The organism is Hymenobacter algoricola, assembly GCF_039539525.1.
GTDB classification, from domain to species: domain Bacteria; phylum Bacteroidota; class Bacteroidia; order Cytophagales; family Hymenobacteraceae; genus Hymenobacter; species Hymenobacter algoricola.
This window is the reverse complement of sequence record NZ_BAABDH010000036.1, coordinates 57,672-115,342: the sequence shown is the minus strand read 5'-3', so window position 1 is coordinate 115,342 and position 57,671 is coordinate 57,672. Positions and strand designations below refer to the sequence as shown.

Below are 57,671 nucleotides of genomic sequence, written 5' to 3'. Positions count from 1 at the left end.
GTTGCCCTCGAACCAGACCACTTCCGAGTCGCCTTCGAAGGCCAGGATGTGCGTGGCCAGCCGGTCGAGGAACCACCGGTCGTGGCTGATGATGACGGCGCAGCCGGCAAAGTTTTCCAGCGCGTCTTCCAGGGCCCGGATAGCGTTGATGTCCAGGTCGTTGGTGGGCTCATCGAGCAGCAGCAGGTTGGCGCCCTGCTTGAGCGTGGTAGCCAGGTGGACGCGGTTTCGCTCCCCGCCCGAGAGGCTGCCGACTTTCTTTTCCTGGTCGCCGCCGCGGAAGTTGAAGTTGCCCACGTAGGAGCGCGCATTCACCGGCCGGCCGGCCAGCAGCATGGTTTCGGTGCCGCCCGAAATGGTTTCGAATACCGACTTGTTCGGGTCCAGCGTGTCGTGCTGCTGGTCTACGTAGGCGTACTGCACCGTAGGGCCGACTTCGAAGCTGCCCGCGTCGGGCTGGAGCTGCTCGGTGATGAGGCGGAACAGCGTGGACTTGCCCGCGCCGTTGGGCCCGATGATGCCCACGATACCGCCCTGGGGCAGCGCGAAGCTCAGATTCTGAAACAGCAGCTTGTCGCCGAAGGCCTTGGTGATGCCGTGGGCTTCAATCACCTGCCCGCCCAGGCGCGGCCCGTCGGGGATGAACAGCTCCAGGCGCTGCTCCTTCTCCTTGGCTTCCTCGCTCACCAGCTTGTCGTAGCCGGCCACGCGGGCCTTGCTCTTGGCCTGCCGCGCCTTGGGCGACATGCGCACCCACTCCAGCTCCCGGGCCAGGGTTTTCTGGCGCTTGCTCTCGGTTTTCTCTTCCTGGGCCAGGCGGTTCGACTTCTGCTCCAGCCACGAGGAGTAGTTGCCCTTCCACGGAATACCCTCGCCGCGGTCCAGCTCCAGAATCCAGCCCGCCACGTTGTCGAGGAAGTACCGGTCGTGGGTCACGGCTATCACGGTGCCCTTGTACTGCTGCAGATGCTGCTCGAGCCAGAGCACCGATTCGGCGTCGAGGTGGTTGGTGGGCTCGTCGAGCAGCAGCACGTCGGGCTCCTGCAGCAGCAGGCGGCACAAGGCCACGCGGCGCTTCTCGCCGCCCGAGAGGTTGCCGATGATGGCGTCGCCTTCGGGAGTGCGCAGCGCGTCCATGGCCCGCTCCAGCTTGGAGTCGAGGTTCCAGGCATCGAGCTGATCGAGGCGTTCCTGCACCGTGCCCTGCCGGTCGAGCAGCTTGTCGAAGTCGGCGTCTTCGGCCCCGAAGGCCTCGTTGATTTCGTCGAACTCCCTGAGCAGGGCCACCGTTTCGGCCACGCCCTCCTGCACTACTTCGAGCACCGTCTTGGCCGGGTCGAGCTGGGGCTCCTGCTCCAGGTAGCCCACCGAGTAGCCCGGGGAGAAAACCACGTCGCCCTGAATCTGCTTGTCGACGCCGGCAATAACCTTGAGCAGCGACGACTTACCCGAGCCGTTCAGACCCAGCACCCCGATTTTGGCGCCGTAGAAAAACGAGAGGTAGATATTTTTAAGCACTGTTTTCTGCGGCGGGTAGACTTTCGTCACGCCGGCCATCGAAAAGATAATCGTCTGGTCGCTCATGGGCGGGGGCTTGGGCTGGGGATTCGGAAGAAAAGTAAAAAAAGGCCGATTTAAAGCTGATTCTGTTGCTGTTAGGCCGTCTCGGGTAGGTTCCTGACGGGCTGACCAACGGCCGGGCGGCTCCAAATTTCAGGTAATTAACCGAAAAAGCCCCCGTATTCCGGCTCCTTCTCCGTTATTCTTCTGCCCGCTGCCTGCCGGACGTCGCCGGCCCGCGCTTACGCAGAGCCCCCGGTTTCCTGCTGAGCACAAACTGCTTACCGCCGCCGCGGCAACCCAACCCGGCCGCTTTTTCTTACGTTGGCAGCACTCGGCTCCGCGTCGCTGCCCTTGCCCGCAAGCTCAGCCCTGACCACCCCAAACCGCGCGGGCAGCTTATTTGCCGGCCATGCCGTAAACTTGTAAAGCATTCCGCTCTGATTTTCCTTTCCGACCACCTGGTTCTTTCGGCGTCACCCGCGCCTTCGCTATATGGAACAACATGACCACCTACTGGCCGAGGCCCGCCGTTATGGCTATATCGAGGCCGACCAAGTGTGGCTACAGCCCTTTATGGACCTGCCGGCCCGGCAGGTCGGGCTGGTAAAAGAGACTGATGACGCCGCGCTGCAGTATTTCGCCCAGCGCTTCGAGGCGTTTCGCGGCAAGGTCGACGAGCTGCTGCAGAAGATGGACGAGTCCGAGAACAAGGGCTCTTTCCTGATGAAGGCCCTGCACCTGAAAGACCAGATTGCCACCTACGACGGGCTGGGCGACTTCGCGGCCATCCACCGCCGCCTGACCGATGCGGAAGAAGCCATCAAGGTCACCATTGCCCGCAACCGCGAGAAAAACCTGGCCACCAAAATCAGCCTCATCACCGAGGTCGAAGCCCTGCGCGACACCATCGACTGGCAGGAATCCGGGGAGAAGCTCAAGGACCTGCGCCAGGGCTGGATCAAAACCGGCCCCGTCGACAAGCAGCTGACCGACGAGCTGGAAACGCGCTTCCACGCCGCGGTAGAGGATTTTTTCCTGCGCAAAAAGGAGTTTATGGCCGAGAAGAAGGCCATGACCAACCGCGTGTACGACAAGTACAAGGAGCTGATTCATAAGTCGGAAGGCCTGCAGAACTCGCCCGATTTCGACGAAACTACCAAGAAGCTCAAGCAGCTGCAGCTCGACTGGCGCGAGGTGGGCGGCTCGCTGCCCCGCAAGCAGGCCAACGAGCTGTGGACGCGCTTCCGGGCCGCCCACAACCACTTCTTCGAGCGCCTCAAGGAGCACATCAGCACCAAGCCCCGCACCGACTCCGACGTGGGCGCGGGCAGCAGCGGCAACGATAACCTGGCCAAAAAGCGCGCCCTCGTCGCCGATGCCGAAGCCCTGCTCAACCGCCCCATGAACGAGGCCGTGACCAAGGCCAAAGAGCTGCAGGCCGCCTGGAAAAAAGTGGGGCCCGTGCGCGGCGAGGAGTCGGACCGGGTGTGGGAGCAGTTTATCCTGGCCTGCGACAAGGTCTTTGAGATGAGCGCCCTGGAGCACTTCGTGCGCAAGCGCCACGCCACGGCGGGCACCAGCGCCGGCACGCCCGAAGAGCAGGTAAACACCCGGATTCAGGCCCTGCGCGAGTTCATCAAGTACGACCAGCAGGAGCAAAGCGTGCTGGAAGAGAACCTGGGCAAGCTCAGCGACTCGCCCGGTAACGAAACTTTCCGGACCATGCTGCAGGGTAAAATCCGGGCTTTTGAGCGGAAAACGCGCACCAAAAATGAGCTGATTGACCTGTTAAATCAGCGTCTGAGCGTTTAAGCCAACATTCACCCGGTATTTACGTTGTCCTGCTGACGCAACCCTGGCTCGTCTATTGGGTTCTATCCGGAAACCATTGCGGGATAATTGGCTTGAAACCACTACTTTTGCCCACCTTTTTTTTGTAGCACCCACGACTATGTATTGGACTCTGGAACTCGCTTCGTATTTGGAAGATGCTCCCTGGCCTGCCACCAAGGATGAATTGATTGACTACTCTATCCGCTCGGGTGCCCCGATGGAAGTGGTAGAGAACCTGCAGGCGCTGGAAGACGACGGCCAGCCTTACGAGAACATCGAAGAAGTTTGGCCCGATTACCCGACCAAAGAAGACTTCATGTTCAACGAGGACGAGTACTAGAGTAGCGCTCAGAACCCAGACTTTAGAACGTAGACCGTTTATTCCGGTCGGCAGTGTTTTTAGCCACTTCTCAGTTCTGATGTCTCAGTTCTCAGTTCTTAAGATTGAAAATCTGGTTGCGGGGTACGAACAGCGCGTTCTGCTCCGCAACCTTTTTTTGTACGTGCCCGCCCCCGCTTTCCTCGCCATCATCGGGCACAATGGCTGCGGCAAAACCACGCTCTTCCGCGCCCTCACCGGCCAGATTCCCTACCAGGGCACCATTGAGCTGGGGGGCCAGAACCTGCGAACCCTGCGGCGGCCGGCCGCCAGCGGCCAGCTGGCCCATCTGCCCCAGCGCGGCGTCGTGGGCTTTCCCATCGAAGTGCGCGAGCTGGTGGTCATGGGCCGCTTCCGCCACCACAGCTTTTTGAGCGCCTACCGCCCTGCCGACTACGTGCTGGCCGAGGCGGCCCTGACCCGCGTGGGCGCGGCCCACCTGGCCCACCGCGACTTTACCGAGCTGTCGGGCGGCGAGCAGCAGCTGGTGTGGCTGGCCCAGCTGGCCCTGCAGGATGCCGGCCTCTACCTGCTCGACGAGCCCACCCAGCAGCTCGACGTATATTACCGCCGCCGCGTGTTCAGCCTGCTGCAAAGCTGGGTCACCGACCACCACAAAACCGTGCTCTGCATCACCCACGACCTCGACAACCTGGCTACGCTGCCCGGCTACGTGCTGAACCTGTCGCGCCCCCAGCCCCGGCTGCAAGCCTTGTCGGCCGCCGTGGTGCAGGCCGAGCGGGAGTTTCTGGAAAGCGAGGAAAGCTTAGCCTGAGCCGGTCAGTGCGGGCCTTACCTTTGCCCCGGCCGGCCGCGCAACACGTGCCCGATGGAGCGCAGGAAAGGCCACGGCGTCACCGAATGCATCACGCGCAGGTTTTCCAGGCCGTTGGTGCGCTCATCCAGAAAATCGAGGATGCGCTCCAGGGGGTTGCGCTGGAAAAGCTCGGCAAAGATGTCCCGGGTCCGCTCGCCTTCGCGCTGCATAATGTCGAGCAGCAGGGTGTCGAAGAGCCGGAACTGGCGCTGGTCGCCGGTGAGGTGAGTGGGCGGCTTTCCCGTGGCGGCCAGGGAAGCTACGAGCCGGGCGCTGTGCTCCTGAATCCGCTTGAAGGCGTAGCCCGTACTGGGCTTGGCGCGGCCGGCCCGGGTTCCCAGGTTGATAATGTGGGCCCCCACGCCGGCGGGCAGCGGGTGGTCCGTCATCGGAATAGCTCCGATTTCCTCGGCCGTCACGCGGTAGGATTTCAAGCCCAGGGTAGTGGTCAAATAGTCCCGCATGGCCGCTTCGTAGGCTGCCTTGGGCAGCACCGCCGCCGAAAACAGCGTGTACTCGACCAGCGCCCGGCGAGGCGTGAAGGGCAGCACGTACATAAAGCGGGCTTCGTGCTGCTGGGCGCCCCGGAAGTCCATAAACTCCACGGTGGCCGGGTCAAACGCATCTTCTGCCGTTTCTACCTCCCAGCCCACGAAGTGCTGCAGCTGGTAGCGGTAGCGCCGGGGCTGCCGGTCCAGCGCCGGCGGCCGGCTGTCGAAAGCGTAGCGGGCCGTAAAATCGCCGGCCGAAGTGCGCGCCACCACCCCGGCCGCCGTATTCTCCAGCGCCTCGACCGTGCCCTGCACGCGGGTAAACTGCGGATTGTCGGCCAGCGCGGCCCCGACGAAGCGGTAGAAGTCCAGCCCACGAATCATCTTATAGCGGTGGCGCGTCAGCTCGAACACCCGCTCGAACTGCGGGCTGCGGAAAGCCAGCTGCGTCCACTCGTGGGCCACAATCGGGTCGAACAGCGTCGGCGCGTCGGCCCAGAATGACCAGGTCCGGTCGTTCTGATCTTTGGCCGCGGGCTCCACGAGCAGCACGCGCTTGTCGCGCAGCCGGGGCTCCCGGGCCAGGTGGTAGGCCAGGCTCAGGCCGGCCGCGCCGCCGCCCGCTATTAGGTAGTCGAAATCGTGCTTCACGGACGCAATAAAAGCACCCGCCGGGGAATTACGCTCTCTATCAGTACTTTTTATCGCTTCTTTCATCCTAGCGGGCCACTGCCGACTCCGCCGGCGCTTCGGCCAACTCCCGGATGGCGTCCAGAATATCGGAGTCGAGCTGGGCGCCGAAGTGCTGGCGGTTATGCAGAATGCTCACGTTGGAATCGAGCCGCTCCACCCACAGCTGCTTGTTTTCCTGGTAGCCCGAGGTGTAGGGGTCGTCGTCGGAAAGCAGCACGGTGAGCTTGCGGGCCGGAATCAGCCGGCGGGCCGCGTCGTAGTCGATGGGCGCATGAATCCAGTTCAGGATGTCGTGCCAGGGGCTGTCGACTGAAAACCAGCCGGCCACGCACAGCACGCCGCCGACCTGGGGCATCTGGGTCGAGTGCTTTTCAGCTACCTGGGCCAGATAGTGCAGAATAGCCAGACAGCCCACGCTGTGGCCGACCAGGTAGCTGGTCTGGTTGAGATGCTCGGGCGGCAGCACTGAGGCCAGGTAGTTGGTGGCCTGCTCGATGGTGGGCAGGTCCCAGGCGGGCATCGACAGCAGGTGCACCTGGTAGGTGAAAGCCGGATCGGAAGGCGTTTCGAGCTGCTTTTGCAGCCACGGATACCAGTCATCGGTGGCAAAACCGCCCCAGCGGGGAACTACATAGATGTGCTTAATCTCACTCATACAGAAAAAAAATGGGCAGGTGGGGCGGGTGGCAGGATGTAAGAAACAATGGTTGGGCAGATTGTTTTGTTCAGTCACAACAAGAAATAGTGCCACCGTTTAAATTCCCGGCAAGCTCAGCCACAAAAAAAGCCCGACGGAAGAGTCGGGCTTCTGAAGCAGTAGGCAGTGCCGGTTAGAAGTTCGGCGACAGCAGATACTTGGTATAAAACTCGTCGATGATTTTTACGGCCGAAGCCGCATCATCCACCAGCTGCACTAAGTCCATGTCTTCGGGCGAGATGTTGTGCTCGTCTTCCAGCATGGCCTGCTGAATCCAGTCGAACATACCCTGCCAGTACTTGGTACCGACCAGCACAATCGGGAAACGGCCGATTTTCTTGGTCTGAATCAGGGTAATGGCTTCGAAGAGTTCATCCAGCGTGCCGAAGCCGCCGGGCATGCCGATGAAGCCCTGGGCGTACTTGACAAACATCACTTTGCGCACGAAGAAGTAATCGAAGTTGATGACTTTATCCGGGTCGATGTAGATGTTGTGGAACTGCTCGAAGGGCAGCTCGATGTTCAGGCCCACCGAGCGGCCGCCCTCGGAGCGGGCGCCCTTGTTACCGGCTTCCATGATGCCGGGGCCGCCGCCCGTGATAACGCCGTAGCCGTGGCGCACCAGCTTGGCCGCAATTTCCTCGGCCATCTGGTAGTACGGATTGTCGGGCTTGGTGCGGGCCGAGCCGAAAATAGACACGCAGGGGCCGATTTTGGACATCTTCTCGAAGCCCTCCACGAACTCGGCCATCACCTTGAAGATCTGCCAGGAATCGGCAATCTTGATTTCGTTCCAGTCTTTGTCCACGAAGGCCTTGCGGATGCGCTGCTCGTCGTCGACCTGCACGGTTCGCTCGCCGTGGGTCTGCTCGCGGATGTCGCTGATGGTCGTGACCTTATTGGCGTTGACGTCAGGCTGGCGGATGGTTTGGCCGCTACCCGCGTTCAGCACCTCGTCGGAGAGCTTGGTGCGGCTCGTTTTTTTAAGTTTGGTCATGAGCTACGGATGGGATTGGAAGGCCGGCCCGGGCAATCGAAATGCCCGTAGCGGTACTGCCGACCCGCTGGTGAAAGAATGGTTGTAATACGTGACAAAAAGAAAGCCGCCCACGCACGGCGGGGCGACCAAAATTAGGGGCGTGCAAGTTAACAATTTGTTAACATTCAACCTACCCTATTTCCTTACGGTTAAGTAACGGCTCTTACTTCGAGCGAATGGCAATAACCGGGTCCAGGTTCGAGGCCAGCACCGCCGGAATGATGCCCGCCAGCACCCCAATCACCACCGACACGGTGAGGCCGAGCGTGATGTTGCCGGCCGACAGCGCCAGCGGCATGGCATCCTGCGGAATCAGGGTAATGACGAACACCAGCAGAATGCCGACGGCCCCGCCAATCAGGCACAGAAAGATGGCCTCAAACAGGAACTGGAACAGGATGAAGTAGTTTTTGGCCCCCAGCGACTTCTGAATGCCGATAACGTTGGTACGCTCCTTCACCGACACAAACATGATGTTGGCAATGCCGAAGCCGCCCACCAGCATGGCAAAGCTGCCAATGACGGCGCCCGCCACCCCGATAATAGAAAACAGCTTGGTAATGGCGTCGGCCATCATTTCGGGACGGTTGAGGGCAAAGTTGTCTTCTTCCCGGGGCTTGAGGCCGCGAATATTGCGCATCACGCCCTTCAGCTCGTACTCCAGATCCAGCAGGCCCGGGTCTTCGTCGCGGCCTTTTATGGCAATGGTGGGCGTCACGCCGGTCATGCCGCCGGTGTTCAGGGCAAACATCTTGGTGAACATGCCGAAGGGAATCAGGCAGTTGGTGTCGTTGCTGGGCGTGTCGAGGATCTTCTTGCCTTCCTTCTGCATCACCCCAATGACCACGAACTTGCGGCCGCGGGCCTTGAACTCCTGCCCCAGCGCGGAGCCGTACGGAAACAGGCTTTCGGCCACGGTAGCCCCGATGATGGCCACGTTGCGGGACGCCTCGATTTCCTGGGCCGTAAAGTAGCGTCCCTCGGTGATGGGCACGTCGGACACCTGGCGAAAGTCGAAGCTCACGCCCTGCAGGGCGCAGTCAGCGACGCTGTTGCTGCCGTTTTTGAGCGTGCTGCCGCCAACCGCGGCGAAGATGGCGACGCCCTTGTTGTTGGGCCCCAGGTTGCGCTGCAACGCCCGGAACTCGCGCACCGACGGCACCGGCCGGTTGAAGTACTTCCACCACGGGTAGTCGCCGCCGAAGGCCCAGGGCCACTTGCCCACGTAAATCACCTTGTCGCCCACGAAGCTCATGCTCTGGCGCACGTTGGCCTCCAGCGAGTCGACGACGGCAAACACGGCAATGATGGCGAAGATGCCCACCGTGACGCCCAGCAGCGACAGAATCGTGCGCAGCAGGTTCGATTTGAGGGCTTCCCACGCGAAGCGGAAGCTTTCCAGGGTAAGGCGCAGGGCCAGCATGGGGCAGTGGGTTAGGGAGGGAGCGGAATGCGCCTAAACAACGGATTCCGGGCGAAAATTAACGATTTATCCGGCCAATGTATGTACTTTTGTCAACCCAAAATTTTGTTAGCTTCCCCTCGTATTGCCCATAAGTTGCCCATGAAACTGTCTGAGTTCAAATTTGATCTGCCTGAGAACCTGCTGGCGCAGCACCCGGCCAAAACTCGTGATGAGTCGCGCCTGATGGTTCTGCACCGCGACACGGGCAAGATCGAGCACCGCGTCTTCAAGGACATCATTGAATACTTCAGCGAGGGCGACGCGTTCGTGCTCAACGATACGAAGGTATTTCCGGCCCGCCTGTACGGCAATAAGGAAAAGACCGGGGCCAAGATCGAGGTGTTCCTGCTCCGCGAGCTGAACAAGGAAATCCACCTCTGGGACGTGCTAGTGGACCCGGCCCGTAAAATCCGGGTGGGCAATAAGCTGTACTTCGGCGAAAGCGACATGGTAGCCGAGGTTATCGACAACACCACGTCCCGCGGCCGGACCATCAAGTTTCTGTTCGACGGCTCCGACGAGGAGTTCTACAAAGCCCTGCACGACCTGGGCGAGACGCCGCTGCCGCGCGAAGCCATTACCCGCGAAGCGGAGCCGGCCGACAAGGAGCGCTACCAGACCATCTACGCCAAGCACACGGGGGCCGTGGCCGCGCCGTCGGCCGGCCTGCACTTCACCCGCGAGGTAATGAAGCGCCTCGAAATCAAGGGCGTGGAAGTAACCGCCGTGACGCTGCACGTGGGCCTGGGCACATTCCGCCCGGTAGACGTGGAAGATCTGACCAAGCACAAGATGGACTCCGAGAACTTCATCGTGCCGGCCGAGGCCGCCGTGGTGGTGAACAAGGCGCTGGATGCCAAAAAGCGCGTGTGCGCCGTCGGCACCACGTCGATGCGGGCATTGGAGTCGTCGGTATCGGCCAGCAACCGCCTGAAGGAAAACCAGGGCTGGACCGACCGGTTTATCTTCCCCCCGTACGAGTTCAAGATTGCCAACGCGCTGCTCACCAACTTCCACATGCCCGAAAGCACGCTGATGATGATGACCTCCGCCTTTGCCGGTCACGAGCTGCTCACGGAAGCCTACAAGCTGGCCATCAAAGAGAAATATAAGTTCTTCAGCTACGGCGACGCCATGCTCATTCTATAGTGGGGTCTTAGGGGCTTGGGGTCTTGGGGACTTGGTTTTCGTTCTTAGGTGCTCTTCCTCTGGTCTGAACTTCTAAAACGCCGAATGCCCGCCGGGTATTCGGCGTTTTGCGTCCGCAGCCTTGCGTACTTTGCGTTCCGCTACTGCTCGTCCCGCTCATGAACGAATCCAAGTCCCCAAGCCCCCAACACCCCAAGGCCCCACGCTACGCCATTCTGGTGGCCGGTGGCAGCGGCACCCGCATGGGCGCCGGGCGGCCCAAGCAGTTTCTGGAGCTGCTGGGCGAGCCGGTGCTGCTGCACACGCTGCGGCGCTTTGCCGAGGCCGCTCTGCGGGTGCAGGAAGTGATAGTGGTACTGCCCGCCGACCAGTTTGCCACCTGGGAGCAGCTGCGCACCGACTTTCGGGTTACCATTCCGCACCGGATAGTAGCGGGTGGCGATTCGCGCTGGGCCTCGGTGCGCAACGGGCTGGCGGCCCTGGGTACGCCGGAGGGGATAGTAGCCGTGCATGATGGGGTGCGGCCCCTGGCTTCGCAAGAAATCATTGAGCGGGCTTACGCCGCCGCCGAAACCTACAAGGCCGTGGTGGTGGCCGTGACCCCGAAAGACTCGGTGCGTAACCTGGCCCAGCGCGGCTCCTACGCCCTGAACCGCTCCCGCCTGCGGCTGGTGCAGACGCCCCAGTGCTTCGACCTGGATTTGCTGCGCCGCGCCTACCAGCTGCCCGAGCTGCCCACGTTCACCGACGACGCCAGCGTGGTGGAAGACCTCTGCCCCATCCACATCGTGGAAGGCGACTACCGCAACCTGAAAATCACCACGCCGGAGGACCTGATTGTGGCTGAGGCCCTGCTGCGGAGTATGCAGTAACCCCGGGCCATGGCCAGCCACGCATTCTGCGTAGCAAGCGCGGCGAGCCGTAACGAGACAATAAAGCCCCGGCGCCAGCACCCGCCGGGGCTTTGGGCTGAAAAGGAGTTGGTACATTTGAGAGGACGGACCGCTTCGGCTTGCGTCTCGCAATGGCAGTTTCAGAATCAGGCTTGCCATCTGGCCTTTTCCCAACCTCACCACTTCCCCCATGTATACCAGCCTGCTTTATACCGTGCACGACGGCGTGGCCACTATCACGCTCAACCGCCCCGACGTCTTCAATGCGTTTAATAATGCCCTCAGCTACGAGCTGCAGGAAGCCCTGCAGCAGGTGGCGGCCGACGAGGCCGTGCGGGCCGTGGTGCTGACCGGCGCCGGCCGGGCATTTTGCTCGGGGCAGGATCTGAAAGCAGCCCAGGGCGACGAGAAAAGCACCTTTTATGATTCGCTGCACCAGCGCTACAACCCCATTATCCGGGCCATGCGCCAGCTGCCCAAGCCCATCATCGGCCGCCTCAACGGCGTGGCGGCCGGCGCCGGCTGCTCCCTGGCGCTGGCCTGCGACGCGCTGATTGCCTCCACGGAAGCCTCGCTGATTGAGGTTTTCATCAACATCGGGCTGGTGCCGGACTCGGGCTCGTCGTACTTTCTGCCGCGGCTGGTCGGCTCGCTCAAGGCGTTTGAGCTGTGCACGCTGGGTTCGAAGGTAACCGCGGCCGAGGCCCTGCGGCTGGGGATGGTCAACCAGGTAGTGCCGCCCGAAGAGCTGGACGCCGCCGTGGCCGCCCTGGCCGCCCGCTACGCCGCGGCGCCCACCAAATCCATTGGCCTGATCAAGCAGATGCTCAACAAAGCCGGCGCCGCTTCCCTCGACGAAATGCTGGACTACGAAGCCGACTGCCAGCAGATTGCCGGCGAGTCGCACGACTACCAGGAAGGCGTAACTGCCTTTTCGGAGAAGCGCAAGCCGGTTTTCCGGGGCGAGTAAATCAGCTTCCCGGCCGTTTCGGGGCATAAAAAAAGCGGCCGGCTCCGGATGGGAGTCGGCCGCTTTTGTACGGGGCTTACGGAAGCAGCCCCGGAGCGCTTCAGTCCGACAAGCCCGGGGCTTTAGCGCAGCGTGATGGTGCGGGTGCGGCCATTCACGGTGATGGTGGCAATATTGTCGCAGGCGGCCGAGCCGGTGGGGTCGTAGTTCAGCAGCAGAGTCTTGTCCTTGGAGTTGGTGATGAGCACCGTGCCGGTGGTGAAGTGGCGGGCGCAGCCCACGGCGAACTTTTTCACCAGCGGCTGCTGGACGGCGGCGGTGTAGCTCACCCCGCGGCGGTTGGTGCCGGTAGCCTGGCCGCTGATCTGGTAGGCGTCATCGAGGATGGTAGCCGTGCCGAAGCCGGCGGTACGGGTGTACTGACGCTGCGAAGTCCAGCTATGGGTGCCGTTGGGCGTAACGACGCTGGCATTCTGCACGTCGAGGGTGAAAGAGCCGCTGCCGGTGTTGGTAAAGATGCGGGTGCCGGTGTGCTGATTGTCGTTGACGAAGTAGTTGACCAGCGTAACCGTAGTGACGGCGCCGGCCTGGCGGTAAACGCCGGGGCTGAACACGACCACGATTTTGCCGCGGCGGGTTTTGCCGTTCGGGCACAGGCAGTTGACGGTGCCGAAGTCGATGGTAAGGGTGCGGGTAGCCGCGTCGTAGGAGCGCTGGGCGCAGGGGTTCAGCACTTTGCTGAAGTCGTTAGGATCGGGCGCGGGGCCGTTGGCAACGGCGGCATCAACGGGAGCCGTGGCGCTGACGATGTCGCCGATGGCCGCATTCTCTTCATCGGCCGTACCGTTGTCCTCAGCCGATTCGAGGTTGTCGACGGGCGACGCGTTGTCTTTGTTGCAGCTGGTGGTGAAGAGCAGGACCGAGCTGGCCAGTGCCGCAAAACCCAGGGAACGGAAGGTGGAGGTTTTCATGGGAGAACTAAAAGGAGGTGGGTTGTTGGTCAAATTCGGCTCTTGGAGTGCCCGGCGCAACCAGAGTTTAAGCCCCGGCCAAAAAATATTTCAAAACCGGAACTATTCGGTTTCCAACCCCTCCGCCCGGGCCGCGTATAGGCTTGCACCGGCCGGCATTGGCCGGGGCACCAGCTTCTCCCGCCATGAATCCTGCCCGTTTTCTTCTGCCGCTCAGCTTACTGGCCGCCGTAGCCTGCTCGTCCGATGCCAGCAAGAAAGACCCGGTGGCCGAAGCCCGCTTCGAGAACGAAAAGCGCATCGGCGACGAGAATATCACCGAGAAGCAGGAGCGCGACGCCACATTTGTGGTAGACGTGGCCAGCGACGGGCAGCTGGAAGTCGAGCTGGGCCGCCTGGCCCAGCAGCAGTCGACCACACCCGCGGTCAAGGACTTCGGCCAGCGCATGGCGACCCAGCACGCCGAAATCAGCCAGGCCCTGGGGGTGCTGGCCGAGCAAAAAGGCATCGTGCTGCCGGCCGGCCTCGGCGCCGAGCAGCAGAAAACCCGGCAGGAGCTGGCAGCCTTGACGGGCGCGGCCTTCGATAAAAAGTACCTGGAGCTGATGGTCGACGACCACGCCAACGACGTGGATGCCTTCGACGACATGAGCGAAGATGCCTACGACGGCGACATCCGCGGCTTTGCGGCTAAATACCTGCCCAGGCTGAAAGAACACCTCGAGCTGGCCAAGCAGGTGCAGGACCAGGTTGAAGCCGCCAAATAAAATACCTACCCTCTTTTTAGCCCAACCAACCTACCCTATGAAAAAGACGTTGTTTTCCGCCCTCCTGTTTGCCGCCACCCTCTCCCTGACCGGCTGTGGTGATGCGGACAAACGCACCGACGGCACCGCCGGAGAAGCCGTCAGTGACATGGACCAGGCCGCCGACGAAGGCGGCGTACAGGCCGATGCCACCGTTATCGACAACGAAGCGGGCCCGACGGTAACGGCCAACGCCGACTCGGCCGCCATGACTACCGATGCGGCGGCCAGCCCTACGGCCCCGCATTCTACCGACCCGGAGTTTATGCAGTCGGCCGCGGCCAGCGACCAGAACGAGATTCAGCTCAGCAAGCTGGCCCTCGAAAAAGGCGTGACCGGCATGGTGAAGGACCACGCCAACATGATGATCAAGGACCACACCAAGTCGACCACGGACCTGAAGGCTATTGCCAAGAAAAAGAACGTGGTATTGCCACCCGACATGGACGGTGAGCACAAGACTATTGCCGCTGAGATGCGCAAGCTTTCGGGCAAAGAGTTTGAGCAGAAGTACCTGGCTCAAATGGTGACAGACCACCAGAAGACGCTGAACACCCTGAAGGCTCACCAGCAGATGACTCAGGATGCCGAGCTGCAGGGCTTCATTGGCAAAGTAATTCCGGTGGTACAGGGCCACCTGGACATGTCGAAACAAGGGGCTGACATGAAGATGTAGCCCGCCCATAACACCCGAAAACGGCCGCTGGAAGTATTTCCAGCGGCCGTTTTTCGTTCCGTCATTCTGCGCTTTCGCCGATGCCTTTACGCCGGTTTGCCATCGGCGTACTTGCTGATTTTAAGCTCCTCGGCCAGGAAGCGGGCAGTGTGCCCCTTCTTCACCTTGGCTACCTGCTCGGGCGTGCCCTGGGCCACGATGGTGCCCCCGCCCCCGCCGCCCTCGGGGCCGAGGTCGATAACGTAGTCGGCCACCTTGATCAGGTCCAGATTATGCTCGATGATGAGGACCGTATTGCCCTTGTCGACGAGCTTCTGCAGTACGTCGGAGAGGTGGTTGATATCTTCGAAGTGCAGGCCGGTGGTGGGCTCGTCGAGGATGTAGAAGGTTTTGCCGGTATCCTTTTTGCCCAGCTCGGTGGCCAGCTTCACCCGCTGGGCTTCGCCGCCCGACAGCGTAGTAGCCTGTTGCCCCAGGGTGAGGTAGCCCAGGCCGACTTCGTTGAGCACCTGAATCTTGCGGATGATGCGGGGCTGATTCTCGAAGTACTCCACAGCCTTTTCCACCGTCATGTCCAGAATGTCGGTGATGCTCTTGCCTTTGAAGCGCACTTCCAGCGTTTCGCGGTTGTAGCGGCGGCCCTTGCAGGTTTCGCAGGGCACGTGCACGTCGGGCAGGAAGTTCATTTCGATGGTGCGCATGCCGGCGCCCTCGCAGGTTTCGCAGCGCCCGCCCTTCACGTTGAAGGAGAAGCGCCCCGGCCCGTAGCCCCGAATTTTGGCTTCCGGTAATGACGCGAACAGGCTGCGGATTTCGGTGAACACGCCCGTGTAGGTAGCCGGGTTGGAGCGCGGCGTGCGCCCAATCGGCGACTGGTCCACCTCAATCACCTTGTCGATCAGCTCCAGGCCTTCGATGCTCTGGTAGGGCAGCGGGTCGCGCTTGGCGTTGAAGAAGAACTGGTTGAGAATCGGATACAGCGTGTCGTGGATCAGACTCGACTTGCCCGAGCCCGACACGCCCGTGACGGCCACCAGCTTACCCAGCGGAAACTTCACCGACACGTTCTTCAGGTTGTGGCCCGTCGCGCCCTTCAGCACCAGCTGGCCGCCGTCGCCCTTGCGCTTCTGCCGGCGCAGCTCGATGTGCTTCTCGCCGCTCAGGTACTGCGAGGTGAGGCTGCCCGACTGGAAAATATCCTTTGGCGAGCCCTGGGCCACGATGTGGCCGCCGTGAATGCCCGCGCCCGGCCCGATGTCGAGCACGTAGTCGGCATTCATGATCATGTCCTTGTCGTGCTCCACCACAATCACCGAGTTGCCGATGTCGCGCAGGTGCTGCAGGGCCTTGATGAGCCGCTCGTTGTCGCGCTGGTGCAGGCCGATGCTGGGCTCGTCCATGATGTAGAGCACACCCACGAGCTGGGTACCAATCTGGGTGGCGAGGCGAATCCGCTGGCTTTCGCCGCCGCTCAGCGTCCGGACCGAGCGGTGCAGGTCCAAGTATTCGAGGCCCACTTCGAGCAGAAAGCCGATGCGCTTGCGGATTTCCTTGAGCAGCTCGCGCCCGATGACGTTCTGACGCTCGGTGAGCCGGCTTTCCAGATCCTCAAACCAGGTGCTTAGCTCCTTGATGTCCATCAATGACAGCTCGCCGATGTTCCTGTCGGCAATCTTGAAGTGCAGCGACTCCTTTTTCAGGCGCAAGCCCTGGCACTCGGGGCACTTGCGGGCCTGGGTATACTCCTGAATCCAGGCCCGGATGTTCTCCGAGTCGGACTCGAGCTGCCGGCGCAGGAAGGGGATGATGCCTTCGAACGGCTCGGTGTAGTTGCTCTTTTTCGGGTCGGCATCCTCGTCTTCGGGCACCCCGTAGAGCAGCCGCTCAATCAGGTCGGCGGGCAGCTTGTCCAGGGCCGTACTCAGACTGAACTTCTGCTTTTTGAGGATGATGCCCAGCTGCTGGAAAATCCAGATGTCGCGGTACTCGCCCAGGGGCGCGATGCCGCCGCGGCTGATGCTGAGCTTCTTGTCGGGCAGCACCGAGTCCTCGGTGATTTCCTGCACCTCACCCAAGCCGTTGCAGACCGGGCAGGCGCCGTAGGGCGAGTTGAAGCTGAACGTGTTGGGCGCCGGGTCGTCGTAGGCAATGCCGGTGGTCGGATCCATCAGGAAGCGGGAGAAGAACTGGGTCTTCTTCGAGTCGGAGTCCAGCACCAGCATGGTGCCCTTGCCGTGGGTCAGCGCATTCTGCACCGAGCCGGAGAGGCGGAACCGGTCTTCCTTGGTGGCCTTGAGCCGGTCAATCACGATGTCGATGTCGTGGATCTTGTAGCGGTCTACCTGCATCTTGGCCGTGATGTCGAGCAGCTCGCCATCGACGCGCACCTTGGTAAAGCCCAGCTTGGCAATCTGCTGGAACAGCTCCCGGTAGTGTCCCTTGCGGCCTTTTACCACCGGGGCCAGCACCACCACCTTGTGGTCGGCGAAGTGCTTGAGGATGTAGTTGATGATCTGCTCGTCGCTCTGCCGGATCATCTTGGCGCCGGTGGCGTAGCTGAAGGCCTCGGCGGTGCGGGCGTAGAGCAGGCGCAGGAAGTCGTAAATCTCGGTGATGGTGCCCACCGTGGAGCGTGGGTTGCGCGAGGTCGTCTTCTGCTCGATGCTGATAACCGGCGACAGGCCCTCAATCTTGTCCACGTCGGGCCGCTCCAGGCCGCCCATAAAGGAGCGGGCGTAGGCCGAAAACGTCTCCATGTAGCGGCGCTGGCCCTCGGCATAGATCGTGTCGAAGGCCAGTGACGACTTGCCCGAGCCCGAAATGCCGGTAAACACCACGAGCTTGCCCCGCGGAATCCTGACCGTCACGTTTTTCAGGTTGTGCTCTCGGGCCCCGTACACCTCAATAAACGGCGCTTCCACGTCGGCGCCGGTAGAAGGCTGGGCAGCGGCGTGGGCTTCCAGAATGGCTTCCGTTACCAGCTCAGCGCGGGGTACCGCCTGCACGGCGGCGGTGGTATGGCCATTGCCGTGGGCGGCAACAGCGGCAGTAGTTTCAGGCGTAGCGGCGGCGGGGGCCGCCTTGGTTTTCTTAGCCATTCAGAGCAAGTCGAATAAGTCCGCAAAGGTACGCATACGGCGCCCTTTTCGCCACCCGAATTCATTATTTACCAATCCATTTAGCAGATCGGGCACGGAAAAGCCGGCCGGGCGAATGAGGGCAGCGCAGATGGTGAGTAACACGGGAGCAGGCAGTTTTGTGCCCGGGGCGGCGGGTGCTGCGGCCGGCCCAGCTCGGTTTGGCGCCGTTCTTGCCAACCCCACCGTATACGTTCATTCACAAGCCACTCCCCTGCTCATGAAACTACTCACCACAATTCCCCTCGCCGCAGCGTTCCTACTGCTGTTCGGCCTGGCTTCTCCGGCTCAGGCGCAGGTAAATGTTAACATCAACCCGCCGTCGTGGGGTCCGGCCCTGGCGCCCAACACCCAGTACTATTACATTCCCGAAGTCGATGGCTACTACGACGTGCGCGACCGGGTGTACGTGGTGGAGCGCAAAGGCCGCTGGACCCGCCTGGCCAATGCCGGCTACAACCCGAACACCTTCCACCCCGTGGTGGTCGACTACGTAGGCGCCCAGCCCTGGGTCCGCATTGAGGAATACCGGACCAAATACAAAGGCCACCCGCACGGCATGCCTCCCGGCCAGGCCAAAAAATACTACGGCAACCAGTCGAATGGCAAGGGCTACGGCAATGGCAAAGACAAGGGCAATGGTAACGGCAAAGACAAGGACAATGGTAACGGCAAAGACAAAGGCAAGCACTAGGCTGCCCGCCGGCTCTTCCCTACAGAGGCCGCTTCTTCGGAAGCGGCCTTTTTTGTGCCTGAATGTGCGCCGGCTCCCGTAACATTGTCCACCGGCCGCCGCCTGGCCGCACTGCGCCCTTATGAACCTGACTCCGTCCCGCCAGTCGTCCCTGCTCGTGTTTCTGCTGGCCCTGGCGCTGCTCTGGGGCAACGCCTACCTGCTGCTGGCCAATCATCCCGGCTCCTACACCGTGGACGAGCAAAGCTACCTGCGCATGGCCGGCGCCGACTTTCAGGTGCCCGTCACCCACCGCTACCGGGTGCTGGTGCCCCTGGCGGCCGGAATGCTGGCCCGGGGGCTGCAGGGCATTTCCTTTTCCGCCCGGCCGCCCCTGGGCAGCAGCTTCTTTCTCGTCAATGGCCTGCTGCTGGCGCTGGCGGGCTTGTACCTGTTCCGCCTGGCCCGGGCCCACGGCGCCGCCGCCGGCCCGGCCCTGCTCGGCATGGCCGCCGTGCTGACCAGCGGCGCAGCCACCTACGTCACGGGCCTGGTGCTCGTCGATAGCGCCGTAGTGCTGGCCGTGGTGCTACTGTACTACGCGCTGCACCTCCGGTCGGGGCCACTGCTGCTGGCCCTGACGCTGCTGGGACCGGTGCTGAAGGAGTCGTTCGTGCTGTTTTGGCCGCTGGTGCTGCTCTACGGCGGCTTCGTGCCGTGGTGGCAGCGGCTGCTGGCGCTGCTGGGCGCGGCGGGACTAGTGCTGGGCCTGCACGCAGTGATTGATGCGCTGGTGCCCCCGCCCGGCGTCGGCAGCCTTGATAACGCCCTGGAGCACGGCCGCAACGTTGTCAGCAACCTGCGCTGGCTGCTTACGCCGCGGGGGCTGTTTATCTGCAGCGGGGTGTACGGGCTGTTCAATCTGGTGCTGCTGGCCGGCTTCTGGGGCGGCCGCCGGGGCTGGGGGCAGTGGCTGCCGCAGCTGCCGCTTGGGCCGGCCGGGCTGACGCTGGCCGTGGTGCTGGCCCATATGCTGCTCTCGGGCGAAATGAGCCGGATGCTGCTGCTGGCCGCGCCGGTAGTGGCGACGGCCGTAGCGCTGATTATAGACCGGCACCCACTGTTTGCCCCGCTGCGCCGGCTGCTGACGGCCGACGAAAAGCAGGCCTGAAACCTGATCGGGCGGGCCGGACGCTACGTAGTAGGGTAGAGTTTTACCATTACCGCCCCGCGTCATGACTACGCCCAAGCCTGAGTACCATCCCATCAGCTGCACGTTTTACGACGAGCTGGAAGCCCGCGCCACCACCGGCCAGGAATGCACCCTCACCTACCGCCCCGAGCCCGACACCCCGCCCAGCACCACCCGCGGCATTATCACCGACCTGTTCATCCAGGACAAAGTAGAGTTTCTGCGCCTGCAGGACGGCTTCGAAATTCGGCTCGATACGCTGGTAGCCGTCGACGACAAGGAGCTGCGCGACTACTGCTGAACTCCGCCAGATCCAACAAGCAAAAGGCGGCCTCTCAACAGAGGCCGCCTTTTCCGCGCAAAAACCAGTCGGTTTCGCAGCTTAAAACTCCGCGCTTTTCGGGAAGCGGGGGAAGGGAATTACGTCGCGAATGTTGGCCATACCCGTCACGAACAGCAGCAGCCGCTCGAAGCCCAGGCCGAAGCCAGCGTGGGGCGCGGTGCCGTACTTGCGCAGCTCCAGGTACCACCACAGCTCGTGCTCGGCCACGTTCATGGCCGCCATCCGGGCCTGCAGCTTCTCCAGGTTTTCCTCGCGCTGGGAGCCGCCGATGATTTCGCCGATGCCGGGAAACAGCACGTCCATGGCCCGCACGGTTTTGCCGTCGTCGTTGAGCTTCATGTAGAACGCCTTGATATCCTTGGGGTAGTCGGTCAGGATAACGGGCTTCTTGAAGTGCTTTTCTACCAGGTACCGCTCATGCTCGCTCTGCAGGTCGGTGCCCCAGTCGACGGGGAATTCAAACTTCTGCTTGGCCGTTTTCAGGATTTCGACGGCCTCGGTGTAGGTCAGGCGCTGAAACTCGTTGTCGACCACGAACTGCAGGCGGCTCAGCAGCTCCTTGTCGTACTGCTCGGTGAGGAAGCTCAGGTCGTCGGCGCAATGCTCCAGGGCGTACTTCACCAGGCTGCGGAGGAAGTCCTCGGCCAGGTCCATGTTGTCCTGCAAATCGTTGAAGGCCACTTCGGGCTCCACCATCCAGAACTCGGCCAGGTGGCGGGCGGTGTTGGAGTTCTCGGCCCGGAACGTGGGTCCGAACGTGTACACTTTGCCCAGGGCCATGGCGGCCACCTCGGCCTCCAGCTGCCCCGACACGGTCAGGTTGGTCTGCTTGCCGAAGAAATCCTGCTTGTAGTCGACGCCCGACTTGTCTTCCGTCAGCGGGGGGTTCTGGTCCGAAAGCGTGGTCACGCGGAACATCTGGCCCGCGCCTTCGGCGTCGGAGCCCGTGACGATGGGCGTGTGGACGTAGTAGAAGCCGTGGTCGTTGAAGTACTGGTGAATGGCGAAGGCCATGGCGTGGCGGATGCGCAGCACGGCCCCGAACGTATTGGTACGGGGGCGCAGGTGGGCAATTTCGCGCAGGAACTCCAGCGAGTGGCCCTTCTTCTGCAGCGGGTAGGCTTCGGTGTCGGCCTTGCCGTACACGGTGATTTCCGTCGCCTGAATTTCCACGCTCTGGCCCTTGCCCTGGGAGGCCACCAGCTTGCCGCGTACCATCACGGCGGCGCCGTTTTCCACGCCGTCGGCCCTGAGCTGCTCCTCGGGAAACTTCTCCGCGTCGGCTACCACCTGAATGGAGTGGAAGCCGGAGCCGTCGTTGACGGCAATGAACTGCACGTATTTATTGCCACGGCGGGTGCGGACCCAGCCTTTCACTACTACTTCGCGCTCCAGCTCCTGACTACGGAGCAGGTCCTGCACGCTCGACCTTCTGACAGACATCGGACTCGGATTTCGGGGTTAAAACTCAGAGAAACAAAGGTAGAGGTTTTGGCTAGCGCTGAAATCAGTTTTAGCCGAACCGCGCCGAATGTTTTGTTTTTGGCTCCCAATAGCCGAAGTCAGCTCCCAATGCCCGTATTTAGCCTTAACTTTTTCGACCCAACTCAAGTACAGAAAGGTCTATCTTTGAAGTAGCACCTCTTCCTTTCCACTGCGGGGCTACACGCCTTTACGAGTATGCAACGACTTGACATGAAGCAGCTTCTCTCGCAGAAGTTGTCTCCCCAACAGATCCAATTCATCAAGCTGCTGCAAATTCCCACCGCAGAGCTGGAAACGCGCATCAAAGAAGAGCTGGAAGTGAACCCGGCGCTGGAAGAAGGCGATGAAAACACCGACGACGAGCTGGAAGACCAGGAGCGCGACGACGAGTCGGACTCCGACGAGGACTTCGACGACCCCGACTCGGAGTTCGACTCCGACGACAGCACCCTGGATGAGGACTTCGACGAGGGCGGCGAGGAGCAGCCCGAAGTGGAGATTCCCGCCAAGGACGAGCCCGCCGAAAGTACCAAGGACAACGAGGAGCTCGACCTGGGCGACTACCTCAACGACGACGAAATAGCGGGCTACAAGATGCAGGGCGACGGCCCTGGCGAGCCCGAAGACGACCGGGAAATGCCCCTGGCCGACACCGGCGGCTCCCTGCTCGACGCGCTGATGGACCAGCTGGGCTTCGCCGACCTCGACGAGCAGCAGGAAGCCATCGGCCGCCAGCTGATCGGCTCCATCGACGGCGACGGCTACATCCGCCGCGACTTGTCGGCCATTGCCAACGACCTGGCTTTTTCGCAGAACATCGAGGCGACTACCGAGGATATTGAGGCTGTGCTGCACGTGGTGCAGAGCTTCGACCCGGCCGGCATCGGCGCGCGCGACCTGCAGGAATGCCTGCTGCTGCAGCTGGAGCGCCGCCCCCAGGACGAGGCCACCGACCACGCCGAGCGGATTCTGAACGAGACGTTCGACGAGTTTACCAAGAAGCACTACCAGCGCATTCAGCAGAAGCTGGACCTGGAAGACGACGAGCTCAAGGAAGCCATTGCCCTGATTCTGAAGCTCAACCCCAAGCCCGGCGGCACCGGTCCGGTGGGCTTGGGCAAGGTGCAGTACATCATTCCCGACTTCATCCTGACCTCCGACAACGGCGTGTTCAACCTGACGCTGAACTCGCGCAATGCCCCGGACCTGCGGGTGGCCCCGGCCTACACCGAGATGTTCCAAGCCTACGACAAGGCCGCCAAGAAGGACAAGAAGATGAAGGAGGCCGTGACGTTCGTGAAGCAGAAGCTCGACTCGGCCCGCTGGTTTATCGACGCCATCAAGCAGCGCCAGCAAACCCTGCTGCGCACCATGGACTCCATCGTACGCTACCAGCACGAGTTTTTCCTGGAAGGCGACGAGAGCAAGCTGCGGCCCATGATTCTGAAGGACATTGCCACCGAAATCAGCATGGACATCAGCACCGTGAGCCGGGTGGCCAACTCCAAGTCGGTGCAGACGGAGTTCGGCATCTACCCGCTCAAGTACTTTTTCTCCGAGGGCATTGCCACCGACTCGGGCGAGGATGCCAGCTCCCGGGAAGTGAAACACATTCTGAAGGAAATCATCGAGGGCGAAAGCAAGGGCCGCCCCCTCAGCGACGACAAGCTGGAGAAAATGCTCAACGCCCGCGGCTACAACATTGCCCGCCGCACGGTGGCCAAGTACCGCGAGCAGCTCAACATTCCGGTAGCCCGCCTGCGCAAGGAGCTGTGATAAACGGTTGGTCCGCGCGCTACCGGCAAGTACCAGAGCCCAAAAAGCCCACCGGAGACATTTCCGGTGGGCTTTTTGGGCTCTGGCACTTGCCCTCAGGCAGTCACCCTGCAAAAAGGCTCTTAGCGGTGAATGACGCGGCGGCTGGCTTGCTGGCCGGCACCGCGCACGGTGAGAACGTACGGGCCCGCGGCCAGGGCGGCCGGCACCGGCAGGATCAGCGTGCGGTTGTCAGTGCGCATCGTGCGGCTGTACACGGCGCGGCCCTGCATCGTGGTGAGCGTGGCGGTGATGTCGCCGGCCAGCGGCTCCCGCAGCAGCACGGTCAGCTCCGGCCCGAACGGGTTCGGGTAAACGCTGGTCAGCAGCGGCACGGCGGCAGCCTGCACCTGCACCGTAACCAGGGGCGAGTAGCTGTTGCTGCCATCTTGGTCGACCTGCCGTAAGCGGTAGTAGAACATTCCTCGCGTAACTGTGCCGTCGGTGTAGCTGTAGCTGCGGGCAGCGGTGCTATTGCCCGCCGCCCCGATGCGGGCCAGTGGCTGGAAGCTCTGCCCCACGGCGGCCCGCTCCACCTCGAAGCGCGCGGAATTCGTTTCGGAAGCGGTCTGCCAGCGCAGGGCCACACCCTGCTCAGCCAGGCGGCCGGTGAAGCTGGTGAGCTCTACGGGCAGGGGCTGATTTTTCAGAATATCCGACGTGAACAGCCCGCGGCCGTGGGTGGCCGCCACCAGCTGCTGGTCGGAGGGGCGGATGCGCAGCATATCTACCCGCACGTTGGCCATGCCAGTGCTGGCCGGGCTCCACGCCGGGCTGGCTGCCGACAGGTCTTCGGTGCTCCACACCCCCAGCTCGGTAGCCAGCATCGCGCGCTTGTTGCTGGTAGGGTCAAACAAGGCCCAGCGCACGGGCATATCGGGTAGGTTGCCCTGGCGGCTGGTCCAGGTGGCGGCGGCTACGGTGGCCGTGCCCGTGTTGGTACCCTCGCTGGTTTCGAGCACCTTGGAGTTGGTAGCGCTGTAGTTGGAGAGCGTGACGAGCAGGTGCGCGTCATTCCCGGTTTCCACCGCCACGCTCGATATCGACATGCCGGCCGGGGCGGTGTAAAGCAGCGTCACGATGGGCGTAGCCGCAGCCGCGTTATCCACCCGGTACAGGTGGCCGGGGCCGCGCGAGGCCGGCGGTAGGGAGAAATCCGGCTCAGTGCCCACGAAAAGCCGGTCCTGATTGTTGGGCGACACGGTGACGTGGCTGACCATGCCCGCGCCGGTAGCCAGCAGCACGTTGGTAGCCGTAGCGGCCGTGGTGGCATTGGGCATGCGAAAATAGCGGTCTACCGTCCAGCCGCCGTAGAGCACGTTGCTGCGGCTGTCGTAGTCAGTCGGGTTGATGAACTGCCCGGCAGTGCCGCTCAGGTTGATGTTGGTGTAGGAGCCGGGCGCTCCGCCGGTACTGGAGCGGCGGTACTGGGCATATATGTAGGACGTAAACTGAAACTGCGGCTCATTCTGGTCGATGAAGCAGAACGCGCCGTCGCCGCCGGTGGCCTGGGCCGTAACCTGGCCGCTGCCGGAGGTATAGCGCTGGGTGCCGTTGTCCTGGGAGCCGGCCAGGAAGTAGCTCACGTCGCTGGGATGCACGGCCACGGCGTAAAACTGGGTCACGTTCAGACCGTTGTTGCGCTGACCATAGGTTGGGGCCGTTACGTTGGCATTGGCCGAGTAGGCAATGCCGCCGTCGCTGCCGAAGTACGCTTTGGCGGCCGTGCCGGTAGTTTGCGGTATCCAGGCCACCACGTGGTGGTCGGCGTGCACGTAGTTAGTATTCGTAACTGCCGTGCTCCAGATCGAGGTCTGCGTCCAGGTATTATTGGCACTGCCATTGCCCTTCACGGCATCGGCATTGATAGTCAGCCACAGGTCCAGGCCGCCCACGTAAAACAGACTAGGGTCGGTGGGAGATACGCCAATGGCCAGCGAATACCAGCCCTGGCCATTAGTGAAGTCGCCAGTGGGCTTGTTGATGATGGCCCAGGTAGCGCCCCCGTCCTTGGTCATGTAGATGTCCAGGGCTACATCCGTACTGGAAGTAAAAATGGCATACACGCGGTTGGCATCCGACGGGGCGCAGGCCAGCTCGATGCGGTGGTAGCCAATGCTCTGGGCCGGCAAGCCGGTACCGGCGGTGGTGTTGAGGTTGGTGAAGGAGTCGCCGTTGTTAGTGGAGCGGTAGATACCGCCGGTCTGGAACACCCCGCCGCCCACGAAGATGGTGCCGTTGCTGCTGATTTTCACGTCGGCCATGCGCAGTGCCCCGCCGCCGCTGTCAGTAGTTTGCAGCACGGCGGCCCAGGTAACGCCTTTATCCTTACTGCGAAACACGCCGGTGCGGGTGGTAGCAAACACGTAGCCGGTACCCGGCTGCACGGCTATGCGGGTCACGTAGTAAAAGTTGGAGTTGTTGGTAGCGGCCAGCTGGTTCCAGGTGGCCCCGTGGTCAGTTGATTTCCAGATACCCAGCCCCCGGATGGCATCCGCGTTGTAAAACCCTTCGCCGGTCCCGAAGTACATGATATCCGTATTCGTCGGGTCGTAGGCCAACGACGTAATGGCCATGTTGGCGAAGAACCCGTTGACAATCGTCCAGGTGGGCGTGGCGTTGGTGGCGTTGGTGCTTTTCCAGAGGCCACCCGCTACTGAGCCCGTCCAGATGGTATTACCAGAGGCATCGGCCGGGTCGATAAGGATGGAGCGCACGCGTCCGGCCACGTTGGAAGGGCCTCTCTCCGTCCAGGTAGCCGAGGATAGCACCGTGGCCGAAGGCCGCTGCTGGGCCTGCAGGGCCAGCAGCTCATCGGCCCGCTCCTGGGCCACCAGCAGCCGCTCGTTGGGTACGGTGCCCGTCGCGGGGTCGCGCGTACGCCGCATTTCCTGCAGCAGCGCCAGATCCGGCCGGTCAGGCCGGTCCTCATCGTTTTCTTCCCACTGGGCCAGCGCCGCTATGCTACCACCAGTGCGCCAGGACGAATAGCACACGGCTACCAAAATCAACAAGCCGGTGGTAGCAGACAGCAGCCACTGCCTCCGGTTCAACAAAGAGAAAAAGTTACGCATACGCCAGAAAAATGAATGGTCAGTCCTGGCAAAAATATACCAACCATTGATTGCATCCTATTTTACCTGGCTGTATTTTAGATTTTTATGTCAAAAACAAACCTAAATACCCCTAATTGAACATTGCTTACGTTCTTTAAATCATTTAACCCATTAATTAAATACAATAACAAATAGTATTTCACTTGCCCCCGCACACTTGTTTAAGTTCAATAATCTCCTTGTTCATTCACTCTTCACAAGCCGGTGGCTGTCTCTTGCTTTTCCCTGCGCTACAGTGAGTGTGTAGAGGCCGGGAGCTAGTTCCGCTGGCAGCCGTAGCGCCATCTGGCGGGCACCAGCAGCTACTTCCGTCCGATAAGCCACGCGGCCGGCCGGGTCCGTGACGGTGACAGTAGTTCCGGCGGCGGCGGGCTGACCCAGCGTCAGCGTCAGTTCACGGCGGAAGGGATTGGGATATACGCGGCTCAGCAGAAGCGGAGGCCCGGTAGGCCACGCCACGGCAATGATGGGCGAATACGCGGCGGTGCCGTCTTCGTCGAGCTGGCGCAGGCGGTAGTAGCTGCGGCCGGCCGGGGCCGCGCCATCGGTGTAGGCGTAGCGGTGGGGCGTAGTGCTGGTACCGGCCGCTGCCACACTGGCCAGCCGCCGGAAAGTGCGGCCGTCCGGGGCCCGCTCTACCTCGAAGGCGCGGGAGTTCCGCTCACTGGCCGTTTCCCAGCGCAGGGTCACCCCCTGGTCGGTGGTCCGGCCCGTAAAGCTGGTCAGCTCCACGGGCAGCGGCACAACGGCAAATATGTCGGAGGTGAACAGGCCGCGGCCGTGGGTGGCCGCCACCACCGTTTTATCGGCTTTGCGCAGGCGCAGCATGTCCACCCGCACGTTGGCCAGGTTGGTGTTAGAAGGCACCCAGACAATGGAAGCCGCCGTCAGGTCTTCGGTGGTCCATACGCCCAGCTCGGTGGCCAGCATGGCGCGCTTGCCAGCAGTGGGGTCAAACAGCACCCAGCGCACGGGCATATCCGGCAGGTTGCCTTCAGCCGACGCCCAGGCACCGCCCGCGTTGCTGGTCTGCTGCACGCTGACGGCGCCGTAGTTGGCAATGGTGGCCAGAATGTGCTGATCGGGCTCCGGGGTGGCGCTGCTCTTTTCCACGGCAATGCCGGAAATGGACACGGCACTGCCGTAATTGAAAAGGGTAGTGAACGTGGGCGTTGTAGCCGCGCTGTCGATCCGGATTACCCGGCCCGCGTTGGTGCCCACGTACACGCGGTTAGTCACGTTGGGGGATATGGCAACGTGCGTGACAACGCCCGAACCGACGGGCAGCGCGATGGTGGTCAGCACGCGGGTACCGGTAGCATTGCGGGCCCGGCGCAGTTGGGCCGGAACAGCCGTGGTGCTGTAATTATAATAGAGCGTGTTCTTGCGGCTGTCGTACTCCAGCGGATTGATGAAGGAGCCATTGTCGCTTTCCTCAATTATTCCCGGAAAAAAATCGTCGCCTTTGGTGGTCGAGCGGTACACATTGCTGAAGACGTAAGTAGCAAACTGAATATCGGGGTTTTCTTCGTCGATGGCGCAGAAGGCTCCGTCGCCACCATTCACGTCTCGGGTCACGGAGCCGGTGCTGGCCCGGAACTGCTGGGTGCCGTTGTCTTGAGCACCAGCCAGGAAATAGCCGTAATCGGTGGGGTGCACGGCCACGGCGTAGAACTGGGTGATGTTGAAGCTGGTGTTGATGGGGGTCACCGCCGGGATAGTGGCGGTAGCGGTAGTGGTTCTGGCAATGCCGCCGTCATTGGCGAAATAGGCGTGGGTGCCCGAGCCCGGTACAAAGGCAACAGCGTGCTGATCGGCGTGGACGTTCTGAAAGCCGAAGCCCCCGTACCAGTGGGTTACCTGCTGCCAGACGACGCTGGCCGGGGTAGCCGCGCCGCCGTTGCTGGTTTTGAAAATATCGATGCCGCCCACAAATACCGTGTTGGGGTCGGTGGGCGAAACGGCCAGAGCCAGATCATACCAGGCCTGGGAGCGGGTGAAATCGGCGTCGGAAATATTCGGATCGGCGTCATTGGGCTTGGGCAGCACCTGCCAGGTGGTGCCGCCGTCGGAGCTGCGGTAGATGTTGAGCAGCGTGTTGGTGGTGGAGCAAAACATGGCGTACAGCCGGCTGGGGTCGCTGGGGGCAATAGCCAGTTCTACGCGGTGATGGGTAGCAATGTCGGGCAGTCCCGAGCCGGCTGCCGAATTCAGGATGGTATAGGTGCCGGCATCCCCGGAAGCTGAGTACAGGATGCCGCCGCCGGTCTGAAAAACACCCAGCGAAGCATACACGGCGCCCGTGGTCGGGTGCACGTCCACGTCAGAAAACCGGCCGTACCCGGCACTGTTGTTATACAGCACCCCGACCCAGGTGGCGCCCCCGTCCTTGCTGCGGCGCAGGCCGGTTCGGGTGGCCGCGTAAACCCAGCCATTCTTGTCTACGACGATCTTCTGGACGTAATGAAAATCCGAGTTGTTGGTGCTAGCCAGCTGCGCCCACGTCACGCCGTGGTCCGCTGATTTCCAGATGCCCAGTCCCCGGATAGCATCGGCATTGCCAAAACCCTCGCCGGTGCCGAAGTACATGATATCAGCGTTGGCGGGGTCGTAGGTTATGGTGCTGATGGCCAGGTTGCTGAACAGGTCATTTATCTTCGACCAAGTGGGCGTAGCCGACGCCGCATTTACCGATTTCCATAGGCCGCCACCGACCGAGCCGGCCCACACCTTGTTGCCGGTAGCGTCCGCCGGGTCAGGCAGAAGGGCCCGCACGCGGCCCGCAATGTTGCTGGGGCCTTTTTCCGTCCAGTTGGCCGCGCCCAGGCCACTGACGGCAGCCCGCTGGCTGGCCCGGTCGGCCAGCATCTGCGCTACCTGTTCCCGGGCTACGAGCAGCCGCTCGCGGGGCACGGTTCCCGTGGCCGGGTCGCGGGTGAGAGCCACTTCCTGAGCCTCGGCCAGGTCGGGGCGGTCGGGGTGCTTGGCCCCTTCCGCTTGCCCCCGCTCCCGGTGGTTTTGGCCGGCCGCCGGCCGGGACGACTGCTCCAGCCAGGAGTGGCCAGGTGTGCTGTTTCCCCCGCAGCCCGACAGGTTGCCCAGCAGAAACAGGGCTATTCCCCAACGCACGAGGCGGATCGATTGTAGAAGAGTTTTCATGGGCGGGCAGATGCGAAGCAGCCAGGACGGCTGCCCCATGCGGAAAGGGGCTCTGTAAAATGCCCCGGTGGGAAATGCCCAAGATACTTTCAATCAATATATATAACAATATAAATATTAAAAAAATGAAAAAAGCGCCACAACCCGGAGGTCGTGGCGCTTTTTTTAGCTTAAGCAGCCTGCGTCTAGCGGTGCAGAACCCGACGAACGGCAGTCTCATTGCCAGCGCGAACCGTGAGCAGGTATACTCCGGCGGCCAGTCCACCTGGGGCGGGCACCGAAATCTGCTTGCCGGCTACGCGGCGGACCGTGTTCATCACTTTCCGGCCCTGCATGTCCACGAGCGTGAAGGTTACCTCACCCGCCATTGGCTTCTGGAACGTCACGTTCAGCTCCTGGCCGAAGGGGTTCGGATACACGCCGTCCAGCAGCTTGTCGCTGATGGCAATGCCCGACTTGGCAGCAGTAGGCGTGAATACGTCGGAGGTAAACAGGCCCCGGCCGTGGGTAGCGGCGGCAATCTGCTTGTCCGATTTGCGCATGCGCAGCATATCTACCCGCACGTTGGCCATGCCCAGGCTGGCCGGAAACCAGGTGGTGACGGGTGCCGTGAGGTTGTCGGTAGCCCAGATGCCCATCTCCGTAGCCAGCAAAGCGCGCTGGTTGTTTTCGGGGTCGAACATCGCCCAGCGAACCGGCATGTCGGGCAGGTTACCCTCTACGCTACGCCAGGTAGTGCCGCCGTTGGTGGTTTCCCACACGCTTACCGCGCCGTAGTTGGAATACGTTACCAGCAGGTGGTTGTCGTTGCCGTCCTCTACCGCCACGCAGGATACCGAGCCGGCACCGAGGCGGATATCCGTCATGGTCGGCGTCGGGTCAGTGGGGTTTTCGATCCGGATAACCCGGCCGGTGTTGGTTCCCACGAACACCCGCCCGTCGCGGTTGGGCGACACGGCCACGTGGGTCACGACGCCGGCGCCGGCGGTCAGGGTAATGCTGTTGACAGCCGAAGCCGTGGTGGCATCAGGCCAGCGCATCAGCTGCCCCGAGCCGTAGCCGGCATACATGGTGTTGGTGCGGCTGTCGTAGTCAGTCGGGTTGATGAACGAGCCCAGCGTACTGCTGAAGTTGAAACTGCTGAATGAAACGCCGCCGTTGATAGACCGCCGGTACTGCGCATAGATGTAAGACGAGAACTGGTACTGCGGCTGGTCTTCGTCGATGAAGCAGAACGCCCCGTCGCCACCCGTTACGGTGGTAGTGGTGTTGATGCCGGCCGTGGTATACTTCTGCGTGCCGTTGTCCTGCGCCCCGGCCAGGAAGTAATTGACGTTGGTCGGGTGTACGGCTACTGCATAGTACTGCGTCACGTTCAGGCCGTTGTTGCGCTGGCTGAAGATGGGCGCCACACCAGCGCTAACGGCATTCGAGGACACGAAAACGCCGCCGTCGTTGCCAAAATAGGCTAGGTTACCGTCCTGCGAAGCGAAGGCAATAACGTGGTGGTCGGCGTGTACAAAGTTAGGTGAGCCCGGAACCGCGCTCCAGACCGATACTTTCTGCCACACCACCGGGTCGGTATTGGCAGCCAGCGTGCGGAAGATGTCCAGGCCCGCCACGTAGAGCTGATCCGGATTGGTCGGCGCTACGGCCGCGGCCAGATCATACCAGGCCTGGGAGCTGGCCAAAGCCGAGGCGACCCCACCGGGCAGGCCCATCGACGTCCAGTTGGCGCCTCCGTCGTTGGAGCGGTACAGCCCAAGGACCTGGGAGTTGGTGCCCTCGTAAATAGCATAGACGCGGTTGGCGTCGCTGGGCGCGCAGGCCAGCTCGATGCGGCGGTAGCCGGTGGCAGGCAGGCCGGGGCCCGTGAGCTTGGTCCAGTCGCCGGCGTTGCCGGTGGTCGAACGGTAAATGCCGTCTTGGGTAAACAAGCCGATAGCGGTATAGAGGGCATTGTCGGCTCCGATTTCAAAGTCGGCAACCCGGCTGTCGATGGCGCCGTTGCCGGCACCCAGCACGTTTGTCCAGCTGGTACCGCCGTTGGTGCTACGCTGCAGGCCCAAACGGGTACCCACGTACACGTCGCCCGTCACCGGATGCACTTGCAGCTTGGTAACGTAGTTGAACGTAGTTCCGGTAGCCGTGCTGGGGAGCTGCGTCCAGGTGACGCCGTGGTCGGTGGACTTCCAAACGCCCAGGCCCCGCACCGCATCCGCATTAAAGAAGCCTTCGCCGGTACCGAAGTACATGACGTTAGGGTTGCGTGGGTCGAAAGAAATAGCCGTGACGGCCAGCGTAGCGAAGAAATTATCTACGGTCGTCCAGGTAGGCGAGGTAGCCGTGGCATTGGTTGTTTTCCACAAGCCCCCGCCGGCGGCACCCGCCCACAGCGTGTTGCCGGTAGCATCGGTGGGGTCGACTACCATAGCCCGGATACGTCCGGCTACGTTGTTCGGGCCCCGCTCCGTCCAGGACGTTTGGCCCAGGCTGCCGACCGGCAGGCGGGCGCCCCGCTCATTCAGCAGCCGCTGGGTGTAGGCATGCGCCGCTATCAGCCGCTCGCGCGGCACGGTGCCCGTGGCCAAGTCCATCGTAAGAGCTACTTCGCGCTCCATCGCCAGATCCGGACGGTCAGGACGATCCTCTTTGTCCTTTTCCTCGGCGCGCTCCAGGGTGTTGGGCAGTTTGGCCGTGGGTTCTCCCTTTTGCCATAAATAAGCACCACTACCTACAGTGGCAGCGCCACCCAGCAACAGCAGGGCACCCCACTGTCGAAATCGAGAAGAAGTTTTCACTAAGCAGTCGGAATTAGGTGAGGAATTTCAGGTCAAACACACCAAGCCAGCAAAAAGGTTGGCTGAATCGGTGATGAAATATACGCCTTCTGCCACTTTATCCTTTACTTTACTCAACCCACCCAAGGACAGCCTTTCATTGAACAAGCTGATTAGCAATATATTATCCGGATTTTTTCATCCCCTATTGCTGCCTTTTTACTTGTTCTACATCGTGTGCTATCAGGTGCCGGAGCTTATCGTACGCCCCTCATTACCTGACCGATGGGTGGTCCTGGCAGTAGTCTTCGTCTTCACTTTTCTGCTGCCCACCCTCGGTACGGGAGTCCTCTACTGGTTTGGCCAGCTTGATTCCCTGCTGCTGCGCGAACGGGCCCAACGGCCGCTGCCGCTGCTGCTGGCGGCGTTCAGCTTCGGCATGGCGGCCACCGTGCTGACCCAGCGCAGCATTTTCGATGTGCTGCTGGGACAGATGATGGTTGGGATGGTGCTGACCGTATTCCTCACCTTCCTGATTTCGCTGAGCTGGAAAATCAGTGCCCACGGCGTGGGCGTAGGCGGGGCCGGCACCCTGCTGCTGCTGTTGTACCTGAACACGCCGCACAGCCCGGTGCTGCTGTGGTGGCTGCTGGGCGCCGTAGTGGTGGCTGGCGCCGTGCTGAGTGCGCGCCTGGTGCTGGCGGCCCACACCCCGGCCCAGGTATGGGCGGGCCTGGCGCTGGGAGCCGGGGTGGTGCTGGGCATCGGCATCGGGGTTAGCAGCACCTAGCGCCGCGCTGCGCCGGCTCAGCTGTGGTTCTGGACTATTTCCGCTTTGAGCTGCTGCTGCACCTCGGGCCGGTCATAGTCGGCTTCGGCCTGAATATGGGGCATCAGGCGGCGCATGATCTGCTCCTGCCGCTGCCCGTTCTGCCAGGCCTGGGCGTAGGGTATGTGCGAAAAAGTAACCTGGGAATACAGGGACAACCACTGCCCGGGGTACTGCGCCGATATCTTGCTTTCAATCTTCTTCTGCAGCAAAAACCGCGGGTCGGCGACCCGGTCGCGCATTTCCTCAAAGTTATAGAGGGCCAGCTCGGCCATGGCATCGGCATCGGGCTTGCGCTGGCGCTGAAATTCCCCGAAGATGGCGGGCCAGTCGGCGCCGTGTTCCTCCAGCAGCTCATTGAGCACGCTGCAGTCCTCAAAACCGGCATTCATGCCCTGCCCGTAAAAAGGCACAATGGCGTGGGAGGCGTCGCCGAGCAGCAGCACGTCGTCGTCGAAAGCCCAGGGAAAGCAGCGCACCGTAACCAGGGAGCCGGTTGGGTTCTGGAAAAACTCTGCCTGCAGCTCGGGCATCAGGGGCACCACATCGGGAAACACGGCTTCGAAAAAGGCCTGCACCTGCGCCGGCGTCTGCAGGGCGGCAAAGGAATGCTCGCCCTCGTAGGGAAAAAACAGGGTGCAGTTAAACGAGCCGTCCAGATTGGGCAGCGCAATCATCAGGTACTGGCCGCGGGGCCAGATGTGAAGGGCATTTTTCTCGAGCAGCCACGCCCCATCCGGACCCGGCTCGATGTTCAGTTCTTTGTAGCCGTACTCCAGGTAGCTCTGGGAATAGTCGAACCGGTCGGTGCGCTGCATTGCAGCCCGCACGGCGGAGAACGCGCCATCGGTGCCAAAGAGCCGCCGAAATGACTGGGTTTGCCGCGTGCCGGTCTGGGCATCGCGCAGATCCAGGGTGCGCGCGCGCAAATCGACGCCCAGGCACTGCTGATTGAAGCGCAGCTGAATGCGCGGGTCCTGCTCGGCCAGGTCCAGCAACGTGCGGTTCAGGATGGCCCGCGACACGGAATAAATGGCCTGGTTGTCCTGCCCGTAGGGCTGATAGCTCAGGTTGCCGTGCTGGTCGTGCATCACCCGGCGGTACATCGGAATGGCCACGCGCCGGATTTCTTCGCCGACGCCCACGCCCTCAAGAGCCCGCCAGCCCCGGTCCGACAGGGCCAGGTTGATGGATCGGCCTTCGACCAGACCCTGCTTGCGCAAATCGGCGCGGCGCTCGAACACGCTTACCTCGTGGCCGCGCTGGGCCAGGTACAACGACAGCAGGGAGCCGACCAGCCCGGCCCCCATAACAGTGAGAGGCTCAGGTGCGGAATCGGCGGTAGCGGGAGTGGTAGACATGCGGAAAAATCGGGCGGGAGAGAACGAGGAAATACGGGTAGCGAAAGTAAGCCTTTCCCCGCGGTTGGTTGAACGGCTAAATCCGCACCCTGGATGAGAAGCAGCCCGGGGTTGGGCGTAAATCCGAACTCACCCGCCAGTACGTAGTCTATATCTGAATTATTAAATGAAATAGCTTGCCCAGTTCCCCCACAATAAAGAGTGACCGTCCTTATTGTTCTAAGCGCAAAAAATTCATGACCAACTGCCCGGCCCCAAAACCGGAACCCCGCCGCTTTCCTTCTTCACCCGGTGCCAGCTTTTCCCGCCTCTCCCCCGCCCTGAATCAGCCCACTACCTTCGCCGCCCTGCCGCTCCCCAAAGTCTACCCGTCTCCGGTGCAGCCGGCCAGTCCCCGAAAAACGCAATCTAACCGGCTGCAGATCGGGCACTACCAGGTCGGTGAAGATAGCTACTCCAACCTGTTTGGTCCCCCGGATGTGCGCTAGTAAGCGGCGGCTGGCGTGGGCAGCGTAGCTGCTGCCGCAACCGAAATGTCGGCACGTGAAAGCAGGCAGCGCATATTGTTCAACATTTTACCCATTATTTTATATTTTATATTTTTTTGATAATCAATTCGTTGCCGGGTTGTTTAGTGCGCATGCCTACGTTATTTTTGCAGGAATTTCGCTGTTCAAAAAACTTCCGCCTCCCTATTGCATGCTTCTATGAAGAAAAGCTACCGCTTGCTATTGCTCGTTCTGAGCCTGCTGCTGAGCAGCCCGGCTGTCTGGGCGCAGAGCGCCATTGCCATTACCGGCGTAGTGCAAACCGAAGCCGGCGACCCGCTGCCGGGCGCCACCGTTTTCATCAAAGGCACCTTTATCGGTAGCAGCACCGACCGGGACGGCAAGTTTGTCCTGAATGCCGACTTCACGGAGCCGCCGGTTGTTATTTCGGTGTCGTTTATCGGCTTCGAAACCCGGGAAATCGGTATTTCCAAAGCCCAGCAGGATGTGCGCGTGGTGCTGCCGATCAGCACCAACCTTACCAACACGGTGGTCGTCTCGGCCTCGCGGGTAGCGGAAAACATTTCGCAGGTACCCGTCACCATTGAGAAGGTAAACACCCGGCAGGTGGAAAGCCTGACTACGCCCGACCTGCTGGCCGGCCTGGCCCGCTTCAAGGCCGTGGACGTGAACAGCTCGAGCCTGCTGACGTCCAGCATCAGCACCCGTGGCTTCAACAGCTCCCGGGCGGAGCGCGTGATTCAGATGGCCGACTACATGGATACCCAGCTGCCCAGCCTGAGCAGCAACTTTGGTAACCTGCTCGGCATTCCGGACCTCGACGTGGAAAGCATCGAAATCGTGCACGGACCGGCTTCGGCGCTGTACGGGGCCAACGCCTTCAACGGCGTGGTCTTGTTCAACTCCAAAGACCCCTTTGTGAGTGAAGGCCTCAGCATCCGCCTGCGGGGCGGCAACCGCGACCTGCTCGACGGGCAGCTGCGCTACGCCAAAAAGCTCACCGACCGGCTGGCCATCAAGCTCACCGGCGGCGCCCTGACGGCCAAAGACTGGATTGCCGACAACCAGGACCCGACGTCCCTTCTCATTGAGCCCAACAACCACGCGGCCAGCTCCAACCTGGGCTACGACGCCGTGAACCGCTACGGCGACGCCAGCTTTGCCTTCACCATTCCGGCCAACCCGGCTTTCCCAACGGTACCGGCTACCACGCAGACGGCGTTTTTGCCGGGCTACGCGGAGAAAGAGCTGATTGCGGGCGACCAGAAAGCCCACATCTACAAGATCAATCCGTCGGTGTCGTACCTGCTGACCGACAACGTGAAGGCGACGGTCGACTACAAGTACGTGAACGGGACGACCATTTTCCAGAGTGCCAGCCGCTACCGCTTCGACAACAGCGGCAGCCATCAGGGCCGGGTGGAAGTAAAGGGGACGAACTGGTTTGTGCGCGGCTACACCACCCGCGACTACTCGGGCAAGCGCGACCCCAGCACCGACGGCTCCTACAACCTGGGGTTTCTGGGCGGTTTTCTGCAAACGACCCCGGTTCCCGGCGAAACGATTAATCCGCGGACCGGCAAGACGTACACGTACGGAGAGCGGTATTTCCGGGAGTACGCCACTACCTTCGGGCAGCAGTACTACGGCTCGGGCGGCAACGTAGAGGCTGCCGCCGCCGCGGCCCGCACCAAAGCCCTGGCCACGGCCCCGCAGCTGCAGCCCGGCACCCAGCCCTTCAACGACGCCCGCAACCGGATCATCCACGACGGCACGCCCGGGCAGGGGGCCCGCGTGATTCTGCGCTCCATCCTGAACGATGGCAGCGCCCAGTACAACTTTAAGCTCAGCTTCATCGACCTGATTGTGGGCGGCGCCTACCGCCAGTACCAGCTGGGCTCCGATGGCTCGCTGTTCTCGGATACCAAGGACGGGGACCGGCTGCAGAACCACGAGTTTGGCGGCTACGCCCAGGTCACCAAAGCCCTGCTGGCCGAGCGCCTGAAGCTGTCGGTAGCGGGCCGGGTAGATGAGTTCAAGAACTTCGAGCCCGCCTTCTCGCCCCGCGCCTCGGTGGTGTATTCGGCCGGCAGCGACAACCAGCAGAACTTCCGGGCCAGCTTCAACCGGGCCTTCCGCGCCCCTACCCAGACCGACCAGTACATCCGCCTCGACGTGGGCCGGGCCATTCTGCTGGGCAACATCGGCAACGGCTTTGATGGCTACACCCTGACCGGCATGCAGTTTCGGGCCGACAACCTGCGCCTGGAGCAGGTAAATACCTTCGAAGTGGGCTACCGCGCCCAGATTGCCAGCAAGGTTTCGGTGGACGTGGACTATTTCCGCAGCACCTACGACGACTTCATCGGCACCCAGACCTTTATCGGCAACATCGACGGCACGCGACCCGCTTCGCCGGTTCCGTCGGCCACTAACCCGGCCCGCGTGATTCAGATTTCGGCCAACGTGGCGCAGAAGGTGAAAACCCAGGGCGCCTCGGTGGGGCTGAGCTACACGGTGGGCACTCCGCTTATCCTGTCGGCCAACTACAGCTTCAACGACCTGGACTCCAAGGACCTGCCCGCCAACTTCCAGACGTTTTTCAACACGCCCCGCCATAAGTACAACTTCGGCCTGACGGGTCTGGCCCTCAGCCGTAAGCTGGGCTACACGGTCAACTACCGCTGGACCGACTCGTTCCTCTACGAGTCGACGTTTGCTACCGGCCGCGTGGCCTCCTACCACACCGTGGATGCGCAGGCAGGCTACAACCTCACTGCTCTTCACACCACGCTGCAGGCCGGGGTTTCGAACCTGTTCGACGCCGGCAACGTGCAAACCTACGGCAGCGCGGGCATCGGCCGCCTGGGCTACATCGGCTTGCTGTTCGAATTGAAGTAGGCTTCCCTCTCATCCAAAAAAGGCCCGGTGCAGTCTGCACCGGGCCTTTTTGCATTTCACTGCCCGCGGCCGGACACGAGGCGAAAGGTCAGATTGAGGCGGGGGCCGGTGGGCACGGCCGTCTTGGGCACCGCGTGCAGCCAGTGCTGCTGGGTGGGGCCGCGCATCACCAGCAGACTGCCCGAGGCCAGCTCCAGCGTTACCGCGGCGGGCGGCACCGGCGGCGGGTGGCGGGGCCTGAGCCGAAACCGGCGCGGCGCCCCCAGGCTGACGGAGGCAATGACGGGGGCCGGCCCCAGCTCGGGCTCGTTGTCGGCGTGCCAGCCCATGCTGTCCTGACCGGAGCGGTAAAGATTGAGCAGCACGCTGTTGAACCGGCTGCCAGTAGCGGCCTGCACCTGCGCGCGCAGGTGCAGCAGAGCCGGCGTCCAGGGCTGGGGCGTGAGGGCGAGGCCGGAATAGGCGTAGCGGGCGTCCGGGTCGCCATGCCAGGCCGTGAGCCGGGGCTGCAGCACCTCCTTGCCAAACAGCCGGATGGGTTCCTGCCGCCAGGGAATGGTGGCCGTCAGCTCCGCCAGCAGCGCCGCGGCGGCGGCGGGCGGCAGAAACGCGGGGTCCAGCAGCACTTCGGCCTGGGGCAGGGGCAGCAGCGTGAGGGGCATAGGCAGGGGGCGGCTACGGCTTCATCCGACTCAGCGGAGCGGCGCTACTTGGGCAATCCGGCCACGTGGGAAAGGCCCCACATGTAGATGCCAAAAAGCGCCATGCAGACCAGCAGCGCCGAAAACCACGGCCGGTTGACGTAGGGTCGGGCGCCCACGTAGCGGGGCCAGAAAAACTGCAGGTACATCAGCACCGCCACCACGTTGATAGCGATGCCCGCCAGCTGGGTGCGAATGGGGCCAACGTTGGCGCCCATGAACCAGTGCATGCTGTATACTAACGCGCCCAGCAAGCCCAGCATGAACAGGATAACGTACAGTCCTTTGCGGGCCTGCTTCAACCGAAACATATTAATGATCAGCAAGATGCCGCCCGCCAGAAACGAGAAGAACATCGAGAACATGGCAATGGTAACGGGCGAGTACAGCGCCGGGCCGCTGGGCACGAGCTCCACTTCCTGCTCCCGCTCGGCCAGGCGGCGCACCTCCGTTTCGCGGGCCGCCTGGGCCAGCACGACGGCTTCCAGCTCGGGACGGACCTGGGCCTCGGCGGGGTGGGGCTGGCCGCGGCGGGTCAGCTCGTCGAGGGCAGCCAGCACGGCGTCGTCGCGGTACTGGGCGCGGCCGGTGACGTATTGGTGGAGCTCGGCGTCGGTTTTGCGGGCCATTTTGTCCGCGTATTCTTCAGCCATGGTTCAGAGACGATAAATGAAACAACGCAAAAGCGTCTTTGGCTTCTACGTACTACCAACAATTAAAAAGGTATAATTATTCGGCCTGCGCCGCCCATTTTTCAATGGCTGCCCCGGCCCGCTGCACGTCTCGGAAGGAGTTATACAGCGGCACCGGCGCCAGCCGGATGACGTTGGGCTCGCGCCAGTCGGCAATGATGCCCTGGCCGGCCAGGTAGTCGAACAGGGCGCGGCCATTGCGGTGCACCAGCACCGACAGCTGGGCGCCGCGGGCGGCGGGGTCTGCGGGCGTGATGATTTCCAGAGTGGTAGCAGGCAGCTGCAGACGGCGCAGCAGAAACTCCAGGTAGGCAGTAAGCTGCTCGCTTTTGCGGCGCAGGGCGGCCATGCCACCGGCCTCTTCCACTACCGCCAGAGCCGCGCGGTGAATGGCCATCGGGAAAATCTGGGCGTTGGAAAGCTGCCAGCCCGCGGCGCCGGCCATGGGGCGAAAGCCTTTCTTCATCTGAAACCGGTCGGCGGGGTCGTGGCCCCACCAGCCGGCCAGCCGGGGCAGGTCGGGGCGGTTGGCAAACCGCTCGTGCACGTAGATGCCCGAGGTGCCGCCGGGACCGGAGTTGAGGTATTTGTAGGTGCACCAGCAGGCAAAGTCCACGTCCCAGTCGTGCAGGTGCAGCGCCAGGTTGCCGGCGGCGTGGGCCAGATCGAAGCCCACGAGGGCGCCCACGGCATGGCCGGCTTTGGTGATGGCCGCCATATCGAAAGCCTGCCCGGTGTAGTAGTTGACGCCGCCAATGATGACCGTGGCCAGCGAGTCGCCCAGCTCCGCGATTCTGGCTTCAATATCCGCCGTGCGCAGGGTATACTCGCCGGGCCGGGGCAGCAGCTCCACAATGGCCTCCTCGGGAGCCAGGCCATGCAGGCGCACCTGACTTTCCAGCGCGTACTGGTCCGAGGGAAAGGCGCCGCCTTCCATCAGCACCTTGTAGCGCGTGAGCGTGGGCCGGTAAAACGAAATCAGCAGCAGGTGCAGGTTAGTGGTCAGGTTGTTCATCACCACCACTTCCACGGGCCTGGCCCCGACCAGCCGGGCGGAGGCCTTGGTCAGAAACTCGTGGTAGTGCATCCAGGGCGAGGTGCCGTGAAAATGACCTTCCACGCCCCGCTCCTCCCAGGCCGCAAATTCCCGTTCCACGGCTGCCCGGGCCGTTTTGGGCTGCAGGCCCAGCGAGTTGCCGCACAGATAGCTGCTGGGCTGCCCGTCGGGACCAGGCGGCAGGTGAAACTGGTCGCGGAAGCTCCGCAACGGGTCCTGGGCATCGAGGCTGGCGGCGAAGTCGGGGGTGGGCTGGTAGGCAGTCATCGGGGCAAAGATAGCCGGATGCCGGCGGCCGGCAACGCGGCCTCTCACCCAGGGCCGGATCGGGCCGCGTCAGCTTAGTTGAGCCAGACGATGTTCAGAAACAGGCTGTGGTAATACACCAGCACCACTAGGTTCAGAATGTAGAGCAAAGCACTGGCTTCGGGGTACCAGATATTGAGGCGTTTGCCGCTCAGCGCGTGCAGCACCACGTAGCCCAGCAGCAGCAGGAAGTACCAGACTGCCTGCCCGGGCGTGAAGCTGTTGAACCCGAAAGGAATGCCCAGCGCCAGCGCAATACCCAAGCCGATGATAACGACAGCAACCAGCAGCCGTACCGCCACCGGACGCGACAACTGCCAGAACTGCCACAGCAGCACCCCAAAGCAGGGCGTAGCCAGAATGTAGCGGGCGATGCCGACCAGGTCGCCACCCTGGTAAAAGACGATGAAAAAACCCGCTCCCACGCAGTAGCCCAAAGAAAACACCACGGCTTTGGAAGGCGGAGCATCCTGCTCGCCCGCCGGGCGCAGCCAGCCAGCCAGCCACCGCAGGCCCAGCAGAAAGCACAGCCCCGTGGCCAGCACGGCCAGCAGCAAGCCGAAGGCATCCTGCCAGAGCACGTTGATGCCGGCCGTGCTGACCAGCGGCAGAGCGGGCAGGCGCAGCCAGTGGGCCCACACCACGTGCACGTTGTAGAAAGCCAGCGGGTCGCCGTGGGTCTGGTACTGAATCAGCATCACCGTGCCCAGGGCCAGGCCCATAGCCAGCAGGCCCAGCCCTACGTTGCGCAGCATGCGGGGCGTCGCGGCGGCCGTCGTCCACCAGAGCAGCTCGGCAAACAGGTAGGCGGGCACAAACAGCGTGGACGCCGAGCGGGTCAGGCAGCAGCCCAGCAGCCCCACCACGGTGAGGAGCAGCTTGTGGCGGTGCAGGCCGCTGAGCAGCAGGGCCCCAAACAAGAAAAACATTCCCTCGGCGTACGGCACCAGCACGAACATCATCATCGGGGTCGACAGGATGAGCAGCAGCTGGCGGCCGGTCAGCCGGAAGTGGTGGGCCAGGCTAGCAGCCCCGGCGTACGTGCACAGCACGTTGAAGATGGTTATCTGCACCGGGCTGAAGCCGGTGAACCGCCAGACATAGGCAAACAGCGGGAAGTAAGCGTTGACGTAGGAGTCAACCTTGCCGTAGCCGTTGAGAGCCAGCCGGTTGAAGATACCGGCGTCCCAGCGCATCAGGTTGTCGTTGCCCGGAGCGTAGCTGATGACGCCAAAGGCGTAGAAGGCGGAATACAACGCCACCAGCACCAGCGTATGCAGAGCCAGGGTCTTCACGACGGGGTGCCGGGCCAAGGACATCAGGACGCCGAAGCGGCCGGCGGGCCAGGAGGGGGTAGCTCCTGGAAGTGGGGAGGAAACGTTTTCCATACCTATCAGAACAGCGTTTCGAGCATTAAATCATCCATGTAAATCGTGTTGCGCTTCTCCCCAATCTGCCACAGGTACACTTTCACCACGTCGGTCGGCGCCATGGTTTCGGGCAGGGTAAACGTGTCGTAAACCTGTTCCCACTGGTTGTAGCGCTTCACCACCTGCTCGATGGGCAGCAGACGGTAGTAGATTGTGGCGTTGTCACGCTTGGCTTCCACGACCAGGGCGGCCGTGGCCCGGCCGTGGGGCATTATCACCCAGGCGCTTACCCGCAGGCGGGTGGGGTGACCGAGCAGCTCCCAGCTGCGGGTGATGCCGGGGCCGTAAACGTTCTGAGGCGTGATTTTGCAGGCCCAATTACCCGAGTGGACCTTTTCGTTGGTGATCCAGACGTTATCGGGGTGGTTTTCGTAATCCTCCAGGACCGCTACTTCCTTTTTTTCGGCCACCTGGCAGCCGCCAGTTCCAACCAACACAAACAAAAAAACTAGCCAGACCTTGCTTAGACTGGTACGCGGGTTGGTCATACATCCATTTTAAAGGCAATATAATCCTTTCCAGGCAGCATCACTGCGCTATGGCCTTCGTCAGCCACGGAAAAGTCTTCTTTGCCGGGCCAGGCAGGTTCTGGTGGGGGAGCTTACTGCACCACGTAGCCCTGCAGCCAGCCGTCGAGAAAATGCAGCAGCATAATCAGGTTGAAGACGTAAACCATCATCGTGATTTCCCGCTGCCAGCGTAACTGCCGCCACGCCAGATACGTCAGCAGGTAAGCCGTAGCCAAGCCAAAATACCAGAGCGCCTGCGAGGTCGAAAAGTTGTCGAAGCCCTGGGTGTAAATGCCGAATATCTGCCAGAGCACCATCGTAGCGGCAGCCACCTGCGCGTAGCGGCGCCAGGACCAGGCGGGCTGCCTAGCTAAGGATGCTGCCAGTACTACCAGAAAAGGCGTGGCAAATATGTAGCGGCCCATGTTCCAGATGCTGCCGCTTTGGAAAAACAGAATGAACAGCACCACGCACACGCAGTAGCCCAGGGAAAAAACAACTTCGGGCGGGGTGCTTGGCGTGTCCAGGCGCTGCCGCCGGCTTTTCAGCCAGTGCCACGCCAGCCAGCAGCAGCAACCGATAGCCGCCATTCCCAGCCACACCGCTAATCCGTCGAGCCAGAGCATGTCGATACCGGAAGGATCTACCACCGGAAATTTGGGCAGCGTCAGCTTATGCCCCCAGTGCTTCTGCGCCAGGACAAAGCCCCAGGGCTCCCCGATCGTCTTCCATTGCAGCGTCGCCACCATTCCCACCGACGCGGCCAGGGCCAGCAGCCCCGTTACGCCCCAGGTCAGCGCCGTGCGCAACTGCCCGGGCTGGGCGGCCCAAATGAGGACCATAAACAGCAGTGAGGGGGTAAACATGGTGCTGGCCGAACGGGTAAGGCCGCAGCCCAGCAACCCCAGCAGCCACCAGCTCAGCTGCCGCCGTCGCAGCCCCAGCAGCAGCAAAGTCACAAAGCAGAAAAACAGCGCCTCGGTGTAAGGCACTATCATGAACATAAGGGAAGGAGTAGACAGCAGCAGCAACTGAAGGCGCGCCGGCAGTCGCAGCTGATAGGCCAGCCAGGTGAAGCTACTCAGAAACAAGCTCACGTTAAACAGGCTGATGCCCACCAGACCCAGTCCGGTGAACCGCCACAGGTACGGCAGCAGCGGAAAGAATGCGGAGTTGCTCGTGGCCGTGGCCGAATACGCGTAGCCGGTGGTACGAATCTGGTCATACCAGTTTACGTCCCATTGCCGCAGAGAACTTTCGGAGGGCAGCACCTGCACCAGGCCGAAAGCGTACAGGGCAGAAACCAACGCCGTCAGCAGCAGCAGGTGCAGCACCGTTACCAAGGGGTAGCGGTAACGGGTGACGACGGCGGGAACGGAGGCGGAGAATTCAGACAAGAAGAGAATACTAGAAAGTCAGTATTAGGGCCGCAACGGCCAGATTTATTGCAAGCCCTCAAGCTTCAAGTCGTCGAGAAAGGCTAGCTCTCCTTTCTCACTCCGCCACACGTGAAACGTAAGCTCATCCGTCGGCAGCAGGTCGTCGGGCAGGTCGATGTACTTAAACAGCGGCACCCACACCTGGTAGCGCGCCACCGAAATATCCAGATTTAGGCCCTGCCACACATCAGGACGACGGCCGTGGCAATTGATGCTTACAACCAGAATAGCTGTCCGGACCCGGCCGTTGGGCAGGTAAGCCCAGCCGCTAAGCCGCAGCTTCTGCGGCACAAAGCGGCACTGGCTAAGCGTGGTGGTGTAGCCAAGTCCAAACTCTTCGTCGGGAGACATGCTGTAAGAGTGGCGTCCGGAGTGGGCCTGTTCCTGGGTCAGAAAGGCGGGCAGCGGTGACACCCAGCCCTCAAATTGTTCGAAGTCGGACGAGAAGATGGTGCAGGCCTTGTCGTCCGACGGCGTGCAGCCCGCCAGCAGCCCGCTGATCAGGATGGGCCACCAGCGGAAAGCAGATGACCAAGAAAAGCAACTAGTCATTTACAAAGTAGCGTAAAGCATTGTGACATTGAAGATAAAGCGGATTAGCCGGGAGCGAACCTGGCGGCACTCAGGCCAAGCCAGTCCAGGGCATTCTGCCCCAGCATGCGGGCTTTCATCTCATCCGGATACGGCATGGCATTGATTAATTCGCCCGGCGTCAGCTCGCCCAGCGGAAACGGGTAGTCGGTGCCCAGCGCAATCTTGTCGGCGCCCATGGTTTTCACCAGGTAGTCGAGCATCAGCGGGTCGTGCACCAGCGAATCGACCCAGAAGCGGCCCAGGTACTCGCGCGGATTCACGTTGTTGTCGACGGCGCACAGGTCGGGGCGCACGTGAAAGCCGTGCTCGATGCGGCCGATGGTGCTGGCGAAGGTGCCGCCGCCGTGGGCCACGGCCACGCGCAGCTTGGGCAGGCGCTCCAGCACGCCCCCAAATACCAGGGAGCACAGCGCCAAGGTGCTTTCGGCGGGCATGCCCACCAGCCAGGGCAGCCAGTACTTGGGCATCTTCTGCTGGGCCATCATGTCCCAGGGGTGCACAAACACGCAGGCGCCCAGCTCCTGGGCGGCGGCAAACACCTCGAACAGCTCGGGCGCGTCCAGGTTCCAGTCGTTGACGTGGGAGCCAATCTGCACGCCGGCCATACCCAGCTCTTTCACGCAGCGCTCCAGCTCCCGGATGGCCAGGTCGGGGGCCTGCAGCGGAATGGTGCCCAGACCCACGAACCGCGTGGGGTAGCGGGCCACCACGCCGGCAATGTGGTCGTTGAGCAGGCGGCTCAGGTCCAGGGCATCGTGGGGCTTGGCCCAGTAGCTGAACATGACGGGCACCGTGCTGAGCACCTGCACCTGCACGCCAAACTGGTCGTACTCGCGCAGCCGCACCTGGGGGTCCCAGCAGTTGTCCTGCACTTCCCGGAAAAACTTGTCGTCCTGCAGCATGCGGGCACAACAGGGCTTGTGGTGCTCGAGCCGGATGAAGCCGCCGTAGCCGTACCGCTCGCGCAGGTCAGGCCAGGTTTCGGGCAGGATATGAGTGTGAATGTCGATGGAAAGCACGCGGGCGGGACGTAAACAGGCAGCAGTTAGGGCGCTGCTACCGGGGCCGGGGCGGCCATGTAGGTGCCGCAGTTTTGGCAGGTCCGCAGGTTGTCATTCTGCCAGAAGGCATTCATGATGGGCGGCAGCTGCTGTACGATGTCGGTAATCTCGGCAAACTCCTCGTAGAGCTTATGCCCGCAGTTTTCGCAGTACCACTGAAAGCCGTCGAGCTCGCCGGCGGCGCGGTAGCGCTCCAGCACCAGGCCCACGGTGCCGGCCGGCCGCCGCGGGGAGTGGGGCACGCCCGCGGGCAGCAGAAACATTTCGCCGGCCCGAATGGGAATATCTACCGGCTGCCCGTCCTCGATGATCTTGACCACAATGTCGCCTTCAATCTGCAGGAACAGCTCTTCGCCCTCGTCGTAGTGGTAGTCCTTACGGGCGTTGGGGCCGCCGACGACCATCACAATGAAGTCCTTGTTGTCCTTGAATATCTGCTGGTTGCCGACCGGGGGCTTCAGCAGGTGGCGGTGCTCGTCGATCCAGTGCTGAAAATTGAAGGGGCGCGAAACGGACATAACACGGGGCAGTTGGAATGGGACGGGGTGGGGCAAAGCCCGCCGAAAGGAATGCCTAACTTACGCAAAACCCCGCAACCGGGCTTATCTTCGGCCAAACACTTCCCCTGGCTTTACTCCCCAACTGCTACTGTGCACCTCGACCTCACTTCCCAGCGCGCCCTCGTCGGCGGCAGTACCCAGGGCATCGGCCGCGCCGTGGCCGAAGAGCTGGCCCGGCTCGGCGCCACCGTCACGCTGCTGGCCCGCGATGAAGCCCGCCTGCGGGCAGTAGCTGCCGCGCTGCCCGTGCCCCAGGGCCAGCAGCACGATTTCATTGTGGCCGACTTCAGCGCCCCGGCCACGCTGGCCGAGCGTCTGCAAACCTACCTGACCGCGCATGCCGAGGGCTTCCATATCCTGATCAACAACACCGGCGGGCCGGCCGGCGGCCCCCTTCTGACGGCTGCCGTGGACGCGTTCCGGGCGGCGTTTGAGCAGCATGTCATTTGCAACCACCTGCTGGTGCAGGCCGTGGCGCCGGCCATGCAGGCCCGGGGCTACGGCCGCATCATCAACGTTATCAGCACCTCGGTTAAGCAGCCGCTGGCCAACTTAGGCGTGTCCAACACGATTCGGGCGGCGGTGGCCAACTGGGCCAAGACGCTGGCCAATGAGCTGGGCGGCAGCGGCATCACCGTCAACAACGTGCTGCCCGGCGCCACGCTCACCCAGCGCCACTCCTCGCTGATTGACGCCAAAGTAGCGCAGACCGGGCAGAGTGCCGAGCAGATTGAGGCCGGCATGCTGAAGCTGATTCCGGCCGGCCGCTTCGGGCAGCCCGAGGAAGTGGCCCAGGCCGTGGCCTTTCTGGCCTCCCCGGCCGCGGGCTACATCAACGGCACCAACGTGCCCGTGGATGGCGGGCGGACCGGCACACTGTAGCGGTGCCCAGTCCGCTTTCCGTGGCGGCAATCAGCCTACGTTTACCTTACCCTTTCTAACTGCTGCTACGCTTTGGTTAAGTTCGATACCATTTCCATTGTCGTTCCGGTCTATAACGAGGCCCGTACCATCCATCAGCTTCTGGACCTGCTGCGGAAGCTACAGCTGGTGAATGATATTCAGAAAGAGGTTATCGTGGTCGACGACTGCTCCACCGATAACTCGGCCGAAGCCCTCAGCACCTATGCCGCCCGCTACCCCGAAATGGGGCTGCGGGTATTACATCATACCGTCAACCAGGGCAAGGGTGCGGCCCTGCATACCGGAATCCGGGAGGCCACCGGCGACTACGTCATCATTCAGGACGCCGACCTGGAGTATGATCCGGAAGAGTATAATATCCTGTTCAAACCGGTCCTCAAGGGCTTTGCCGACGTGGTGTACGGCTCCCGGTTCATGGGTGGCAACCCCCACCGCATCCTGTTTTTCTGGCACAGCATCGGCAACACCCTGCTCACCTTCCTGTCGAACATGTTCACTGACCTGAACCTGACGGATATGGAAACCTGCTACAAGCTGTTCCGCCGCGACATCATTCAGGGCCTGACGCTCCAGGAAAAGCGCTTCGGCTTTGAGCCCGAGGTGACGGCCAAAGTGAGCAAGGTGCCCGACGTGCGCATCTACGAAGTGGGCATCAGCTACTATGGGCGCACGTACGCCGAGGGCAAGAAAATCGGCTGGCGCGACGGGTTCCACGCCATTTACTGCATTCTGAAGTACGGCCTGCTGGGGTAGAGCCGCCGGGCTTACTGAGCCGCAACCAACTCCTGCTCGCATGTTGCCGGAGCCATTACCAGCAACACCAGAAACAGCGAGGCGAAAATGCTTACCGATGCCAGGTAGGCATAGGGAACTTGCAGGAAGACGTAGAACGTAGCCAAGTATAGCTTGAGCACGATGATGGCGAAAACCCAGTCGTCGGTACGGGGCGCTTTGGTACCAGTACCGATTACCGGCATCCACATCAAGGGCAAATGGAAAAGCGGGAGTGGCAGGCCTGGGTACCCAAGCCTGCCACTCCCGCTTTTCCATTTAACCGACTACTCTTCGCTGGTGATGGTCAGGTCATCGAGGTACACAGTCTGCTGGCCACTGCCGCGCCACAGATATACACTCAGATTGGTGGCAGAAGCCGCATCAGCCGGCAGTTCAATAACTTTTTCTATCTCTATCCATTTGCCTTTCTCCTTCACTTCTTTCGACAGCTCCAGCCCTTGCCAAAGCAGTTGTTTGCCCGTAGTGAGGTCTTTCAGCTCCGTAACTACTATACCATTGGCCGGAAGCGCAGGCGAATAAGCCCAACCACTGATTTTTATTTTTTTAATGCGGGTTGGGCTGAGGCGGCCCAGCAGCGAGTTGAATCCAATGCTGTATTCGCTTTCCGGGCCCACCTTGATGGAATATCGTCCGGAGTGCGCCTGCTCGCGGGTCAGGGAAGGGACGGGGTTGTTGCCCATCCACCCGTCTAGCGCATCAAAGTCGTTTCTAACCAATTGATTAGCCGGCACATCTTGGCTCTTTTCGCCGCAGGCCACCAGACTAAGCGCGAATACCGCGTAAAGCAGTTTTTTCATGTTTTTTACAAGGAGAGAGTTAGTAAGGCCAAAATTAGAACTATTTTCAATACTGCCCTATTTGGCCGTTTCACCTTGTTCAGCCGGTTGTCCATTCTACGCTTGCTCCGTCTTTATATTTAGGATTCTGAGCCAGCGCCGAGTTATCTATCTTTGCTCCGCTTCCTACAAATCTGCTTTAGGATAACCCCCTTTCGTTTCCGACTCGGCCTTATACCTTTCGCTAACCTACCCTTTATGCCTTCTGGCCATTTACAATCCAACTCTACCCGCCTACTCTCAATCTTAGGTCTGTTGGGGCTTCTTGGCATTATCTTGTTTCCCTTGCTGTTCGATTTACACCGAATTCCCATCCAGCTTTGGGACGAGTCGCGGCTGGCCAACAACGCCCTTGAGATGTACGACTCCGGCGAGCTGCTGGTGACCACCTTCGAGGGCAAGCCCGATCTGTGGAACACCAAACCGCCGCTGCTGATCTGGCTGCAGGTAGGGATGATGCATCTGTTGGGCGGCCCGTCAGAACTGGCGATACGTATCCCCTCGGCGGCTGCCGCCGTCGCTTCCGTCTTGTTACTTATTGGCTTTAGTGCCCGGGGGCTCGGCAGCTGGGGTACGGGACTGGCTGCCGGCTTTATTCTGGTCACCATCCCAGGCTACGTATCCACGCACATGGCCCGTACCGGCGACTATGACTCCATGCTGATATGGTGGCTTATTTTGGGGCTGGTCAGCTTTTTTCAATTCCTGGAAACGAATCGGCCCCAGTACCTGCTGCTGTGGGGCCTTAGCATTACCGCCGCCATTATGACCAAGGGCGTCGCAGCCCTGCTCGGTAGTCCCGCCCTACTACTCTACGCCATTCTGCAAGGTCGGCTCTGGCAGCTCCTGCGCCAGCCTCGCGTTTGGGCAGTACTGTTGGGAGCTCTGGTCATGCCGGCCCTGTATTACCTGACCCGCGAAGCAGCGGCCCCAGGATATTGGCACGCGGTGGTAATCAATGAGTTGGGAGGTCGTTTTGCCGGTACGCTGGATGAACATCAGGGTCCCTGGACCTATTACCTGAACAACATGCAGCACCATCTGCTGGGTCCCTGGAAATACTGCCTGCTGCCGGCTAGTATCATTCTTGCCCTGGAGCGGCCATCCGCCGCACGCCGTCTGTCGGTGTTGCTTTTCTTCTTTATAGTGTGCTGGCTTACCATTATCAGTACGGCCCAGACTAAACTGGAATGGTATCCGGGGCCGGTTTATCCACTTCTTGCCTGGCTGATGGGCATGGCCCTGAATGCAGTATATCATCGTGCTCAACAGTGGCTGCCCACGGCCACCCGGCGCTGGCAGCCGCTGTTCGGCCTGGCTGCACTGCTGCTGCTTATTCTGGTTCCTTACCAGAACATTATCCAGAGCATCATTGATCAGCGCAGTGGCAAAGAATCCTGGTCGGAAGACACTTCTACCCCTTCGTTTCTGCGCCATTATCTGCGTGAGCACCCTGATTTCCGGACCATTGCGCTGGTCTATCCGGGGGGGTATCGTCCGTTGCATTCGTTTTACACGCGGGCCTATGCCCATCAGGGCATTCTTCTTTCGCTTACGCTGCCCAATGATCTGCAAAAGTTCAAGCCCGGCGAAGAGGTCATTGTGTACAACCAAGCGACGAAGAATGAGTTGCTGGCAACTTACCAAACGGTCCTGCTTTACGAGCAGGATGGTACAGCAGCCTACTCCATTCAGGGTAAGCGGTAGTCGGGCTGCATGACCTGTCTTAATTATCGGCCGGTCAAGAATATACTAAAGAGCAGAATAGTCTTGCTCTCAGCGCTGCTCCCCGGAAGCACCATTGGTATGACCACCGCAAAAGCTCGTACTGAGCGGCTGTCCGCTGGATCAACAGGCCGGCCTGCGGCCCGTCGCCACGTTTCTTCCACTCCCGCTCCTGGGCCGCGCCCCCCATTGGCCGCAATTAAATACCTTTACTGTATGGACCTAGCTTACGAAACCAAGTATCATGAACTAGAGGAGCAGCATTGGTGGTTTCAGTCCCGCCGCGATGTTGTATTCTCCCTGATTCAGGATCTGCACTTATCCAAAGAGGCCGCCATTCTGGAGGTAGGCTGCTCCGGCGGCCCGCTGCAGCAGCGCCTCCGCAACGAAGGCTACTCCAACCTGACCGGTATCGACCTGAGCGAGTCGGCCATTGCCCTGGCCCAGCAGCGGCAGATTCCCAACGTGCAGCTAATGGACGGCGCCCGCCTGGACTTTACCGATGCCTCCTTCGACGTAGTGGTAGCCTCCGACGTGCTCGAGCACATCGAGGATGAGCAGCAGGCTCTGCGCGAGTGGCTGCGGGTGCTGCGCCCCGGTGGGCAGCTGCTGGTGTTCGTGCCGGCCTTCAACCTGCTCTGGAGTGAGCACGACGTGGTCAACCACCACTTCCGCCGCTACTCCGGCGAGGAGCTGCGCACGGCCCTGACCCGGGCGGGCCTGAAGGTCAAGCGCCTGTCGTACTGGAACTCGACGCTGTTTTTACCGGCTGCCGCCGTACGTCTCTTGCAGCGGTTTCGCGCCACGCCCAAAAACCTGCCCTCCGGCGACCTGCAGACGCTGCCCGGCTCTATGAACGGCGCGCTGCTGGCGCTGCTGCGGTTTGAAAACCGGCTGCTGCGCCATGTGAATCTTCCCGTGGGCATCAGCACTTTCGCGCTGGCCCAAAAGTCTGCTTAAGGAATTCTGCCCCGATGTCTCTGCCTTCCCACTCCGTCGATCTTTCCGTTATCATCCCGATTTATAACGAGGAGGAAAACATTCCGGCGCTGTACGAGCGGCTCCGCGGCGTGCTCGACCCGATGAACGTGCGCTACGAGTTCATCTTTATCAACGATGGCTCCCGCGACCAGTCGCTGACCCTGATCCATACCCTGGCCAGCCGCGACCCGCGGGTGCGCTACATCGACTTCAGCCGCAACTTCGGCCACCAGATTGCCGTCACGGCCGGCCTGGATTTGTCGCTGGGCGAGGCGGCCTGCATCATCGACGCCGATTTGCAGGACCCGCCGGAGCTGATTCCCAGGCTCTATGACAAGCTGCACGAAGGCTACGAGGTGGTGTACGCCAAGCGCCGCTCGCGCCAGGGCGAAAGTGCCGCCAAAAAGCTGACGGCCAAGCTATTTTACCGGATCCTGGCCAGCATCACCAACATCTCAATTCCGGTGGACACCGGCGACTTCCGGGTGATTTCGCGCAAGGTGGTGGATGCCCTCAAGCAGATGCCGGAGCAGAACAAGTTTATCCGCGGCCAGATTTCGTGGATCGGCTACCGGCAGACCTACCTGGAGTACGACCGCGCCGAGCGGGCCGGGGGTGAAACCGGCTACACCTACCGCAAAATGATCAATCTGGCGCTGGACGGCATCACCGGCTTCAGCGACGCGCCCCTGAAAGCGGCCACCATCAGCGGCTTTATCGTGTCGGGGCTGGCTTTTCTGGTGATGGTGTACACGCTGTATGCCCGCTTCGTAACCCACCACTACGAGCCCGGCTGGGCTTCGCTGATGGTCAGCATCCTGTTTTTGGGCGGCGTGCAGCTCATTGCCGTCGGCGTCATCGGCGAGTACATTGCCCGCCTCAGCGCCAACGTGCGCCAGCGCCCCCTCTACATCATCTCCGACACCAACATTCCGGTAGCCCAGCCGGCGCCGGCGCTGACCGAGCAAAACCAGCTGCTGCGCTAAGCTCCCGGCTTATTCTAGCCCCCGCGGCCCACCCCAAGCTTACGGGGTGGGCCGCGGCGTTGGGGCCGGGGCCAGCAGCACGTAGCCGTCGGGGAAGGTGCGCTCCGCAAAGTCGGGGAACACCTGGCGCAGGTAGCGGTGGGCGGGGCTGTTGCGCCACGCCGGGTTGATGACCAGCAGATCGGGGCGGAAGTGACGGCGGAAGGCGGCGGCCTGCGCGGGCCGCGGCGCGGCAAACACCGTATCGGCGGGGGCTTTCTGCAGAGCCAGCAGCGTGTGCATCACCGGGTCTTGGTCGAAGTCGGCAAACCGGGCCTCGTCGATGCGGGAGAAGTAGGCCGTGGGCAGCTTTTTGCGGTGGCGGGTCTGGTAGAAGAAGTTTTCGGGCTCCATCACGCCCAGCAGGCGGCGCCCGTCGAGCAAACCTACCGGAATCGGGAACAAGACCTTACCGGGCAGCCTGGCGGCTTCGCGGTACACCGGCGGCAGCCCGGCATTGTAGGTCACCGGCAGAGGCTTGGGCCAGTACTCTACCGCCACGCAGCCCAGCAGAAACAAGCTCAGCGCCCACTGCAGTCCTGGCCGCAGGCGGGGCTGCCACCAGGCTTCGAGGGCCGAAAACGTTACCACCGGCAGCAGCAGGCTCACCATCATCACCCAGCGGGTGGGGCAGCGGATGTTGTTGAAGAAGGGAATGAAGTGCAGGATGCCGGTAGGCAGGTTCAGGCGCTGCTTGCCGAAAATCTGCAGGGCCGGCATGGTCAGCATCACGAAAAACAGCAGCACCCAGGCCAGGGGCCGGCCGTCGGCATCAAGGCGGCGCACGGAAGCAGCCCGCCGGGGCCACAAGGCCAGCCCCAAGCCCAGCAGCGGAATGGCGTAGCCCAGAAACATCACGTTTTCGAGCGTGTCGGGCATGTTGTAAATCTTGGGGTTGACGTAGAGGCTGCGCGCCCAGGCGAAGTCGAGCCAGCGGCTGGTTTGGGGCGGGGCCAGGTAGCCGATGACGTCGCCGCCCCACCAGAACCCGCCATTGTCGGACAGCTTGGACAGGCGCAGCAGGCGAATGGCAATGTGGCTCAGGATGAGGATAACGATAAGCACCAGCCAGGGCCGGGGCCGGCGCCAGCTGATCTGCCCCAGCCGCAGCCAGTACCACAGCGCGTAGGCCAGCGAAAAGTACAGCAGCCCGAACAGCACGTAATAGTCGCTGAGCAGGGTAACGAAGCCCAGCCCGAAGCACCAGGCCACGGCCTTGCGGCTGCGGATAACGGGCAGGAACCGGCCGGCCTCCCACTGGAAAGCGGCCAGAAACGCCAGCACGTAAAATGGCACCGCGGCGGTGAGCACCAGGTTGTAGTGCTCGGGCAGGCGCTGGAGCTTGTAGGGCGAAAACGCGAAAATCAATCCGGCCAGCCAGCTCAGCACCGGGCTGCGCACCCAGCGGCGGCACAGCAGATAAGCCCCGGTGCCCGACAGCGCGTAGCTCCCCAGCATGGTCAGGTTCACGGCCAGCATCTCGTTGCCCACCAGCAGGTTGACGAGGCCGATCAGGGGCGTGTAGGCGTGCATCACCAGCGACGCACCCGTGGGGTAGAGCAGCCAGTCGGTAAAGAACGGGTTGGTGCCGCTGACTACGGCCTCGCGGAAGTGCCACACGTTCCAGAGAAAGATGTAGGCGTCGCGGTGGGGCACGGCGGGAAAGGCGCTGGCCAGATGCCCGCCCAGCGGCCAGGTCCAGGCAAAGAACACGACGACGTAGAGCAGCGTAGCCAGCAGCACCGGCCCCCAGAATTTGAGCTTCATAGAATCAGCAGGTAAGCAGCAAAGCAGACGGAAAGAACAGGGCACCTCACGGGGCCGCCGACGCCGGATTCCGCAGCGCCAGCACCTCAAACGCGCCCACCTTACGGACCCGGCCCGCTAGGTAGGGACGCAGGCGCGGGTCGGCGGTGAGGGTGCTGTCGTTGGTATAAAGGTAGCGGGCCCCGCGCTGAATGCAGTTGGCCAGGTAGGGCTGCCCGCCGGGCAGGGGGCGAAACAGCTGGGCACTTTCGTCGTAGCCGAAGCCCTTCTTGTGCAGAAAGTAAAAGAACTTGCAGCCCGAGTTGTCGGGGCCCACCACGCAGAGCGCGGAGTCGGGCACGGCCTGCCGGAGCCGGGCGCGGGTGGTGGCCTCGAACAGCTCGACGGGCACTTCGCGGGCCCCGCGCATCCAGCGGGCCGGGGCAATGCGCACGAAAGCCAGCACGGGCTGGGCCAGCAGCAGCAGCGCCAGCGCCCAGTGCCAGCGGGGCTGCCGGCTCAGCCACCGCGCCCCGGCCACCACCGGCAGCAGCAGCACGGGCAGGTAAGGCAGCATGTAGTACTGGTGCACCGTCATCTGCCGCAGCTCGATGATGTGGTAGGCCAGCAGCGCCAGCGCCCACGCCAGCACGGGCCCAAACCACGGGTGCCGGTACAGCCGCTGCCGCACCAGCACCACCAGGCCCAGCAGCAGCAAAATGAAATTGGCGAAGTTGAGCAGCAGCTCGGGCAGGTCGGATACCAGGTTGTGCTGCAGCGTTTTCAACGCCACCGCCAGGTTAGCCGCCGGCCGCACTTCCAGTCCGAAATCCGCCAGGCCGGACGTTTCAATCAGGGCCAGGGCGTAGCGGTACCAGGCCAGCGTGGCGCCCACCGTGACGACGGCAAACCCGGCCAGCGCCAGCGCGTCGCGCCAGCGCAGGCGGCGCTGCATGGCGTCGCGCAGCACCAGCACGGCAATGGGAAAGCCGATAACCAGGTACTGCAGCTTGGTCATGCCGGCCAGGGTCACGCAGGCCAGCGCCAGCCAAAAGCAGAGCCCCCGCCGGCCGCGCTGGTACCAGGTCAGAAAGAAGTAAAAGCCCGCCAGGGAGGCCGTCAGCGCCAGAATGTCGGGTAGGGCGTTGATGGAATGGTAGAACAGCTCGGGGCTCCAGCCCAGCCCCCAGGTCCCCACGGCCGCCAGCCAGGAAGAACCCGTGATTCGGCGCAGCAAAGCGTGAAAGGCGACGAGGCCGGCGGCGAAAATCAGCCAGGAAACCACCCGCGGAATAGCTTCGTGGAAGCCCAGCGCCTGGTAGCCCACGGCCACTAGCCACTCGTAGCTGGGAAACTGCATGCCCGTCACCCCATCGGACTCGTTGCGCCGGTCCACGCGGGGGCGCAGCGGGTTCATGTCCTCCTCGTAAAGGTTGCGGGCCACGGCCATCGTGTTGGTCTGCCGCCAGACGTGGGCGCTGTTGGGCGGCTGGTTGAAGAAGGGCGCGTGCAGCAGCAGGTTCAGCCCCAGCAGCAGGGGCCAAAACCACCGGGGCACGTGCTGGCCGGCAAGGGTACTCGGATTCATCGGGCGCGGATACGGCGGAGCTAGGGCCGCAAAAGTAGTGGTTTACTATGGCTAGATTTGCAGACGGCCTCACCCACCCTCCCCATGCTCCAGATTCAGAACTTCATCAACGGCGAGTTTGTGCCGCCCGCCGCCGGCCGCTACCTCGACAACGTCGAGCCGGCCACCGGCCTGGTCTACGGCCAGATTCCCGACTCCGACGCTGCCGACGTCGCCCGGGCCGTGGAGGCGGCGCAGGCGGCGTTGCCGGGCTGGCGCGCTTTGCCGGCTGAAAAGCGCGGGCTGCTGCTGGTTCGCATTGCCGACCTTATCGAGCAGAACCTGGAGCAGCTGGCCCAGGCCGAAAGCCGCGACAACGGCAAGCCCGTAGCCCTGGCCCGGGTGGTGGATATTCCGCGGGCGGCCAGCAACTTCGCGTTTTTCGGCACCGGCGTCAGCCATTTTGCTTCCGAAACCCACTTTCAGGAAGGCGTGGCGCTCAACTACACCGTGCGCCACCCGCTGGGCATCGTCGGCTGCATCTCGCCCTGGAACCTGCCGCTGTACCTGTTTACCTGGAAGATTGCCCCGGCCCTGGCGGCCGGCAACTGCGTGGTGGCCAAGCCCTCGGAAGTTACGCCCGCCACGGCTTACCTGCTGGGCGAGCTATGCCAGCAGGCGGGACTGCCGCCTGGGGTGCTCAACATCGTGCACGGCACCGGGCCCGGTGCCGGGCAGGCCCTTGTGGAGCACCCACTGGTGAAGGCCATCAGCTTTACCGGGGGCACCAAAACCGGCGAGCATATTGCCCGCACCGCCGCGCCTATGTTCAAGAAGCTGTCGTTGGAGCTGGGCGGCAAAAACCCCAACCTCATCTTCGCCGACTGCGACCTGGCCGCGGCCGTGAGCACCAGCATCCAGTCGAGCTTCAGCAACCAGGGCCAGATCTGCTTGTGCGGCTCCCGCATCTTTATTGAGCGGCCCATCTACGAGCAGTTCAAGGCCGCCTTTCTGGCGCGCGTGGCCGGCCTCACCGTCGGCGACCCGCAGGAGGCCGGCAGCAAGCAGGGCGCGCTGGTCAGTGAAGCCCATTTGCTGAAGGTGCAGTCCTATATCGAGCTGGCCCGGCAGGAAGGCGGCACCCTGCTGGCCGGCGGGCAGCGCGTGCAGCTGGCCGGGCGCTGCGTCGGCGGCTTTTTTCTGCAGCCCACCGTGTTTGAAGGCCTGGCCCCCGACTGCCGCACCAACCGCGAGGAAATCTTCGGCCCCGTCGTCACCCTCACGCCCTTCGATACCGAAGCCGAAGCGCTGGACTGGGCCAACGGCACCGACTACGGCCTGTCGGCCACCATCTGGACCCGCGACCTGGACCGGGCCCACCGCGTGGCCCACCAGCTGCACGCCGGCGTGGTCTGGATCAACACCTGGCTTTTGCGCGACCTGCGCACGCCGTTCGGGGGCATGAAAAACTCCGGCGTGGGGCGCGAAGGCGGCCTGGAGGCGCTGCGGTTCTTCACCGAAGCCCAGAACGTGTGCGTGAAGCTGTAGCTGGAATTAGTCGGCGGAGGCCTGGGTGGCAGGGGCCGCGGGCCGCGCGAAAGACACCAGAAACGGGGCCCGGCGGCTGACTATCAGCACCACGAACAGGGAAGTAAACAGGCTCACCGAGGCCAGGTACACGTAGGGAATGATGAGCAGGGCGTAAAAAGTAGCCAGGTAGGCTTTCAAGCTCAGCAAGGCCGCCAGACGGGGGTCGAAGCGGTGGCGGAACCGCCAGAACAGCCCGCCGCTGACCAGCACCACCGCCGTGCACGCCCCGAACTGCACCTGCTGCAGCCGGGTGATGCGCTCCACCAGCGTCCCGGGCATGTCAAAGAACCAGGAGGCCAGCCCCACACCATTGAACAGGTGAACCGGCTTGGCCTGCCCGATGTGCATGTGGGCCCATTCCCCTTCCGCAATGTTCAGGTTTTCGAGCTGG

The 57,671-nt window shown here is 62.2% G+C and carries 46 protein-coding genes (2 of these 46 cut by a window edge); 20 read left to right on the top strand and 26 right to left on the bottom strand.

All coding sequences use genetic code 11. The features are described 5' to 3' along the window. Positions 1-1,584, bottom strand: the 5' portion of a protein-coding gene (gene ettA, locus ABD842_RS09975) for an energy-dependent translational throttle protein EttA (RefSeq protein ID WP_345113063.1). It extends 81 nt beyond the left edge of the window; 1,584 of the gene's 1,665 nt are visible here — the first part of the coding sequence; it begins with the start codon at positions 1,582-1,584; its stop codon lies off the left edge, out of view. Positions 1,585-2,055: 471 nt separating this feature from the next. On the opposite strand from ettA, the gene ABD842_RS09970 reads away from it, so the two are divergent. From ABD842_RS09970 to ABD842_RS09960, 3 genes are all read left to right on the top strand, one after another. Then, positions 2,056-3,375, top strand: coding sequence for a DUF349 domain-containing protein (locus tag ABD842_RS09970; RefSeq protein WP_345113061.1), 1,320 nt, complete (start codon positions 2,056-2,058; stop codon positions 3,373-3,375). 139 nt (positions 3,376-3,514) lie between these two features. Next, positions 3,515-3,736 (top strand): DUF2795 domain-containing protein, encoded by a 222-nt coding sequence (locus tag ABD842_RS09965; RefSeq protein WP_019948259.1) that lies wholly within the window; start codon positions 3,515-3,517, stop codon positions 3,734-3,736. A 79-nt stretch (positions 3,737-3,815) separates the two neighbouring features. Then, positions 3,816-4,550, top strand: coding sequence for an ABC transporter ATP-binding protein (locus tag ABD842_RS09960; RefSeq protein ID WP_345113059.1), 735 nt, complete (start codon positions 3,816-3,818; stop codon positions 4,548-4,550). Positions 4,551-4,567: 17 nt separating this feature from the next. Here ABD842_RS09960 and ABD842_RS09955 read toward each other — a convergent pair whose 3' ends face one another. The 4 genes from ABD842_RS09955 to ABD842_RS09940 form a co-directional block, all read right to left on the bottom strand. Then, on the bottom strand, positions 4,568-5,734 hold the full coding sequence (locus tag ABD842_RS09955) for a lycopene cyclase family protein (protein WP_345113057.1): 1,167 nt from the start codon (positions 5,732-5,734) through the stop codon (positions 4,568-4,570). A gap of 67 nt (positions 5,735-5,801) precedes the next feature. After that, the gene (locus ABD842_RS09950) at positions 5,802-6,431 is read right to left on the bottom strand and encodes an RBBP9/YdeN family alpha/beta hydrolase (RefSeq protein WP_345113055.1); all 630 of its coding nucleotides are present in this window, start codon (positions 6,429-6,431) and stop codon (positions 5,802-5,804) included. Between the two features lie 175 nt (positions 6,432-6,606). Beyond that, entirely contained in the window at positions 6,607-7,470 is an 864-nt protein-coding gene (locus ABD842_RS09945) for an LOG family protein (RefSeq protein ID WP_345113053.1), read from the bottom strand. A gap of 205 nt (positions 7,471-7,675) precedes the next feature. Next, positions 7,676-8,935: an ABC transporter permease gene (locus ABD842_RS09940; RefSeq protein WP_345113051.1), complete on the bottom strand. Its 1,260-nt coding sequence runs from the start codon at positions 8,933-8,935 to the stop codon at positions 7,676-7,678. A gap of 141 nt (positions 8,936-9,076) precedes the next feature. Between ABD842_RS09940 and queA the strand changes: the two genes are divergently transcribed. The 3 genes from queA to ABD842_RS09925 all read left to right on the top strand — a co-directional run bounded on the left by queA (position 9,077) and on the right by ABD842_RS09925 (position 11,989). Continuing rightward, complete coding sequence (queA, locus tag ABD842_RS09935) at positions 9,077-10,126, top strand: tRNA preQ1(34) S-adenosylmethionine ribosyltransferase-isomerase QueA (protein ID WP_345113049.1); 1,050 nt, start codon at positions 9,077-9,079, stop codon at positions 10,124-10,126. A gap of 158 nt (positions 10,127-10,284) precedes the next feature. After that, on the top strand, positions 10,285-10,998 hold the full coding sequence (locus ABD842_RS09930; RefSeq protein ID WP_345113048.1) for a 2-C-methyl-D-erythritol 4-phosphate cytidylyltransferase: 714 nt from the start codon (positions 10,285-10,287) through the stop codon (positions 10,996-10,998). Positions 10,999-11,209: 211 nt separating this feature from the next. Continuing rightward, a complete protein-coding gene (locus tag ABD842_RS09925) occupies positions 11,210-11,989 on the top strand; it encodes an enoyl-CoA hydratase-related protein (RefSeq protein ID WP_345113046.1) in 780 nt (259 codons plus the stop codon). A gap of 122 nt (positions 11,990-12,111) precedes the next feature. On the opposite strand, the gene ABD842_RS09920 is transcribed toward ABD842_RS09925, so the two are convergent. Continuing rightward, a complete protein-coding gene (locus ABD842_RS09920) occupies positions 12,112-12,960 on the bottom strand; it encodes a hypothetical protein (RefSeq protein WP_345113044.1) in 849 nt (282 codons plus the stop codon). A gap of 185 nt (positions 12,961-13,145) precedes the next feature. Between ABD842_RS09920 and ABD842_RS09915 the strand changes: the two genes are divergently transcribed. Next, the gene (locus ABD842_RS09915; protein WP_345113042.1) at positions 13,146-13,727 is read left to right on the top strand and encodes a DUF4142 domain-containing protein; all 582 of its coding nucleotides are present in this window, start codon (positions 13,146-13,148) and stop codon (positions 13,725-13,727) included. Between the two features lie 37 nt (positions 13,728-13,764). Beyond that, positions 13,765-14,442 carry a DUF4142 domain-containing protein gene (locus ABD842_RS09910; protein WP_345113040.1) on the top strand — a complete coding sequence of 226 codons (678 nt, stop codon included), beginning with the start codon at positions 13,765-13,767 and terminating at the stop codon, positions 14,440-14,442. A gap of 86 nt (positions 14,443-14,528) precedes the next feature. Here ABD842_RS09910 and uvrA read toward each other — a convergent pair whose 3' ends face one another. Next, positions 14,529-17,540 (bottom strand): excinuclease ABC subunit UvrA, encoded by a 3,012-nt coding sequence (gene uvrA / locus ABD842_RS09905; RefSeq protein WP_345113038.1) that lies wholly within the window; start codon positions 17,538-17,540, stop codon positions 14,529-14,531. Between the two features lie 259 nt (positions 17,541-17,799). Between uvrA and ABD842_RS09900 the strand changes: the two genes are divergently transcribed. The 3 genes from ABD842_RS09900 (at position 17,800) to ABD842_RS09890 (ending at position 19,745) form a co-directional block, all read left to right on the top strand. After that, positions 17,800-18,273 (top strand): hypothetical protein, encoded by a 474-nt coding sequence (locus tag ABD842_RS09900; protein WP_345113036.1) that lies wholly within the window; start codon positions 17,800-17,802, stop codon positions 18,271-18,273. A gap of 121 nt (positions 18,274-18,394) precedes the next feature. Further along, on the top strand, positions 18,395-19,423 hold the full coding sequence (locus tag ABD842_RS09895; RefSeq protein WP_345113034.1) for a hypothetical protein: 1,029 nt from the start codon (positions 18,395-18,397) through the stop codon (positions 19,421-19,423). Between the two features lie 64 nt (positions 19,424-19,487). Next, a complete protein-coding gene (locus ABD842_RS09890; protein ID WP_345113032.1) occupies positions 19,488-19,745 on the top strand; it encodes a hypothetical protein in 258 nt (85 codons plus the stop codon). An 81-nt stretch (positions 19,746-19,826) separates the two neighbouring features. Here the strand turns inward: ABD842_RS09890 and asnS are convergent, their stop codons facing one another. After that, positions 19,827-21,230 (bottom strand): asparagine--tRNA ligase, encoded by a 1,404-nt coding sequence (asnS, locus tag ABD842_RS09885; protein WP_345113030.1) that lies wholly within the window; start codon positions 21,228-21,230, stop codon positions 19,827-19,829. 237 nt (positions 21,231-21,467) lie between these two features. Between asnS and rpoN the strand changes: the two genes are divergently transcribed. After that, positions 21,468-23,048: an RNA polymerase factor sigma-54 gene (gene rpoN, locus ABD842_RS09880; RefSeq protein ID WP_345113028.1), complete on the top strand. Its 1,581-nt coding sequence runs from the start codon at positions 21,468-21,470 to the stop codon at positions 23,046-23,048. 122 nt (positions 23,049-23,170) lie between these two features. Here rpoN and ABD842_RS09875 read toward each other — a convergent pair whose 3' ends face one another. The 3 genes from ABD842_RS09875 to ABD842_RS09865 form a co-directional block, all read right to left on the bottom strand. Then, positions 23,171-26,161 (bottom strand): T9SS type A sorting domain-containing protein, encoded by a 2,991-nt coding sequence (locus ABD842_RS09875; protein WP_345113026.1) that lies wholly within the window; start codon positions 26,159-26,161, stop codon positions 23,171-23,173. Between the two features lie 225 nt (positions 26,162-26,386). Further along, entirely contained in the window at positions 26,387-29,362 is a 2,976-nt protein-coding gene (locus ABD842_RS09870; RefSeq protein WP_345113023.1) for a T9SS type A sorting domain-containing protein, read from the bottom strand. A gap of 185 nt (positions 29,363-29,547) precedes the next feature. After that, positions 29,548-32,163, bottom strand: a complete 2,616-nt coding sequence (locus ABD842_RS09865) for a T9SS type A sorting domain-containing protein (RefSeq protein ID WP_345113021.1) — start codon at positions 32,161-32,163, stop codon at positions 29,548-29,550. A gap of 187 nt (positions 32,164-32,350) precedes the next feature. Here ABD842_RS09865 and ABD842_RS09860 point away from each other — a divergent pair, with 187 nt between their 5' ends. After that, positions 32,351-32,932 carry a hypothetical protein gene (locus tag ABD842_RS09860; RefSeq protein ID WP_345113019.1) on the top strand — a complete coding sequence of 194 codons (582 nt, stop codon included), beginning with the start codon at positions 32,351-32,353 and terminating at the stop codon, positions 32,930-32,932. Positions 32,933-32,949: 17 nt separating this feature from the next. Here ABD842_RS09860 and ABD842_RS09855 read toward each other — a convergent pair whose 3' ends face one another. Beyond that, positions 32,950-34,332 carry an FAD-dependent oxidoreductase gene (locus tag ABD842_RS09855; protein WP_345113017.1) on the bottom strand — a complete coding sequence of 461 codons (1,383 nt, stop codon included), beginning with the start codon at positions 34,330-34,332 and terminating at the stop codon, positions 32,950-32,952. A gap of 707 nt (positions 34,333-35,039) precedes the next feature. On the opposite strand from ABD842_RS09855, the gene ABD842_RS09850 reads away from it, so the two are divergent. Continuing rightward, the gene (locus tag ABD842_RS09850) at positions 35,040-37,742 is read left to right on the top strand and encodes a TonB-dependent receptor (RefSeq protein ID WP_345113016.1); all 2,703 of its coding nucleotides are present in this window, start codon (positions 35,040-35,042) and stop codon (positions 37,740-37,742) included. A 56-nt stretch (positions 37,743-37,798) separates the two neighbouring features. Here ABD842_RS09850 and ABD842_RS09845 read toward each other — a convergent pair whose 3' ends face one another. From ABD842_RS09845 to ABD842_RS09805, 9 genes are all read right to left on the bottom strand, one after another. Next, positions 37,799-38,404 (bottom strand): alpha-ketoglutarate-dependent dioxygenase AlkB family protein, encoded by a 606-nt coding sequence (locus ABD842_RS09845; protein ID WP_345113014.1) that lies wholly within the window; start codon positions 38,402-38,404, stop codon positions 37,799-37,801. Between the two features lie 44 nt (positions 38,405-38,448). Beyond that, complete coding sequence (locus ABD842_RS09840) at positions 38,449-39,096, bottom strand: hypothetical protein (RefSeq protein ID WP_345113012.1); 648 nt, start codon at positions 39,094-39,096, stop codon at positions 38,449-38,451. Positions 39,097-39,172: 76 nt separating this feature from the next. Beyond that, a complete protein-coding gene (gene kynU / locus ABD842_RS09835) occupies positions 39,173-40,459 on the bottom strand; it encodes a kynureninase (RefSeq protein ID WP_345113011.1) in 1,287 nt (428 codons plus the stop codon). 74 nt (positions 40,460-40,533) lie between these two features. Next, on the bottom strand, positions 40,534-41,886 hold the full coding sequence (locus ABD842_RS09830; RefSeq protein WP_345113009.1) for a hypothetical protein: 1,353 nt from the start codon (positions 41,884-41,886) through the stop codon (positions 40,534-40,536). 5 nt (positions 41,887-41,891) lie between these two features. Further along, the gene (locus ABD842_RS09825; protein ID WP_345113007.1) at positions 41,892-42,365 is read right to left on the bottom strand and encodes a hypothetical protein; all 474 of its coding nucleotides are present in this window, start codon (positions 42,363-42,365) and stop codon (positions 41,892-41,894) included. A gap of 164 nt (positions 42,366-42,529) precedes the next feature. Continuing rightward, on the bottom strand, positions 42,530-43,834 hold the full coding sequence (locus ABD842_RS09820; RefSeq protein WP_345113005.1) for a hypothetical protein: 1,305 nt from the start codon (positions 43,832-43,834) through the stop codon (positions 42,530-42,532). 45 nt (positions 43,835-43,879) lie between these two features. Next, positions 43,880-44,428 carry a hypothetical protein gene (locus tag ABD842_RS09815; protein WP_345113003.1) on the bottom strand — a complete coding sequence of 183 codons (549 nt, stop codon included), beginning with the start codon at positions 44,426-44,428 and terminating at the stop codon, positions 43,880-43,882. Positions 44,429-44,472: 44 nt separating this feature from the next. Then, complete coding sequence (locus ABD842_RS09810) at positions 44,473-45,489, bottom strand: amidohydrolase family protein (protein ID WP_345113001.1); 1,017 nt, start codon at positions 45,487-45,489, stop codon at positions 44,473-44,475. Between the two features lie 26 nt (positions 45,490-45,515). Then, complete coding sequence (locus ABD842_RS09805) at positions 45,516-46,049, bottom strand: 3-hydroxyanthranilate 3,4-dioxygenase (protein WP_345112999.1); 534 nt, start codon at positions 46,047-46,049, stop codon at positions 45,516-45,518. A gap of 132 nt (positions 46,050-46,181) precedes the next feature. Between ABD842_RS09805 and ABD842_RS09800 the strand changes: the two genes are divergently transcribed. Both ABD842_RS09800 and ABD842_RS09795 read left to right on the top strand, forming a co-directional pair. Then, entirely contained in the window at positions 46,182-46,973 is a 792-nt protein-coding gene (locus ABD842_RS09800; RefSeq protein WP_345112998.1) for an SDR family oxidoreductase, read from the top strand. 72 nt (positions 46,974-47,045) lie between these two features. After that, positions 47,046-47,768, top strand: a complete 723-nt coding sequence (locus ABD842_RS09795; RefSeq protein WP_345112997.1) for a glycosyltransferase family 2 protein — start codon at positions 47,046-47,048, stop codon at positions 47,766-47,768. Between the two features lie 11 nt (positions 47,769-47,779). Here ABD842_RS09795 and ABD842_RS09790 read toward each other — a convergent pair whose 3' ends face one another. After that, entirely contained in the window at positions 47,780-47,998 is a 219-nt protein-coding gene (locus ABD842_RS09790) for a hypothetical protein (protein WP_345112996.1), read from the bottom strand. A gap of 75 nt (positions 47,999-48,073) precedes the next feature. Further along, a complete protein-coding gene (locus ABD842_RS09785) occupies positions 48,074-48,607 on the bottom strand; it encodes a hypothetical protein (RefSeq protein ID WP_345112994.1) in 534 nt (177 codons plus the stop codon). A gap of 324 nt (positions 48,608-48,931) precedes the next feature. Between ABD842_RS09785 and ABD842_RS09780 the strand changes: the two genes are divergently transcribed. The 3 genes from ABD842_RS09780 to ABD842_RS09770 all read left to right on the top strand — a co-directional run bounded on the left by ABD842_RS09780 (position 48,932) and on the right by ABD842_RS09770 (position 52,338). Then, entirely contained in the window at positions 48,932-50,353 is a 1,422-nt protein-coding gene (locus ABD842_RS09780) for an ArnT family glycosyltransferase (RefSeq protein ID WP_345112993.1), read from the top strand. A 234-nt stretch (positions 50,354-50,587) separates the two neighbouring features. Then, on the top strand, positions 50,588-51,331 hold the full coding sequence (locus tag ABD842_RS09775; protein ID WP_345112992.1) for a class I SAM-dependent methyltransferase: 744 nt from the start codon (positions 50,588-50,590) through the stop codon (positions 51,329-51,331). Between the two features lie 14 nt (positions 51,332-51,345). Further along, positions 51,346-52,338: a glycosyltransferase family 2 protein gene (locus ABD842_RS09770; protein WP_345112990.1), complete on the top strand. Its 993-nt coding sequence runs from the start codon at positions 51,346-51,348 to the stop codon at positions 52,336-52,338. 39 nt (positions 52,339-52,377) lie between these two features. On the opposite strand, the gene ABD842_RS09765 is transcribed toward ABD842_RS09770, so the two are convergent. Together ABD842_RS09765 and ABD842_RS09760 are read right to left on the bottom strand one after the other, a co-directional pair. Then, the gene (locus ABD842_RS09765; RefSeq protein WP_345112988.1) at positions 52,378-54,144 is read right to left on the bottom strand and encodes a DUF6311 domain-containing protein; all 1,767 of its coding nucleotides are present in this window, start codon (positions 54,142-54,144) and stop codon (positions 52,378-52,380) included. Positions 54,145-54,190: 46 nt separating this feature from the next. Continuing rightward, entirely contained in the window at positions 54,191-55,711 is a 1,521-nt protein-coding gene (locus ABD842_RS09760) for an ArnT family glycosyltransferase (protein ID WP_345112986.1), read from the bottom strand. Between the two features lie 84 nt (positions 55,712-55,795). Between ABD842_RS09760 and ABD842_RS09755 the strand changes: the two genes are divergently transcribed. Then, the gene (locus tag ABD842_RS09755) at positions 55,796-57,238 is read left to right on the top strand and encodes an aldehyde dehydrogenase (protein ID WP_345112984.1); all 1,443 of its coding nucleotides are present in this window, start codon (positions 55,796-55,798) and stop codon (positions 57,236-57,238) included. A gap of 6 nt (positions 57,239-57,244) precedes the next feature. Here ABD842_RS09755 and ABD842_RS09750 read toward each other — a convergent pair whose 3' ends face one another. After that, a protein-coding gene (locus ABD842_RS09750) for a hypothetical protein (protein WP_345112982.1) crosses the window boundary here: on the bottom strand, positions 57,245-57,671 show its end. Its footprint extends 902 nt past the window's final position; only the last 427 of its 1,329 coding nucleotides appear in the window; its start codon lies beyond the right edge, outside the window; the stop codon is at positions 57,245-57,247.

Excerpts from the sequence above, each read along its gene's own strand:
- ABD842_RS09950 (WP_345113055.1), bottom strand. The coding sequence starts at position 6,431 with ATGAGTGAGATTAAGCACATCTATGTAGTTCCCCGCTGGGGCGGTTTT.
- ABD842_RS09970 (WP_345113061.1), top strand. The coding sequence starts at position 2,056 with ATGGAACAACATGACCACCTACTGGCCGAGGCCCGCCGTTATGGCTAT.
- ABD842_RS09845 (WP_345113014.1), bottom strand. The coding sequence starts at position 38,404 with ATGCCCCTCACGCTGCTGCCCCTGCCCCAGGCCGAAGTGCTGCTGGAC.
- ABD842_RS09890 (WP_345113032.1), top strand. The coding sequence starts at position 19,488 with ATGACTACGCCCAAGCCTGAGTACCATCCCATCAGCTGCACGTTTTAC.
- ABD842_RS09945 (WP_345113053.1), bottom strand. The coding sequence starts at position 7,470 with ATGACCAAACTTAAAAAAACGAGCCGCACCAAGCTCTCCGACGAGGTG.
- ABD842_RS09785 (WP_345112994.1), bottom strand. The coding sequence starts at position 48,607 with ATGAAAAAACTGCTTTACGCGGTATTCGCGCTTAGTCTGGTGGCCTGC.
- ABD842_RS09765 (WP_345112988.1), bottom strand. The coding sequence starts at position 54,144 with ATGAAGCTCAAATTCTGGGGGCCGGTGCTGCTGGCTACGCTGCTCTAC.
- ABD842_RS09755 (WP_345112984.1), top strand. The coding sequence starts at position 55,796 with ATGCTCCAGATTCAGAACTTCATCAACGGCGAGTTTGTGCCGCCCGCC.
- ABD842_RS09915 (WP_345113042.1), top strand. The coding sequence starts at position 13,146 with ATGAATCCTGCCCGTTTTCTTCTGCCGCTCAGCTTACTGGCCGCCGTA.
- ABD842_RS09875 (WP_345113026.1), bottom strand. The coding sequence starts at position 26,161 with ATGCGTAACTTTTTCTCTTTGTTGAACCGGAGGCAGTGGCTGCTGTCT.
- queA (WP_345113049.1), top strand. The coding sequence starts at position 9,077 with ATGAAACTGTCTGAGTTCAAATTTGATCTGCCTGAGAACCTGCTGGCG.
- ABD842_RS09930 (WP_345113048.1), top strand. The coding sequence starts at position 10,285 with ATGAACGAATCCAAGTCCCCAAGCCCCCAACACCCCAAGGCCCCACGC.
- ABD842_RS09850 (WP_345113016.1), top strand. The coding sequence starts at position 35,040 with ATGAAGAAAAGCTACCGCTTGCTATTGCTCGTTCTGAGCCTGCTGCTG.
- ABD842_RS09840 (WP_345113012.1), bottom strand. The coding sequence starts at position 39,096 with ATGGCTGAAGAATACGCGGACAAAATGGCCCGCAAAACCGACGCCGAG.
- ABD842_RS09925 (WP_345113046.1), top strand. The coding sequence starts at position 11,210 with ATGTATACCAGCCTGCTTTATACCGTGCACGACGGCGTGGCCACTATC.
- uvrA (WP_345113038.1), bottom strand. The coding sequence starts at position 17,540 with ATGGCTAAGAAAACCAAGGCGGCCCCCGCCGCCGCTACGCCTGAAACT.
- ABD842_RS09805 (WP_345112999.1), bottom strand. The coding sequence starts at position 46,049 with ATGTCCGTTTCGCGCCCCTTCAATTTTCAGCACTGGATCGACGAGCAC.
- asnS (WP_345113030.1), bottom strand. The coding sequence starts at position 21,230 with ATGTCTGTCAGAAGGTCGAGCGTGCAGGACCTGCTCCGTAGTCAGGAG.
- rpoN (WP_345113028.1), top strand. The coding sequence starts at position 21,468 with ATGCAACGACTTGACATGAAGCAGCTTCTCTCGCAGAAGTTGTCTCCC.
- ABD842_RS09790 (WP_345112996.1), bottom strand. The coding sequence starts at position 47,998 with ATGTGGATGCCGGTAATCGGTACTGGTACCAAAGCGCCCCGTACCGAC.
- ABD842_RS09920 (WP_345113044.1), bottom strand. The coding sequence starts at position 12,960 with ATGAAAACCTCCACCTTCCGTTCCCTGGGTTTTGCGGCACTGGCCAGC.
- ABD842_RS09960 (WP_345113059.1), top strand. The coding sequence starts at position 3,816 with ATGTCTCAGTTCTCAGTTCTTAAGATTGAAAATCTGGTTGCGGGGTAC.
- ABD842_RS09870 (WP_345113023.1), bottom strand. The coding sequence starts at position 29,362 with ATGAAAACTCTTCTACAATCGATCCGCCTCGTGCGTTGGGGAATAGCC.
- ABD842_RS09965 (WP_019948259.1), top strand. The coding sequence starts at position 3,515 with ATGTATTGGACTCTGGAACTCGCTTCGTATTTGGAAGATGCTCCCTGG.
- ABD842_RS09830 (WP_345113009.1), bottom strand. The coding sequence starts at position 41,886 with ATGGAAAACGTTTCCTCCCCACTTCCAGGAGCTACCCCCTCCTGGCCC.
- ABD842_RS09770 (WP_345112990.1), top strand. The coding sequence starts at position 51,346 with ATGTCTCTGCCTTCCCACTCCGTCGATCTTTCCGTTATCATCCCGATT.
- ABD842_RS09815 (WP_345113003.1), bottom strand. The coding sequence starts at position 44,428 with ATGACTAGTTGCTTTTCTTGGTCATCTGCTTTCCGCTGGTGGCCCATC.
- ABD842_RS09855 (WP_345113017.1), bottom strand. The coding sequence starts at position 34,332 with ATGTCTACCACTCCCGCTACCGCCGATTCCGCACCTGAGCCTCTCACT.
- ABD842_RS09760 (WP_345112986.1), bottom strand. The coding sequence starts at position 55,711 with ATGAATCCGAGTACCCTTGCCGGCCAGCACGTGCCCCGGTGGTTTTGG.
- ABD842_RS09910 (WP_345113040.1), top strand. The coding sequence starts at position 13,765 with ATGAAAAAGACGTTGTTTTCCGCCCTCCTGTTTGCCGCCACCCTCTCC.
- ABD842_RS09900 (WP_345113036.1), top strand. The coding sequence starts at position 17,800 with ATGAAACTACTCACCACAATTCCCCTCGCCGCAGCGTTCCTACTGCTG.
- kynU (WP_345113011.1), bottom strand. The coding sequence starts at position 40,459 with ATGACTGCCTACCAGCCCACCCCCGACTTCGCCGCCAGCCTCGATGCC.
- ABD842_RS09775 (WP_345112992.1), top strand. The coding sequence starts at position 50,588 with ATGGACCTAGCTTACGAAACCAAGTATCATGAACTAGAGGAGCAGCAT.
- ABD842_RS09895 (WP_345113034.1), top strand. The coding sequence starts at position 18,395 with ATGAACCTGACTCCGTCCCGCCAGTCGTCCCTGCTCGTGTTTCTGCTG.
- ABD842_RS09940 (WP_345113051.1), bottom strand. The coding sequence starts at position 8,935 with ATGCTGGCCCTGCGCCTTACCCTGGAAAGCTTCCGCTTCGCGTGGGAA.